The organism is Sphingobium sp. Leaf26, assembly GCF_001421665.1.
Taxonomy (GTDB): domain Bacteria; phylum Pseudomonadota; class Alphaproteobacteria; order Sphingomonadales; family Sphingomonadaceae; genus Sphingobium.
The window spans coordinates 1-42,500 of record NZ_LMKV01000011.1 but is presented as its reverse complement, the minus strand read 5'-3'; the positions used below and the strand labels follow the sequence as shown (position 1 = coordinate 42,500).

Annotated in this window: 29 protein-coding genes (1 of these 29 running past the window's edge); 15 read left to right on the top strand and 14 right to left on the bottom strand. The window is 62.2% G+C overall.

Features of this window, described 5'->3' with window-relative positions; genetic code table 11:
* The 3 genes in view from ASE85_RS24395 to ASE85_RS08955 are tightly spaced (each overlapping or abutting the next) and all read left to right on the top strand, a layout consistent with a single transcriptional unit that may run on beyond the window.
* Positions 1-66, top strand: the 3' end of a protein-coding gene (locus ASE85_RS24395; RefSeq protein WP_443018504.1) for a CoA transferase. The gene continues 486 nt to the left of window position 1, outside the view; the window shows 66 of its 552 coding nt (coding positions 487-552); its start codon lies beyond the left edge, outside the window; it ends in the stop codon at positions 64-66.
* Positions 63-410 carry a hypothetical protein gene (locus ASE85_RS08960; RefSeq protein WP_056686885.1) on the top strand — a complete coding sequence of 116 codons (348 nt, stop codon included), beginning with the start codon at positions 63-65 and terminating at the stop codon, positions 408-410. The genes ASE85_RS24395 and ASE85_RS08960 overlap by 4 nt, the downstream gene beginning before the upstream one ends.
* Complete coding sequence (locus tag ASE85_RS08955; RefSeq protein WP_056686882.1) at positions 407-1,474, top strand: beta-galactosidase; 1,068 nt, start codon at positions 407-409, stop codon at positions 1,472-1,474. Before ASE85_RS08960 ends, ASE85_RS08955 begins: the two co-directional genes overlap by 4 nt.
* A gap of 207 nt (positions 1,475-1,681) precedes the next feature.
* Here the strand turns inward: ASE85_RS08955 and ASE85_RS08950 are convergent, their stop codons facing one another.
* Positions 1,682-3,751 (bottom strand): beta-galactosidase, encoded by a 2,070-nt coding sequence (locus tag ASE85_RS08950; RefSeq protein WP_056686879.1) that lies wholly within the window; start codon positions 3,749-3,751, stop codon positions 1,682-1,684.
* 92 nt (positions 3,752-3,843) lie between these two features.
* On the opposite strand from ASE85_RS08950, the gene ASE85_RS08945 reads away from it, so the two are divergent.
* From ASE85_RS08945 to ASE85_RS08935, 3 genes are all read left to right on the top strand, one after another.
* Positions 3,844-5,682, top strand: a complete 1,839-nt coding sequence (locus tag ASE85_RS08945) for a beta-L-arabinofuranosidase domain-containing protein (RefSeq protein WP_056686876.1) — start codon at positions 3,844-3,846, stop codon at positions 5,680-5,682.
* A gap of 2 nt (positions 5,683-5,684) precedes the next feature.
* Positions 5,685-6,950, top strand: a complete 1,266-nt coding sequence (locus ASE85_RS08940) for a ribulose-bisphosphate carboxylase large subunit family protein (protein ID WP_056686873.1) — start codon at positions 5,685-5,687, stop codon at positions 6,948-6,950.
* Positions 6,951-7,011: 61 nt separating this feature from the next.
* Entirely contained in the window at positions 7,012-8,316 is a 1,305-nt protein-coding gene (locus tag ASE85_RS08935; protein WP_056686869.1) for a four-carbon acid sugar kinase family protein, read from the top strand.
* 30 nt (positions 8,317-8,346) lie between these two features.
* On the opposite strand, the gene ASE85_RS08930 is transcribed toward ASE85_RS08935, so the two are convergent.
* Genes ASE85_RS08930 through ASE85_RS08915 form a run of 4 tightly spaced genes read right to left on the bottom strand, consistent with a single transcriptional unit; the run spans position 8,347 to position 14,006 of the window.
* Positions 8,347-9,591, bottom strand: a complete 1,245-nt coding sequence (locus ASE85_RS08930; protein WP_056686866.1) for an MFS transporter — start codon at positions 9,589-9,591, stop codon at positions 8,347-8,349.
* 15 nt (positions 9,592-9,606) lie between these two features.
* Complete coding sequence (locus ASE85_RS08925) at positions 9,607-10,284, bottom strand: aspartate/glutamate racemase family protein (RefSeq protein WP_056686862.1); 678 nt, start codon at positions 10,282-10,284, stop codon at positions 9,607-9,609.
* 15 nt (positions 10,285-10,299) lie between these two features.
* Complete coding sequence (locus ASE85_RS08920) at positions 10,300-11,910, bottom strand: alpha-L-fucosidase (protein ID WP_056686859.1); 1,611 nt, start codon at positions 11,908-11,910, stop codon at positions 10,300-10,302.
* Positions 11,907-14,006: a beta-galactosidase gene (locus tag ASE85_RS08915; protein WP_056686855.1), complete on the bottom strand. Its 2,100-nt coding sequence runs from the start codon at positions 14,004-14,006 to the stop codon at positions 11,907-11,909. Before ASE85_RS08915 ends, ASE85_RS08920 begins: the two co-directional genes overlap by 4 nt.
* Positions 14,007-14,182: 176 nt before the next feature.
* Between ASE85_RS08915 and ASE85_RS08910 the strand changes: the two genes are divergently transcribed.
* Together ASE85_RS08910 and ASE85_RS08905 are read left to right on the top strand one after the other, a co-directional pair.
* Positions 14,183-18,217 (top strand): glycosyl hydrolase, encoded by a 4,035-nt coding sequence (locus tag ASE85_RS08910; RefSeq protein ID WP_056686852.1) that lies wholly within the window; start codon positions 14,183-14,185, stop codon positions 18,215-18,217.
* A 75-nt stretch (positions 18,218-18,292) separates the two neighbouring features.
* On the top strand, positions 18,293-20,203 hold the full coding sequence (locus tag ASE85_RS08905; protein ID WP_056686849.1) for a CocE/NonD family hydrolase: 1,911 nt from the start codon (positions 18,293-18,295) through the stop codon (positions 20,201-20,203).
* 57 nt (positions 20,204-20,260) lie between these two features.
* On the opposite strand, the gene ASE85_RS08900 is transcribed toward ASE85_RS08905, so the two are convergent.
* The 3 genes from ASE85_RS08900 to ASE85_RS08890 are packed head-to-tail and all read right to left on the bottom strand — an operon-like array spanning position 20,261 to position 23,506.
* Positions 20,261-22,849, bottom strand: a complete 2,589-nt coding sequence (locus ASE85_RS08900) for a TonB-dependent receptor (protein ID WP_056686846.1) — start codon at positions 22,847-22,849, stop codon at positions 20,261-20,263.
* Between the two features lie 37 nt (positions 22,850-22,886).
* Positions 22,887-23,267, bottom strand: coding sequence for a hypothetical protein (locus ASE85_RS08895; protein WP_056686843.1), 381 nt, complete (start codon positions 23,265-23,267; stop codon positions 22,887-22,889).
* Entirely contained in the window at positions 23,231-23,506 is a 276-nt protein-coding gene (locus tag ASE85_RS08890; protein WP_056686841.1) for a hypothetical protein, read from the bottom strand. The genes ASE85_RS08895 and ASE85_RS08890 overlap by 37 nt, the downstream gene beginning before the upstream one ends.
* 124 nt (positions 23,507-23,630) lie before the next feature.
* On the opposite strand from ASE85_RS08890, the gene dld reads away from it, so the two are divergent.
* Together dld and ASE85_RS08880 are read left to right on the top strand one after the other, a co-directional pair.
* Positions 23,631-25,343, top strand: a complete 1,713-nt coding sequence (gene dld, locus ASE85_RS08885) for a D-lactate dehydrogenase (protein WP_056686893.1) — start codon at positions 23,631-23,633, stop codon at positions 25,341-25,343.
* A gap of 86 nt (positions 25,344-25,429) precedes the next feature.
* Positions 25,430-26,179 carry a FadR/GntR family transcriptional regulator gene (locus tag ASE85_RS08880; RefSeq protein WP_056686890.1) on the top strand — a complete coding sequence of 250 codons (750 nt, stop codon included), beginning with the start codon at positions 25,430-25,432 and terminating at the stop codon, positions 26,177-26,179.
* A 117-nt stretch (positions 26,180-26,296) separates the two neighbouring features.
* On the opposite strand, the gene ASE85_RS08875 is transcribed toward ASE85_RS08880, so the two are convergent.
* Positions 26,297-27,832 carry a DUF5060 domain-containing protein gene (locus tag ASE85_RS08875; RefSeq protein ID WP_235523442.1) on the bottom strand — a complete coding sequence of 512 codons (1,536 nt, stop codon included), beginning with the start codon at positions 27,830-27,832 and terminating at the stop codon, positions 26,297-26,299.
* 172 nt (positions 27,833-28,004) lie between these two features.
* Here ASE85_RS08875 and ASE85_RS08870 point away from each other — a divergent pair, with 172 nt between their 5' ends.
* Both ASE85_RS08870 and ASE85_RS08865 read left to right on the top strand, forming a co-directional pair.
* Positions 28,005-29,285, top strand: coding sequence for an MFS transporter (locus ASE85_RS08870; RefSeq protein WP_056686835.1), 1,281 nt, complete (start codon positions 28,005-28,007; stop codon positions 29,283-29,285).
* An 8-nt stretch (positions 29,286-29,293) separates the two neighbouring features.
* A complete protein-coding gene (locus tag ASE85_RS08865) occupies positions 29,294-30,673 on the top strand; it encodes a glycoside hydrolase family 140 protein (RefSeq protein ID WP_056686832.1) in 1,380 nt (459 codons plus the stop codon).
* Positions 30,674-30,739: 66 nt separating this feature from the next.
* On the opposite strand, the gene ASE85_RS08860 is transcribed toward ASE85_RS08865, so the two are convergent.
* The 4 genes from ASE85_RS08860 to ASE85_RS08845 form a co-directional block, all read right to left on the bottom strand.
* Positions 30,740-33,754, bottom strand: a complete 3,015-nt coding sequence (locus ASE85_RS08860) for a TonB-dependent receptor plug domain-containing protein (RefSeq protein ID WP_162237435.1) — start codon at positions 33,752-33,754, stop codon at positions 30,740-30,742.
* Positions 33,755-33,827: 73 nt separating this feature from the next.
* Positions 33,828-35,357, bottom strand: a complete 1,530-nt coding sequence (locus ASE85_RS08855; RefSeq protein ID WP_056686826.1) for an FGGY family carbohydrate kinase — start codon at positions 35,355-35,357, stop codon at positions 33,828-33,830.
* Positions 35,357-36,313: a transketolase family protein gene (locus ASE85_RS08850; RefSeq protein ID WP_056686824.1), complete on the bottom strand. Its 957-nt coding sequence runs from the start codon at positions 36,311-36,313 to the stop codon at positions 35,357-35,359. The genes ASE85_RS08855 and ASE85_RS08850 overlap by 1 nt, the downstream gene beginning before the upstream one ends.
* The gene (locus tag ASE85_RS08845; RefSeq protein ID WP_056686820.1) at positions 36,310-37,140 is read right to left on the bottom strand and encodes a transketolase; all 831 of its coding nucleotides are present in this window, start codon (positions 37,138-37,140) and stop codon (positions 36,310-36,312) included. The genes ASE85_RS08850 and ASE85_RS08845 overlap by 4 nt, the downstream gene beginning before the upstream one ends.
* A 262-nt stretch (positions 37,141-37,402) precedes the next feature.
* On the opposite strand from ASE85_RS08845, the gene ASE85_RS08840 reads away from it, so the two are divergent.
* The 3 genes from ASE85_RS08840 to ASE85_RS08830 all read left to right on the top strand — a co-directional run bounded on the left by ASE85_RS08840 (position 37,403) and on the right by ASE85_RS08830 (position 42,365).
* Positions 37,403-38,188 carry a DeoR/GlpR family DNA-binding transcription regulator gene (locus tag ASE85_RS08840; protein ID WP_200928330.1) on the top strand — a complete coding sequence of 262 codons (786 nt, stop codon included), beginning with the start codon at positions 37,403-37,405 and terminating at the stop codon, positions 38,186-38,188.
* A gap of 66 nt (positions 38,189-38,254) precedes the next feature.
* Positions 38,255-39,235 (top strand): sugar phosphate isomerase/epimerase family protein, encoded by a 981-nt coding sequence (locus ASE85_RS08835; RefSeq protein WP_056686818.1) that lies wholly within the window; start codon positions 38,255-38,257, stop codon positions 39,233-39,235.
* Between the two features lie 10 nt (positions 39,236-39,245).
* Positions 39,246-42,365, top strand: coding sequence for an alpha-L-rhamnosidase (locus ASE85_RS08830; RefSeq protein ID WP_056686815.1), 3,120 nt, complete (start codon positions 39,246-39,248; stop codon positions 42,363-42,365).
* A gap of 5 nt (positions 42,366-42,370) precedes the next feature.
* Here the strand turns inward: ASE85_RS08830 and ASE85_RS22380 are convergent.
* The coding region (locus ASE85_RS22380) for a 4Fe-4S dicluster domain-containing protein (RefSeq protein ID WP_156358204.1) at positions 42,371-42,500 on the bottom strand (130 nt) is incomplete at its 5' end.

The following is a 42,500-nucleotide window of genomic DNA, read 5'->3' as shown; positions in this document are numbered from 1 at the left end:
GCTGTCCATCACCGACATGATGGCAGGTGCGTAACTGGTGCAGGGCGGACTGGCGCCGCCTCTTGAGCCTGCGTGAAGCGGGTGTCTATTATGCACTGGTGCCGCTGAACGGAGCTATCGTGCAATTTGTGGGCATCAACGCCTTCATCGTGACGCTGGGCACGCTGACGGCAGTGCGGGGACTGGTGCTGATCCTGACCGACGGGCGATCGCTGATGGTGGCACGGCCGGAGGTTCTGGCGCAGATGCTGGCGTTCGAAAGTGGCCGGGTGTCGGCCATTTGGGTGCTGCTGGTCATAGGCGCTGCCCTGCTGGGCTATGGGCTGGCGCGGCGGCGGGTCTATGCCGTGGGCAGCAATGCGGCGGCGGCGCTGCCGGGCGTGATGGGACAGAAAGTGTGCGGGCAATGAGGGACGGGATCGTGGATCGGCGGCAATTTATCGGGTCAGCGGCTTTGGGCCTTGGCGGACTGGCTGTGGAGGGGGCGACGGCGAAAGTCGGACGCAAAGACCCGGTCGCGCCGTTCAGGACGCCCTATAAATATCCCAAGCTGGTGCTGGCGGGATCGGGCGTGAAAGGCACGTTCGACGAGAAACTGGTCGATTGCCCCTTCGTCTTTTCGCATGAGGGGCGGTTCTGCATGACCTATGTCGGGTGGGATGGTAGCGGCTATCAGACGGGGCTGGCGGACTCCGACGACCTGGTCAACTGGCGGCGCAAGGGGATTATCCTCGCCCGCGATCCAAATGATCCGATCACCCGCTATAATATCGCGACTGCGTCGATCCTGCGCGACAATGACCTGATGTCGCCGGGGCGGCTGATCAAGGTGGACGGGCATTATGTCTGCGCATGGCATGCCTATCCCGGCACCGGCTATGAGGCGGGGCCGGCGGTCATCGGGCTGGCGTATAGCAAGGATCTGATCCACTGGGACAAGACCCCACCGATCCTGTTTCCCGATGGCGGCGCACCATGGGAGGAAGGCGGGCTGTACAAGCCGTACCTGATGAAGGTCGGGCGGACCTATTATCTGTTCTACAACGCCAAGACCAAGGGCGAGCCATGGCATGAGCAGACCGGACTGGCGACGTCCACCGATCTGAAACACTGGACGCGACATCCGGCCAGTCCGTTGCTGCGCAATGGGGTGAAGGGGGCGTGGGACGACCGTTTTGCCAGCGATCCGGTGCTACTGCGCCATGGCGGGCGATGGGCGATGTTCTATTTCGGGCTGTCGACCGATGGCTATGCGCGGGACTTGCTGGCGCTGGGAGAGAGCCTGACCGACTTCCGCAAGGTGGACGAGATACTGGTCGATCATGGCGCGCCGGGATCGGTGGACGAGAAATATGCGCACAAGCCTTCGGTCGTCTACGCCAGGGGCGCGCTCTACCATCATTATTGCGCGGTCAGCGGGAAATGGCCCGATGACGTGCGCGGGATCGCGGTGGCGCGGTCGGTGCCCTGGTAGGACGCTGATCGCTTAACTTCGCACATTTCCCGCTGATTTTGACATTTATGTGCTGGAGTTGGAAATTTTCAGTCAGCGGAGCACCGCATGTTGGACAGAGCCAAGGCGATCTTAGCGGGTGCGTGACGAATAGGACAGATGGGAGCCGCCGACGCGGCTTACCACCCCCGGCCCCTCCCTTTCAGGGAGGGGAGCAGCAGCGACAGCCTATTTCAATTCAAACAGCGCGATGCCGTGGGGAGCCATCTGGCCATTGCGCCACTCACCCTGCGACAGTTCAGCACCGGCTGGCGGCGTCAATGGTCGCGCTTCGCTGCCATGGTTGATGATGATCATCACGCGCTTGCCCTTCCCGGCCCGTTCGCTGATTTCGAGATCGGGATGGGCGTTCGGGACGAGTGGCTGAACCCTTGCCTCTAAGAGCAGGCGGTCGGCCAGTTGCTGCATGGCGGCAGGTTCCAGCCATGCGCCGAGATAGGTGATGCGGCCCTTGCCCACTGTGCGCGTAACCAGCGCGGGCTTACCATCGAGCCAGCCGCCCGGATTGTCATAGGTCGCCAGCACCTGGACGTCGGAGGCGATGAGTTTGAGTTCCTCAGCCCACAGGGTCGCGGTGCCGCCAACCGCGCCCTTGATGTCGACATTTTCGTCCAGCGCATAATATTGCTCCACCTGTGCGCCGAGCAAATCCGCCAGCGGGCCGGGCTGCCGCTGGGGCCAGAGCGCGTTGGCATCATCCTTCATGCCGGAGCGCGCGCCGAGCAGCAATTGGCCGCCGCCGCGCACATAGGCGGCGAGGCGGTCAGCCTGGCCTTGCGTCAAGACATTGAGGTTGGGCGCGACGATGAGGGGATAGCCGGACAGGTCGTCGTCGGCCGACAGGATATGGACGCCCTGCGATGCGGTGCGGAAAGGGCGATAGGTTTCGGTGAAGGATTTGATCGGGTCGAACGCCTTGTTGTGGCGTTGCAGGTCGATTGCCCAGCGGCTGTCATAGGAAAAGAGGAAGCCGACCTTGGCTGCGGGTTGGGTGTCGGCCAGTAGAGGGGCGGCGGCGGTCAGTTCCTTCGCTATCTGCGTGATTTCGGCATGGACGGGATTGGGCAGACCGTCCTGCCCCAGCACCGCGCCATGATAGACTTCCTGCCCGTTGGCGGGCGAACGCCATTGCCAATAGAGGATGGCGTCGGCGCCATGCGACACCGCCTGCCATGCCAGTTCGCGGGTCTGGCCCGGATCGAGCGAGCGGTTGACCGGCACCCAGTCGACCCGGCCCGGCTGGGTTTCCATCAGCCAGAAATTGCGCTGCTTATATCCCCGCACCAGATCATGGTTCGCGCCATTGGCGACCCAGTCGGGGCGACCGTCCGGGATATAATTGTCCCATGAGGCGATATCGAGATCGCGGTGCATCTGGAAATGATCGAACCCGGCATTCCAGAACATGGTGTTGGTGGTGACGAAGGCACGGCGGTCGATCAGGGGGCGGATCGCCTGCGCCTGATTTTGCACATAATCGGTCCAGGTGGCGCTGGTGAAATGTTTGAAGTCGAGCAACAGGCCGGGATTTTGCTGGCCGGTGGCGTGGAGCGGCACCTGATCGAAGTCGTTATAATGCTGGCTCCAATATTGGGTGGTCCACCGCTGGTTGAGCGTGTCGATGCTGCCGTAGCGAGCCTTGAGAAACCTGTGCCATGCTGCGACGGATTCGGGGTCGAAGCTGGGCGGGCCGACTTCATTGTCGATCTGCCAGCCGACGACCGACGGGTCTTTGCCGTAACGCTTCGCCATCTCGACGGCGATGCGGCGGGACAGGTCGCGATAGCGCGCACTGGCAAAGGAGAAATGGCGGCGGCCGCCATGGCCCGCCCGCACGCCATTTTCATCGACGCGCAGTGTGTCGGGATATTTTTGCGTGAGCCATGCCGGCGGCCCCGCACTGGGCGTGCCGATGACGATCATGAAGCCATGGCGTTTTGCAGCGGCGACGGCGCGGTCCATCCAGGCGAAGTCGAACTGGCCTTCGGCCGGCTCCATGCGGCTCCAGGCAAATTCGCCGATGCGGACCGTATTGAAACCGGTGTCCTTCATCATCTTGAGGTCGACATCCCAGCGGGATTCGGGCCATTGTTCGGGATACCAGGCGACGCCGACCGCGATGGCAGGCTTGTCCGCGAACTGAGTCGCGCGGGATTGATATGGCTGCGTTTTCGCGGGAAAAGGAGAGACGGCAACCGCCAAACATAACAGCGATGCCGTCCAAAACCCCTTCACCATTCATCCCTCCTCTTGCAATTAGTCATATGATATTGTTAAATCGCGCCATAGCGCAAGCCTGCGCATGCAATCAAAGAAGAATCGGGGACAGGATGAGCATGGGGCATCATGATGACGGCCACGCCAGCGGTGGCATTTCGCGGCGTGGGTTCATCCATTGCGCGACCTGTGCGACTGCCGGTGCCGGTGCGCTGGGCGCATCATCGATGGCGTTCGCTGCTGCGACCGCCGGGCGCGGCAAGGAAGTGTTGCAGGAATTTCCCTATGGCGCGGTCCAGCTTACCGGTGGGGTGGTCAAGGAGCATTATGACCATATCCATGCCCATTATCTGGCGCTCGACAATGATCGGGCGCTCAAGGTATTTCGCCAGCAGGCCGGCCTGCCCGCCCCCGGCCCGGACATGGGCGGATGGTATGACCGCGACGGCTTCGTCCCCGGCCTGGCATTCGGCCAATATATATCGGGTCTGGCGCGTATTGGCGCAACGACTGGCGATAAGGCCGTCCATGCCAAGGTCGCGGCATTGGTGCAGGGTTTCGGCGAGTTCATCACCAAGACGAAGAACCCCTATGCCGGTCCCAAGGCGCAGGACCAGTGGGCTGCCTATACCATGGACAAATATGTCGTCGGGCTGATCGACGCATATCGCCTGTCGGGGGTGGAGCAGGCCAGGACGTTGCTGCCGATCACGATCGAGAAGTGCCGACCCTATATCTCGCCCGTGTCGCGCGACCGGGTGGGCAAGGTCGATCCGCCCTATGACGAAACCTATGTGCTGCCCGAAAATCTGTTCCATGTCGCCGAGATTACGGGGCAGGAAAAGTACCGCCAGATGGCGACCCATTATCTGCTGAACAAGGAATGGTTCGATCCGCTGGCCGCCGGGCAGGATGTGTTGCCGACCAAGCATGCGTACAGCCACACCATCGCGCTGAGTTCCGGCGCGCAGGCCTATCTGCATCTGGGCGACGAGAAATATCGCAAGGCGCTGGTCAACGCATGGACCTATATGGAGCCGCAGCGCTTCGCATCGGGTGGCTGGGGGCCGGAGGAGCAGTTTGTCGAACTGCATCAGGGGAAGCTGGCCGCCAGCCTGAAATCGTCGAAAGCGCATTTCGAAACGCCGTGCGGCAGTTTTGCCGACATGAAGCTGGCCCGCTATCTGGTGCGCTTCACCGGCGAGCCGGTCTATGGCGACGGGCTGGAGCGGACGCTCTACAACACGATCCTGGCGACCCGCCTGCCCGACAGCGATGGGGGATATCCCTATTATTCCAATTATGGCGCCACGGCCGAGAAACTCTATTATCACCAGAAATGGCCATGCTGTTCGGGGACTTTGGTGCAGGCCGTCGCCGATTATGTGCTGAACCTCTATTTCCATGACGATGACGCCCTGGTCGTGAACATGTTCGCGCCGTCGACCGTGAAATGGGATCGCCCCGGCGGCGCTGTGCAGGTGGATCAGCAGACCAGCTATCCAGCGGAGGACACCACCCGCCTGACCGTTACCGCGCCGGGCAATGGCCGCTTCGCCATGAAGCTGCGTATTCCCGCCTGGGCGAAGGGCGCTCAATTGCGCGTCAACGGCGCGGCGCAGGGCGTGCAGCCGGGGACGTTGGCCGTTGTCGACCGGACGTGGAAGGCGGGCGACTCCGTGGAACTGACCCTGCCGCAAGCCCTGCGGACGCTGAGCATCGACGACAAGAATCCGGACATCGCGGCGGTGATGCGCGGGGCGGTGATGTATGTCGGCCTCAATCCCTGGACAGGGGTGGAGGATCAGCCGCTGGCATTGCCCGCGTCGCTGACGCCGGTGCCTGGATCGGGCCTGAACTACGCGATGGAAACGGGCGGCCGGAATCTGGTCTTCATCCCCTATTTCAATGTGGGGCTTGAGCGGTACAACACCTATTTCAAGATTGCGTGACCATGTCTGACCGCGTTTTTGCGACCTACGAGATCGAGACGGCCTTTCCGCTCGCCCAGGCGGCGGCGACGATGGCGGGCGAGCAGTCGACCGGCACTTTCGTCCGCGTGCCGGGGGAAACCGACGAACTGCGCGAAGCTCATGCGGCGCGGGTGGAAGTGCTGGATGAGCTGGGAGAGGTGGATGCGCCGTCGCTGCCGGGATCGGGCCTGCCCAAGGGTGGCGGCGACGGAAAAAGGCGGCGGGCGAGGGTGACTCTGTCCTGGCCGACATCCAATTTCGGGATTTCGCTGCCGAACCTGCTGGCGACGATCAACGGCAATCTGTCGGAACTGAAGGCTTTTTCGGGGCTTCGGCTGGTGGACGTGGCGTTGCCGCCCGCATTCCTGACCCGCTATCAGGGGCCGCAATTCGGCGTCGCAGGGACGCGCAAGCTGGCGGGGGTCCATGACCGGCCGATGATCGGGACGATCATCAAGCCGAGCGTCGGCCTGTCGCCGGAAGCCACCGCGGATCAGGTGCGCGGCCTGGTGGAGGCGGGCGTCGATTTCATCAAGGATGATGAATTGCAGGCGGACGGACCGCATTGTCCGTTCGATGCGCGGGTCAGCGCGGTGATGCGCGTCATCAACGACCATGCCGACAGGACCGGCAAGAAGGTGATGTTCGCGGCCAACCTGACCGGCGACATGGACGAGATGCTGGAGCGGCACGACCATGTGCTGCGCGAAGGCGGCACCTGCATCATGGCGAGCATGAACAGCATCGGCCTGCCCGCGATGAAGATGCTGCGCGCCCATTCGCAACTGCCGATCCATGGGCATCGCAATGGCTGGGGCATGCTGGGGCGGTCGCCGGCGATCGGCATGAGCTATATCGCGTTCCAGAAATTGTGGCGGCTGGCCGGTATCGATCATACTCATGTGAACGGCATCGACAATAAATTCTGCGAGAGTAATGAGAGCGTGATCGCGTCGGCCCGCGAATGCCTGATGCCGATGTTCCCTTCGCCCCATGCGGGGTGCGAGATCATGCCGGTCTTTTCGTCCGGGCAGTCGGCGCGGCAGGTGCCTGCGACCTTTGCGGCTTTGGGATCGACCGACCTGATCTTTGCTGCGGGTGGCGGGATCATGGCACATCCGGGCGGGCCGGGCGCGGGCGTGCGCGCCTTGCAACAGGCATGGGCGGCGGCGGTGGCCGGGGTCGACCTGGCCGAAGCGGCGACACAGGAGCCGGAATTGCGCGATGCGCTGGCGGCTTTTGCCTGATATTGTTCTCCTTCCTTTGGGGAGAGAATCTGCTCCGGCATAACTCTATGAGACTGCTTCCATGACGGATCTGCTCTACGCCTTTTACGGCGACGATTTTACCGGGTCGACCGATGTGCTGGAGCAACTGGCGGAAGGCGGGGTGCCGGCCATCCTGTTCCTGCGGCAGCCGGATGCAACGATGCTGGCGCGCTTCCCCGATGTGCGGGCGATCGGGCTGGCGGGCGACGCGCGCAGCCAGTCGCCGGACTGGATGGACGCGCATCTGCCTAGTGCCTTTGCAGCGCTGGGCGCGAGCGGCGCGCCGGTTGTGCATTACAAGACCTGCTCGACCTTCGACAGCAGTCCTGATGTCGGCTCTATCGGGCGGGCGCTGGAGATCGGGAAGGCAACGCTGGGCGGGATCGTGCCGATAGCGATCGGGGCGCCGCATCTGGGTCGATATCTGATCTTCGGCAATCTGTTCGCGGTGGCGGGCGGTGTGGTGCACAGGATCGACCGGCACCCGACGATGGCGCGCCATCCGGTGACGCCGATGGATGAGGCCGACATGCGCCGCCATCTGGCACGGCAGACGAAGGCGAAGATTGCCCTGGCTACCATCGACCGGATACAGGCAGGAGATGCGGAAACCTTGTTTCTGGATGCCGTGACAGACGGCGCGGATGCGATGCTGTTCGATGGCATGGACGAGCCTAGCCTGGCTGCGGTGGGGCAAGTGTTGCTGGCGCATCAGGGCGCGCATTTCCGCTTTGCCGTGGGCAGTTCGGGCGTCACGCGCGCGATGATTTTGGCATGGCAGGCGATGGGGTTTGTGCCGCCGCCGAACGCCCTGCCCTGCGTCGGTGCCGGGGCCGTTGACCGGCTATTGGTGATGAGCGGGAGTTGTTCCCCGGTGACGGCGGCGCAGATCGCGACGGCACGGACTGATGGCTTTGCGACGGTGCAGGCCGATGTTGCCGCGCTGTTGAGCGGGAGCGCTTCCGAGGAAGCGCGACTGGTGCAGACTGCGGCTGAAATGCTTGGCGCAAATGGGCGCGTGGTAGTACATTCGGCTGAAGGGCCGCTGGCGCAGGATGTGCCTGCTGCCGGGGCAGCCATCGGTGCCGCATTGGGCCGGGTCAGCCGGGATGTCGTGCGGCGAACCGGGATTTCGCGGCTGCTGTTTGCGGGCGGCGATACGTCCAGCCATGGCGTGGCGCAAATGGGGCTGGAGGCCATCGCATGGGCCGCGCCACTGGAACGCGGCGCGCCGCTGGTGCGGGCCTATGCGTCCGAGCCGGAACTGGATGGGCTGGAACTGGTGCTGAAGGGCGGGCAGATGGGCGCGCCGGACTTTTTCGAGACGGTGCGGCGCGGGAGATAGGTTCCCCTGCTTTCACCGGGGAACTGGATGCTACGGCGCAGCCTTCTGGTCGAAGCCCTTGGTGCAGTCGATCCTTGAAAACAGCACGGCCGCGATCAGGACCATTGCCGCGACGCCCTGCACAGGCAGATTATAGTCGCCGGTCGCGCCGATCATGTAACCGATCACCACGGTACAGACGAACCCGCCCAGATTACCCGCCGTGTTCATGACGCCGCTCGCCGTACCGCCGTAACGGCCGCCGATCGACATGCACATCGCCCAGGCGGACGGCAGCATCAGGTCCATGACACCGAAGGCGGAGGCGGCGAGGAGGATGATGACGACCTTGCTGGTGGCGAGGCTCATCAGAACGAGCAGAACCGCCGTGATGGTGAGACAAGTGCTGGCGATGCGGCTATATGCTTTGCGGATGCCGATGCGGTCGGCAAGGCGATCGCACAGGACCCCGCCCGCCAGATTGGCGACGATGCCGAGCAGGAAGGGGATGGAGCCGTAAAGGCCCATTTCGGCGATGGTGAACTTCGCGCCGTTCACCATCCAGGTCGGGAACCAGTTGAAGAAGAACCAGCTGCCGAACGCATAGAAGCAATAAGCGAGCGCGATCAGCCAGAGTTGCGGCAGGGACAAGAGCTTGCGCCAGGGCGTGCCGCTATGGCCGCTGGACTCGTCGCTGCCGATTTCCGCGACTTCGGCAGCGCTGATGCCGGGCTGTTCTGCGGGACGATCATGGTAGAAGGCGCGCCAGGCCAGTGCCCAGCCGAGGCCGATGACGCCCAATGCGATGAAGACGGCGCGCCATCCGAATTGCGCCTGGAGCGGCACCAGCAAAAGGGGCGCGAGCGCGCCGCCAAGGCGGCTGGCGGCCCAAATGACGCCCTGCCCGCGTGCGCGCTCCCGCGCCGGGAGCCAGCGGTAGAGGACGCCGGACATGTTGGGGTAAGCGCCTGCCGCGCCAAGGCCGAAGAGGAAGCGCGCGCCGGTGAGCTGCCAGACATTGTGGACGAAGGCGGTGGCGGCGGTGAAGAAGGACCACCAGAGGGTGATGCGGGTCAGTTCCTTGCGATAGCCATGTTTGTCGCCCAATGCGCCCGACGGCACTTCGAACACGGCATAGGCGATGACATAGGCGCCAAGCACCCACCCCCATTGTTGCGGGGTGATCGCCAGTTCTTTCTGCACCGCAGGGCCAGTGACCGCGATCGCCATCCGGTCGAGGAAGGTGATGACCGAAAGGACGCCGAGAAGCCCGACGACGGCATGACGTTTCTTCACCCCCCTATTCTCCTTTTACGCGAGGCTGGCGAGCACATCGCGGGCGCGCTCCACGCCCAGTTCCGGGCTGGTGAAGACCGGCGCGGGAATCGCGCCTTCGGGCAGGGCGGCGAGCGCACGAGCCATCGACGCCTGCGCGAAGAGGATCGCGTCCATGCCCGCCATCTTCCCCGTCAGCGCTTCGCCGACGATGCGGTCATGGGTCGCGCCGTCGCCCGCCATCACGGCTTCGAACGCGCCTTCACAGACATGTTCGACAATCTCGATATGCTTGCCGCTTTCCTCCGCCACGCGGCGGACGAGCGCGACCGTTGGGGCGAGCGTGGTGGAGAGGGTTGCAAGGACGCCGACCCGGCCCGAACCGGCAGCGGCCGCCGCGACGGCCTTCTCCGCCATGGGGCGGTCGACGCGCAGAACCGGCTTGTCATGCAGTTGCGCGGCAATGTCTACCGCCGGGCCGATGGAGGAACAGGTGACGAGCGTCACGTCCGCCCCTGCGTCGAAGGTCGATCCGACCAGATCGATCAAGCGGCGCATCGTGGATTTTTCCAGTTTGCCCGCCGCGATCGTATTTTTGATCAGGCTTTCGTCCACGAAATGGAGGACGCGCACGCCCGGCGTGATCCGCGCCGTCAGTTCGTTGAACAATGGACTGAGCGTCGGGCTGGTATGGAGCAGGGCCAGCGTTTTCATGGGTTCTCTCCGTTCTTATGATTTGAAGCTGATGCGCAGGGCATAGGGCATTGCATCGGTGTTGCTTTGCGGCAAGCTGATGTTGAGGCCCTTGTCCGTCTGCTGCCATTTCACCGCGCCGGTGCCGAGCAATTCGATGCGGTCGATCGGGCGGTCGAGATAGGGCGTCTTTGCAAACAGCGTCTTGATGAGGACCGCGCCATCGGCCGGGCGTTCAAGGCCCAGTGCGTAGAGATTGCCGTCCTTCGTCGTGAAGCGGATATCTTCCTTCGTGAAGCTGCTGACATTTTTCTCGGTGAACTGGCCGACCTGACGGACATGACCGGACTTGGTCGGGCCTTCGCCGAAATAGAGGAACGGCCGCGTGCCGTAGATGGCTTCGCCATTCACCTTCAGCCATGCGCCCATGCCGCGCAGGACGGTGGCGATTTCTTCCGGGATGGTCCCGTCCGCCTTGGGACCGACGTTCAGCAGCAGGTTGCCATTCTTCGACACGATGTCGATCATGTCGGCGATCAGCGACTTGGGCGTGCGGTAGCTGTCATTCTGGGCATAGCCCCAGCTTTTGACGCTGACCGAGGTGTCCGACTGCCATGGCGTGAGTTTGAGCGCATCGCTCTTGCCGCGTTCGAGGTCGAACATCGCGCTGCCTTCGGCGAATTGCGACCCCTTATAGGCGATAATGCCCGGCGCCTTCCATGTCGAGGAGCGGTTGTAATAATAGGCGGCGGTGTCGCGCATCAACGGTTCGAACAGGGGCGAGGATGTCCACCAGTCGAAATAGATGAGTTCGGGCTGATATTTGTCGATCAGTTCAGACGTGCGCGCCATCCAGTCGTTCAGGAATTCCTTGTTGGGCGGGCTCCAATTGTGAAGCAGGTCGCTGTCGGGCCAGTTGTCGGGCTTGTCCGCAGGCAGGCCGGTGGGCGCGGCGGGGCCATAGAGGCCGGCATATTTGGGATCATTGACGTCGGAATCGTAAGTGCGGCCCTTATGATACCACCACCAATGTTCGGCGCGGTGTGAGGACAGGCCGAAATGCAGGCCGCTGGCGCGCGCAGCCTTTGCGATTTCGCCGGTCACGTCGCGCTTTGGCCCCATGTCGGCGGAGTCCCACTTGGTGAAGGCGGACTGGTACATGGCGAAGCCGTCGCAATGTTCGGCGACGGGTACGACATAACGGGCACCGGCGTCCTGGAAGAGTTGCATCCATGTCGCAGGGTCGAATTTCTCCGCCTTGAATTGCGGAATGAAATCCTTGTAGCCGAACTTGTTCTGCGGGCCATAGGTCTTCAGGTGATGCGCATAGGCCTCGTTGCCCGGCACATACATGTTCCGGCTGTACCATTCATTGGCATAGGCCGGGACCGAATAGACGCCCCAATGGATGAAGATGCCGAATTTCGCATCCTGAAACCAGGCGGGCGTGCGAAAGCCCCGCAGGGAATCCCAGTCCGGGCGGAACGGGCCTTCATTGACGCCCTGCTTCACCTTGGCCAATTGGGCTTCGACCGGGGCAGCCTGATAATCCATCGGCCATGACGATTTGGGTGCAGATTTCTGCGCCAGTGCAGGGCCGCTCATGGCGGTAAACGCGCAAAAAGCAGCGATCAGAGGCTTTTTCACTTTGTGCTTCCCCGTTTCAGGACGGCGACGCCTTCGGCCGCCAGCGTGACGGCCTGTTTGCGGCCGCCCTCCAATATGTCGGTCATGGATTCGGGCAGGGTGAAGCTGCGCGTCTCTTTCCCATGATTGATGAGGATGACGATGGAGCGGCCGTCGCCTTGCCGCGTCATCAATTCTACATCGGCGGGGACGGCGAATTCGCGGGTGACATTGGCGCCCTTCAGCGCGTCGTCGATCAGCGTCTGCATCAGGCTTTTGTCAAGCAGTGCACCGACATAGGTGACGCGCCCCTTCCCCACTGGTCGCGTCAGCGCAGCGGCATGGCCGTCGAGCCAGCCATTCGCCTTGCCATAGCGCAACAGCACCTGCGTATCGGGCGATGTGACGGTCAGGTCTTCGGCCCATATCGTGGCCTTGCCGGTGCCGACCTCAACCGCTTCGTCCAGCGCATAATATTGTTCGACCTGCCCACCGAGCAGATCGGCGAGCGGGCCGGGCTGGCGACGGGGTTGGAGCCGATCATATTCGTCGCGCATGCCAGAGCGCGGACCGAGGATCAGGTGGCCGCCATTTTCCACGAAGCTGGTCAGCTTTGCCGTCATTGCCGGCGTCAGGATGGCGAGGTTCGGAGCGACGACCAGTTTGTAAGCGTCGAGTGGCCCGGCCGCCTCCACGATATCGACGCTGCCGAGGGCATCCTTCAAGGGCGCATAATAGTCGAGCAATACGCCGATCTGGTCATAATCCTTGTGGTGCGGCTGGAAATCTATCGTCCAGCGGCTGGGATAGTCCTGAAGGATGGCGACAGGCGAGACTGGCGCGGTGCCTGCGATGATCGGCGCAGCCTTCGCCAATTCGCGCCCGATCTTCGTCACTTCCGCATAGACCGGAAGCGGCTTGCCATCCGGGCCGAGGATCGAGCCGTGCATCGTTTCCTGACCGTTGAGCGCATTGCGCCATTGCCAGTAGAGGATGCCGTCCGCGCCATGGCCGATCGCCTGCCATGCCATCGCGCGGGTTTCGCCGGGATAGAGCATATTGCTGACCGGCGCCCAGTTCACATAGCCGGGCTGGATTTCCATCACCCAGAAATTCTTGCGCTTCCACCCGCGTACCAGATCGTGGCTGGCGCCGTTGCGATAGGGCAGCAGATGGCCGGTGCCGACATAATTGTCCCACGACGCGAAGTCGAGGTCGCGATTGATGTCGTAGCGGTCGAACCTGTTGGCCCAGCCAAGGCCGCCGAGATTGGTGGTGATGAATTGCGCGGGCAGCGCATGGGCGCGGATGGCGTCGAGCTGGTTCTTCTGGAACGCGACCCACTGGCTGGTGATGTAGCGTTTCTGCTCCAGCATCAGGCCGGGATTGCCCTTTTCCGTGTTGAACGGCACCTGGCTCCAGTCGCTATAGGTTTGCGACCAATATTGGGTAGTCCATGCGTCGTTGAGCTTGTCCAGCGTGCCGTATCGCGACTTCAGCCAATCGACCCAGCCGGCCTTCGCGGCGGGATCGTAGCTTTCGTCGGTATATTCATTGCCGATCTGCCAGCCGATGACATTGGCTTCCTCGCCCAATGCCTCCGCCATGCGGCCGACTATGTCGCGGCTGCGTTCCCGATAGAAGGGGTCGGAGATCGAGAATTGACGGCGGCCGCCATGGCCGAGGCGCTTGCCATCGCCGTCGATGCGCAGGACTTGCGGATATTTCTGCGTCATCCAGGCCGGCGGCGTATCGGTAGGGGTGCCGATCACGACCTTGATGTCATATTTCGCGGCGAGACGGACGGCGCGGACCAGCCAGCCCATGTCATAGGCGCCTTCGGTCGGCTCCATCGCGCTCCACGCAAATTCGCCGATGCGAACGACATTGGCGCCATGCGCTTTCATCAGGCGCAGGTCTTCGACCCACCGTTCTTCCGGCCATTGTTCGGGATACCAAGCAGAGCCGAGGTAGAGCGACTTGAACTGTTCCTGCCCGCCCTGCGCGGTGGCCCCCGGCGCTGGCGCAGCGAGGAGCGGCGGTGACAGGATGAGCGCGGGCGCGAGCAACAAGGCGGCCTTCCACCAGCCTTTTTCCCTGCGACTACGTGCTTTCATGCCCCACTCCATGCACCGAAACCTCAATTAGTATTATTTTATGACATTTGCTTGTGCGTGGCTATTAGTATGACTAAACCGAGTCAACCAGTTTCGCCGCGCTTCAGGCTGTCAGCCGCCAATTTCGACAATGCGCGCGATCATGCCATGGCAGATAATAACGAGGAGGGGTTTGGATGACGCGCGCATTTCTGGTCAGGATGGCAAGCAGCGTGGCGATGGCGGCCATCGGCGCAACGCCGCTGGCCGCGCAACAGGCCGCAAATGCCCCCGATGCCGAAAGCTTCCGTGATCCGCCGTCCGACACCCGCCCCCAGACGCTCTATTTCTGGATGAACGGCAATGTGACCCAGGCGGGGATCGACGCCGATCTGGCCGCGATCAAGAAGGCCGGGCTGGGCGGCGTACTGGTGTTCGACGGCAGCGACGATGTGCCCAAGGGGCCGGTCGATTATCTCAGCCCGGAGTGGCTGGGCCTGATGACGCATATGATGGGCAAGGCAGGCGATCTGGGATTGCAGGTCGGCATGCACAATGCGCCGGGCTGGTCGTCCAGCGGTGGCCCCTGGATTTCACCCGAACAGGCGATGCAGCAGATCGTCTGGACCGAAACCAGCATAGACGGCGGCAAGCGCGTGCGCATCGCGCTGCCCCAGCCCTACACGAAACTGGACTATTACAGGGATGCCGCGATCGTCGCCTTTCCCGCTTCGCAGGGCGATGAAAGCCATTATCGCGATGCTATTGCCTCCATGCGGACGGGCGAGGCGATCGACCCAGCCAGGCTGACCGATCGCGATCTCCACAGCAGCGCCGAGATATCGCCGGACGCGCCGCTGGTGGTGGAGATGAAGGCGCCTTTCACGGCGCAGGCCGTGACGCTCTATGCCCAGAAGGAGGTGCCGGGCTTTTCCGCGATGCTGGAAAAGTCTGATGACGGCCAGCGCTGGTCCCCGGTCGGCAAGGTCAGCGTCGCGGTCGAGCGCGGGATCGAGGCACCGGGATCGATCAACTTCTCCGCCGTCACGGCGCGCTATTTCCGGATCAAGCCCTCGACGACGGTGAAGCTGGCCGAGGCTTTGCTCCATGCGACGCGGCGCATCGAGGATTGGGACGTGAAGGGCGAGCATGGTTTTCGCATGGGGGCGGTGACCAGGGGGCCGGGCGATGCCCCCTCCCCCGACGCCGTAGATCCGGCGACGATCATCGACCTGACGAACAGGGTGGATGCGCAGGGTCGGCTGGACTGGGCGGCTCCCAAAGGGCGCTGGACGATCCTGCGCATGGGGCATACCCCGACAGGCAAGATCAATGTCGCGGCATCCGACGCCGGGCGCGGCTTGGAAGTCGACAAGCTGAGTGCAAGCGCTGTCGATCATCAGTTCGACAGCAGCGTCGCGCGCGTCGTCAAGGCGGCGGGGCCGATGGCGGGCAAGGCTTTCGCCAATCTGGAGATCGACAGTTATGAGGCGGGCCTTCAAAACTGGACGCCGGCCCTGCTGGCGGATTTCGAGAAGCGTAACGGATACAGCCTGCTGCCATATCTGCCGACGCTGACCGGGCGGATCGTGGGCAATGTCGAGATGTCGGACAAGATATTGTTCGATTTCCGCCGGACGCTGGCCGACCTGATGGCCGACAACTATTATGGGCGGATGCAGGACCATGCGCATCGGGCGGGCCTCAACTTCTACACCGAAGGCTATGGGCCGGGGCCGTTCGATGCCTTGCAGGTGAGCGGCCGGGCGCAGGTGCCCATGACCGAATTCTGGACCCGCACCCCCTGGACCGACAATCGCACGGTCAAGATGGTGTCGTCCGCCGCCCATGTCTATGGCAAGAGCGTGGTCGCGGCGGAAGCCTTCACCGGCGAATCCCAGACCAGCCGCTGGATGGATTATCCCTATTCGATGAAAGCGCTGGGCGACCAGATGTTCGCGCAGGGGTTCAACCAGATATTCTTCCACCGCTATGCCCATCAGCCCAATGTGAAAGCGGAGCCGGGCATGGTGATGGGGCCATGGGGCATCAATCTGGATCGTACCAACACATGGTTCGGCCAGTCCAAGCCGTGGATGGATTACCTGGCGCGCAGTCAATATATGCTGCGGCAGGGCCATGGCATCGCGGATATCCTGTTCTTTGTCGGCGAAGACAGCCCCAACCAGTCGGAAAATGTGCGGCCCGATGTCTCGTCCGACGCCAATCCGAAGATCGGTCAATATTTCGACCCGCTGATCCCGGCCGGCCACAGCTATGATCTGGTCAATGCCGAAGTCCTGCTGACCCGTGCCAGCGTGAAGGATGGGAAGGTCATCCTCCCCGATGGGGCAAGCTATGCCATGCTGGCGCTGCCGGAAGGGATGACCGGGCTGACGGGCAAGCTGGTCGCGCGCCTGCGAACGATGGTGGAGCAGGGCATGACATTGCTCGCCCCCCGCCCAACCCGATCGCTGGCCATGGACGACGCGCAATTCGACAAGGACGTGTCGACGCTCTGGGGCGGCTCTGCCGGGAACGCCGCACGCACGGTCGGCAAGGGCAGGGTTTTTGCCAGCGGAACCATCGCCGATGTGCTGGCCGCCACGCGGACCGCGCCGGACGTCAGTTGCGACACAGGGAGCCCGGATGGGCAGATTACATGGCTGCACCGCCGGGTCAGCGACGGGGATGTCTATTTCCTCGCCAACCGCCAGCGGCGCGCCGAGCGGGTGACATGCACCTTCCGCGTGTCCGGCAAGGCGCCGGCGCTGTGGGATGCGGAAACGGGTGCGATCAGCCATCCGGCGCTGTTCGACGCCACGGATGAAGGCATGCGTGTCGCCTTAGACCTGTCGCCCGCCGGATCGACCTTCGTCAGCTTCCGCGAGCCGCTGGCCAGCACAACGCCCATCACATGGGCCGCGAAGGACGGAAAGCCGTTTGCCGATCTGAGGCTGGAAACGCCGGCCGTGACCGCGCCTTCGGATAGTTTCACTTTGTCGCTCTGGGCCAAGCCCGACCTCGACTTGCGCCTGATGCCGCAGGAGAGCGTGGAGGGCCGGATCAACGAGACGGGGAAAAATTACCTGATCAACGCCCGGTCGGGACGCGACATCCATGGTGAGGGCACGGCGATCGCGGGGCTGGCGGTCGGACGCAATGGCGCGTTCGTGATCGAACGGGGATCGCCCGACGATGTGCCCGCCGTACTGGTGTCGCACCAGCCGATCGCGGGCTGGAGCCATTTCGCGCTGGTCTATGACAAGGGCGTGCCCAGCCTTTATATCAACGGCACGCTGGCGCGAACCGGGATTAAAAGCGGTCGAACGGTGTTCGCCGGCGGATCGGACCGGCCGGCACCCAATGGCGCGACCTACTTTTTCGAAGGCAATTTTACGCCGTTGAAGACATTGGCGCGGGCGTTGACACCGCAGGAGGTCGCCGCCCAAGCGAAGAAGGGGCCGCCTGCCCCCGCCACCACCGCCAGCCCGGCGGAGATCGCGCGCAGCCCGGACGGTAGGCTGACCCTGCGCGCCTGGGAGAGCGGCCGCTATACAACCAGCGATGGCAAGTCGGTCACGGCGCAGGTGCCGGTGCCGCGCATCATAAACGGGGCATGGAAGGTTACGCTTCAACCGGGCCGCGGTGCGCCGGCTGCCATCACCTTGCCGGAGCTGGAATCGCTGAGCCATCATGGCGATTCGGCCGTGCGGCATTTCTCCGGCACCGCCACATATGAGCGCAGCATAGATGTGCCCGCCGAGGCGCTGAAACAGGGCTTGAGGATCTGGCTGGACCTTGGCCGGGTGGAAGTGCTGTCGGGCGTCAAGGTCAACGGCAAGGATCTGGGCGTGGTGTGGAAGGAACCCTATCGGGTCGACATCACCGATGCCGTCCATGCCGGCGCCAATCAGTTGTCGCTGTCCGTCACGAACCTGTGGGCCAACCGGATGATCGGCGACGCCGCACTGCCGGAAGAGGGCGAATATATCGACAATGCCGACTGGGTGATCGGGGAGAAACCCGCCGCCGACGGCAGGATGACGCCGGTGATGGCGCGCAAGATCGTGGCATTGCCGGATTGGTACAAGAAGGGCGAGGCCAAGCCGTCCGGCGGCCGCGTAACCTTCACGCCATGGACCTTCTATCAGGCAGGCGAGCCGCTGCTCGATTCCGGTTTGCTCGGACCGGTGCGGCTGATGTTCGCACGGGACGTGCTGCTGCAATAGCGGCATGCCACGACCGACACCGCCGACCTGTGTCGTCCCCTTGACGACCGGAGGCGCCGGGCGCACCCATGCGTCATGGGAAAACATCTTTCGACGCTCGCGCACCTCGCCATTGCCGCTTCGGCCATGGCGCTCGCCACGCCCGCCCTGCTGGCACAGGAAGCACCGGCCACGCCAACCGACACGATGGCGAACGAGCAGGTCAAGGCGTATGACTGGGTCCGTCCGCAGGCCGACTATGTCCGGCGAACGGTGATGATCCCGATGCGCGACGGGAAGAAGCTCTATACCGTCATCGTCTATCGCAAGGGTGTGACCGACGCGCCGATCCTGCTGAGCCGCACGCCCTATAATGCGGACAAGTCGACCAGCCGCAACCGCAGCCAGAAGATCGAGGAAATCCTGCCGGTCATGGATGCGCCGTTCGTCAACGACGGCTATATCCGTGTCTATCAGGATGTGCGCGGCCTGGACGGGTCGGAGGGCGACTATGTGATGAACCGGCCGCTGCGCGGGCCGCTCAACCCGACCAGGGTCGACCATGCCACCGACGCCTATGACACGATCGACTGGCTGGTGAAGAATGTGAAGGAAAGCAACGGACGGGTCGGCATCACCGGCTCCTCCTATCTGGGCTTCACATCGCTCATGGCGCTGATCGACTCGCATCCGGCGTTGAAGGCGGCGGTGCCGCAAAGCCCGATGGTCGACGGCTGGATGGGCGACGACTGGTTCCACAATGGCGCCTTCCGTACCTTCGGGTTCGATTATGATCTGGGCCAGACGGTGAAGAAGGGCGGCGGCGCGGTGCCCAAGGGGACGGGCGACGAATATGAAGCCTATCTGGCGGCCGGGTCTGCGGCGGACTATGCGCGGGCCTATGGGCTGATGGACCTTCCGGTGGTGCGCAAGGTGCTGGAGCATCCGAGCTATGACGCATGGTGGCAGGGGCAGGCTGTCGACAAGCTGCTGGAGACGCGCAAGCTGACCGTGCCCATCATGCTGGTCGTGGGGCAATGGGACCAGGAGGACAGCTATGGCGCGCCGGCTGTCTATCAGGCGCTGGAGAAGCAGGACACGAACAACGACATGGTCAGTTTGGCGATCGGGCCGTGGCGTCATAGCCAGGTCAATTATGAGGCGCGCGAACTGGGGCCGCTCAAATGGGAGGGCGACACCGGATTACAGTTCCGTACCCGCTATATGAAGCCGTTCCTCGACTGCCATCTGAAGACACAAGCGCCTACATGCGACACGCCGCCGGTGCTGACATATGCCACCGGCGACAGTCGCTGGGACGTGTCGCAGCAATGGCCGGCTGGCAACTATACACCGCTTTATCTGGGCGCAGGCTTCGGCTTGTCCTGGACCAAGCCATCGGCAGGCAGCGATAGTTACGTCTCCGACCCCGCCAAGCCGGTGCCGATGCTGCCGCGCCCGATCCATATGCAGGGCGAGGAATGGCGCACCTGGCTGGTCCACGACCAGCGCTTCGTCGATGGCCGGCCCGATGTGCTGAGCTATACGACGCAGCTGCTGGACAAGCCGGTCCATATCATGGGCGCACCCAAGGTAGACCTGCGCGCGGCGACCAGCGGGCGGGACAGCGATTATGTGGTGAAGCTGATCGACGTCTATCCGCAGGAAAATTCGGCCGATCCGACCATGGCCGGCTATCAGCTGGGCATCGGCATAGAGATTTTCCGGGGACGCTATGTGAACGGCTTCGCCACGCCGGCGGCGCTGGAGCCGGGCAAGACCTATGCGTTCAAATGGTCGCTTCCCCATGTGAACCATGTGTTCCTGCCGGGGCACAAGATCATGGTGCAGGTCCAGTCGAGCCTGTTCCCGCTATATGACCGCAACCCGCAAAGCTGGGTGCCCTCCATCATGGAAGCCAAGCCGGCCGATTATGTAAAGGCGACCGAGACGATCCACTGGGGCGGCGATGCGGCGAGCGCCGTGTGGCTGCCGATCGCGCAATGACAAAAAAGTCCCCGCGGGTGCAGCCGCAGGGACGAGGGGGAGGAAAATCGGTGGGGATCAGAAGGTGACGCGAACGCCGCCCAGAACCTGGATATCATCCTGTTCCAGATTGCCGACCAGCGTTTCCCGACCATAATAGGTGTGGGTCTTGCTGCGGGTCAGGTTGCTGCCTTCCAGCGACAGGGTGACATTCTTGGTCACATCCAGATTGATCGACGCATCCAGCCAGCCATAGGCCTTGCGATAGACAGGCAGGCCGGTGACGACATTGTTGGTGAACAAGCCGGTCAGGAACTTGTCACGCCAGTTATAGGCAAGGCGTGCGGACAGCGGCCCCTTTTCATAGATGGCGCTGACGTTGAAGCTATGCTTCGACAGGTCGGTCAGCGGCGTGCTCAGCCCCGCGATCGACGTGCCGGTCGAGCTGTCGACGAAGGTATAGTTGGCCTGGACACCGAAGCCGCTGAGCAGGCCCGGCATAAAGTCGAAGAAGGTCTGGCCGCCGACTTCAACGCCCTTGATCTTGCCCTGATTGCTGTTGGTCGGCGCCGAGATGCTATATTCGATGCCGTCGATATTGCGCAGGACCGTGCCGGTCAGGATGAAATTCTGCACATTGCGATAGAAGCCGGCCAGATAGAGCGAGCCGGTGGGCGAGAAATAATATTCGAGGCTGGCGTCCAACTGGTCCGCCTTGAGCGGGCGCAGATCGGGATTGCCCGAAGAGCCGGTATTCTGAGCCGGTATCAGCGTCAGGGTCGGCGCCAACTGGCCAAAGCCCGGACGGGTCAGCACCTGCGACGCGGACAGGCGCAATTGCAGTTCGTCGCTCAGCTTGAAACGGATGTTCGCGCTGGGCAGGACGCTCATATAATTGCTGTCCATGTCGATCGGCGTCGGCACGGTCTGGCCAGCGTCGAGACGGTTGCCCGTCACATTGAGGCCGGTGCGGATGACGCGGACACCGATATTGCCGTCGACCGGGACGCTGCCGAGGTCGAAGCCATATTTGGCCATCGCGTAGCCTGCCAGCGTGGTTTCGTTGATGCTGTAGATACCGGGCTGGCTGACGCCGACCTGCGCGGTGATGCCAAGCTGCTGGCGAATGGCGTTGAAGCTGTCGATCGAGCGCAGCGCATCAGGATCGGCGACCAGGAAATCCTGATTGATATTGCCGGAACCGTTGAACATGTTGTTCAGCGGATTGGCCATGAACAGGTCGGCATAGGGTCCGGCATTGAGACGCGCAGCGGCCGTGCCCGGCGTCTGGAAGAAGCGGACTGGCGTGAAGTCCATGCCACGCTTCGCCCAGCGCAGGCCGAAATTGAGCGATTTCAGGATCGGGCTTTCGATATCGAAGGACGCATCGCCCTTGATCGCCCACATGTCGCCCTTGAAGTAATTCTCGTTCCGCGTCATCGCGCCGATGGTGTAGCTGGCGATATTGTTGAGATCGATGCCGCTGAGCGCCATCGAAGGCACGGAGCCGCTGACGTTCTGCTGCGCGAGCGGTGCGACGCCGGCAAGATCGAGTTCGGAATAATAGAGCGTATTCTTTGACGTCGAATAGCTGGCGTCGATATTAAAACGGGACTTGTCCGTTTCATAGGTCACGCCACCGGAATATTGAAAATTCTCGTCATAAGTGTCGCGCGCCACGCCGAAGGTGCTGAAGGCGACATTATTGTAGGAAATGGACCGGATGTCATTGGTTCCATCGAACAGCGTGGCACTGCCCGGCACGGCGGTCCGGCCATTGGTGGGGATGTTGAGGCCGAACTGGGTCTGGATCGAACGGAAGTCCTGATAGCTGACCTGACCATAGATTTCGAGTTCCGGCGTCGGCTTCCACTGCACGATCCCGTCGACGCCGATACGGCGACGGTTACCCTTGATCGCGGGCTGGTAGGAGCCATTGGGCGCGTTCACCGTCTGACCGGCAATGATGTCGTTGCGGCCATTGGGCGCGCCGACATTGATGATGTCAGTGGCGAAGGCGCGTTCCTGATAGGCGGCGCTGACCAGGATGCCGAATTCACCGGCGTCCGTGTCCCAGCTATTGCTGACCAGAACGGACGCCATCGGCTTTACCTCATCGGCAAGATCCGAATAGCGGGCACGCGCGCTGGCGCTGAAGACGAAGCCCTTCTTGTCGAGCGGTTTGCGCGTGCGCAGGTCGATGACGCCGCCGATACCGCCTTCGATCAGGTCGGCCGAGGGCGTCTTGTAGACGTCGATGCCCGACAGGAGTTCAGACGGGACATCCTGAAGGTTGAAGGAGCGACCGCCGCCCGCAGTGAAGATTTCGCGACCATTCATGGTGGTCAGCACCTGCGACAGGCCGCGAATGGCAACACCGCCGCCCTCGCCACGATCGCGGCTGACCTGAATACCCGACACGCGCTGCAACGCCTCGGCGACGTTGATGTCGGGCAGCTTGCCGATATCCTCTGCGACGATCGAGTCGACGATCTTGTCGGAGTTACGCTTGATGTTCTGGGCCGACTGAAGGCTGGCCCGAATGCCGGTAACGACGATGTCCGCCGGGTCGGCATCCGCCGCATTCTGGGCATAGGCGATGGACGGCACAAAGCCGATGACGGCGCAAGCGGCTGCCCCCGCCAGCATGTGATGAACGAAACGCATAACCCCTCTCCCGATATGGATGCTTATATGACTATCGTTATATAATACTATTATATGAGTTCAAGTTATTTGTGGGAGTAATGCGGAAAGGGCGGTTTTGCGCGATTTCGAAGGGCAATACTGATCCGCCAGGAGGTAGCGGCAGGCGTGGCGCGGGAAGCGCCCGGCCGTCTTCCAGCATGCGCCCCTTGATGTCCGGCCCATTCGGCTTGCCTGCATCATCCAGCGGAGTCGCTGTCACAGCCAGCGCGCCATCCAGATCCTTGAGCGTCAGCCAGCCCCTTACCGGTTCGATCCATGTCGGCGCGATGCCCCACATGTCGAACATGGCATGCCGTTCATTCCACACCTGTGCGCTGTTGCCAGCCCTGGCCGTCGCCGTCAGCAACAGCCAATCTGGCGTCGGCAGGGGCAGCATTTGAAACGTTGACCATTGGAGAAACGGAAATGGCCGTCTTTGCCTGAAAGGCAACCATATTTGCCCGCCGGCCCATCCAGCAGGAAGCGCATGTCGATCAGCGAATTGGCGCGTCCGGGATGGTCGACGTCATAGGGCGCCGTATCTGAAGGAACAACTGGCGGATCGAACGGCGCGGCGACGGCACTGCCAACCATCAGCCAAGCGATCATAACGGCAGCAAAATAATTGCATTTCATGGCCCCTCTTCCCATTTTTTATAATTAGTAATATGATATTATATAGATGAAACAGGTCAAGATGCACACCGAACAATCGGATAGCCCAACAGGGCCAGCCGGCAGGGATCAGCAGGGGGAGTGGATGACGGGAAATCCGGCGATATTGCTGGCCAGCCTGCGCAGGATCGTCGGCACCCGCCATGTCCTGACTCACGACCGGCAAACCCGCCGTTTCCGTTTCGGCTATCGGTTCGGATCGGGGCAGGTTTCCGCCGTCGTGCGGCCGGGCACACTGGTCGAACAATGGCATGTGCTGAAGGCCTGCGTCGATGCCGGCACCGCCATCATCATGCAGGCAGCCAATACCGGGCTGACCGGCGGATCGACCCCCCATGGCGACACCTATGACCGGCCCGTCGTGATCATCAGCACGACACGGATAAAGACCATCTACCTGATCGAAGGCGGGCGACAGGTCATCTGCCTGCCCGGCGCCACCCTGCATGCGCTGGAGCGGCGATTGCGGCCGCTGGGCCGTGAGCCACACAGCGTGATCGGATCATCCTGCCTGGGTGCCAGTGTCATGGGTGGGGTTTGCAACAATAGCGGCGGATCACTGGTGCGGCGCGGCCCGGCCTATACCGAATTGGCGCTCTATGCCCGGCTGGACGATCATGGCCGCCTGTCCCTCGTCAACCATCTGGGCGTGGCGCTGGGCGATGATCCCGAAGGGCTGCTGGATCGACTGGATCGCGGCGCCTTCACCGATGCCGATGTGCGGCATGAAGCCGGCCGTCACGCATCCGACCGGGATTATGCCACACATGTCCGCGATATCGACGCCGATACGCCCGCCCGCTTCAATGCCGATCCGCGCAAGCTGCATGAGGCGTCAGGCAGTGCCGGGAAGATCGCACTGTTCGCCGTCAGGCTCGACAGTTTTGCGAAGGAGGAAGGCAGCGGCGTCTTCTATATCGGCACCAATGATGCCGATCTGCTGGCAACGCTGCGCCGCGACATGCTGCGCGACTTTGGCGGCCTGCCGATCGCGGCAGAATATGTGCATCGCACGGCATTCGATATTGCCGCGCGATACGGCAAGGATCTGTTCCTGGCAGTGCGCTTGCTGGGAACCGATCGACTACCCGCCCTGTTCGCGTTCAAGGCGCGGGTGGACGGCTGGCTGGAGATATTGGGCAAGGGGCGGCGCGGCCTGACCGATCGCTGGCTCAACGGCCTCGCCCAGATTTTCCCGCAGCATCTGCCCGCGCGCATGCGAAGCTGGCGTGACCGGTACGAACATCATCTGATGCTCCGCATGGCGGCGGAGGATATGGCGGCCATGCGAGCCTATCTTGAGCGTAGTTTCCGCGATCGGGATGGCGACTATTTCGAATGTTCGACGGAGGAGGCCGACAAGGCCTTTCTCCACCGGTTCGCCGTGGCCGGAGCCGCCGTACGCTATCGCGAAATTCATCGCGATAGCGTAGAGGATATCGTCGCGCTGGACGTTGCCCTGCCCCGCAACGCGCGCGTCTGGACCGAGACGTTGCCACCGGCGGTCGAGGCGGCGGCCATCGCCAAACTCTATTATGGCCATTTCTTCTGTCACGTCTTCCACCAGGATTATGTCGTGCGGAAGGGAACCGACATTCATGGTTTCGAAACAGAATTGCTGCGCCTGCTGGACGATCGGCGCGCGGAATATCCAGCCGAACATAATGTCGGCCATCTTTATCCGGCCAAGCCCGCCCTAGCCGCCTTCTATCGCACGCTCGACCCTTCCAACCGCATGAACCCCGGCATCGGACAGATGTCGAGGCGCTCAAATTACAGGGATGATCCGAAAGTTTGATCCGTACGATCTGGTTTATGCTGCCGGTTTAGCCTAACAGCGGAATGACCGTATTGGGGTGCGACGGTCATGGTGAAGGATATCTTTTGGCAAAACAGCAGACATCCGGCTTCGAAGCCTATCTGAAACAGACCTCTTCCACCCATGACCAGGTCGCCAAGACATTGGGTGCCGAGATATTGGCGGGCACCTATCCGCCTGGTACAAAATTGCCACCGGAACAGGAGATTATCGACCGGTTCGGCATTTCCCGCACGGTATTGCGCGAAGTGTTCAAGACCCTGACCGCCAAGGGGATGATCGTGTCCAAGACACGGGTCGGCACCAGCGTACGCAACCAGCAATACTGGAATTTCTTCGACGCCGAAGTGCTGGCCTGGCGGGTCAGCCTGGGCATGGACAGCGATTTTCGGCGCGGGATTGCAGAAGCGCGCGTCGCAGTGGAATCCCGCGCGGCGGAGTTGGCCGCACATCGCGCGACACCCGAAGACATCGCACTGCTGCGTGCGGCGGTCGCGGGGATGCGCGACGCCGTCGGATCACGCCAGAAATTCGCAGAGGCCGATCTGGCTTTTCATCAGGCGATCGGTTCGGCATCAGGCAATTTCCTGCTCAACGCCTTTTCCACGGTGACGCAGGTAGCGCTAGTCGCCTCTTTCCTGATGCTGCCGCTGGAGGAGGACGACATGCACGACGAAACCGTGCTGCGGCATGAGCGCGTGGTCGATGCGATCGAGGCAGGCGCCGCGGAGGAAGCAGGGCGGCTGATGGGCGAGATTATTGATTTTGGCGCGATCAAGGTGTCGCGAAGCCTGTCGCGCACGCAGCAGGGGTGAAGCCACAGCGCCTGCACCGTTGGAACGGATGACAGCTCGCAAAATGCGGAAAATAAAAGACTCTCGGAGGATGATGCAATTCAATCGCATCATCCTCCGAGAGCCTACGTCCGGTCGTCAAACCTTGACCAGACGAACGGCCAGCCATGGCTTGCCCGGCAATGTCACGGTCGGTCGGGCGGGATCGTGGAAATCATAATCGCTGTGCCGCTGCATACGAAACAGGCCGTCAACCGGCGTCACCGTCATGTTCCATGTGTCGATGATGTCCAGCCGATAGCTGTTCATCGGCTGGCCTTTCTTGCCAGGCAGCACCACCGGCCATTCGGTCGGCTGATCCTTGCCGAAATAATGGAGATAATATTCGAACTCCTTGCCGGCGATCGAATAATTCCACCATGTCTGGATCGGCTCGATACCGGGCGCGGGGCCATCCTCCATGATCTTGCGGAGGAAAGCCAGGCGCGGCGGGCTGCTACCCTGAAGCCTGCCACCCTGCCCCAGCCATGAATGGTCCGCATTCTGTTGCGGGTCGATGGTTTCGCTATGGCCGACATAGGTGCCACCCATCAGCCCCCACCAGAAACGCTCGACCATTTGCTCGCCGGTCAGGTTGCCCCAGCGCAGCTTCGAATTGCCTTCGTAGCAGACCTCGTCGAACACGACCGGCTTGAGACCGAAGCTGCGATGCAACTGGGCACGCACGTCGTCCAGCACCGCCGCCCCATTCTGGATGCTGCTATGCGTGATCCACGGTTTGCGATTATCATAATAGACCGTGATCTGGTGGATGGATCGCAACCTATCATGCGGGTCTTCGGCCTGGAGCAGGTGCAGCAGATGGTCCCAGTCGTCCATCGTCTTGCTCTTCACATCATCATATTCATTGGCCATCGACCACCAGACATTGCGGTAGGCGCCAAAGCGGGCGATGCAGTAGCGCACATAACGCTCGTCGTCGGCGCGCCCCATGTCATTATAGCCGCGTTTTTCATCATAGGGATGATAGAGGATGACGTCCGCCTCTATCCCCAGCGCGCCCAATTTCTGGATGCGGTCCTCGAAACGGCGGAAATAGGCGGGGTCCAGCCGCGACGGATCCCAGTCCCTGCCGCCGGGGCCGGTCCGTACGAAGGGGTTGGTCGCGACCGATTCCACGTTGGGGAAGACCAGCATGCGCATCTTGTTGAACGGAGCGCTTTTCAGCGTGGCAAGCGTTTCGGCGCATTTGGCGTCACTTTGCAGTGCCCAGCTATAGCTGGTGGTGCCGATCTGGCGGAACGGTGTGCCGTCGGCATAGGCGAAGTGATAGCCACCAGATACGCGCACCGGGCCATGATTGCCACTCGACGGCGCGATACAGTCGAAGCGGCCGCTCTTGCCGTCCAGCGCCGGCACGTTGCTGCTGCTGGTCCATTGCCAGTCGCCAAGGTCGGGCGGACTGAACCGAATGCGGTAGACACCATCGCCGTCGTAGAAGCCGGGCACCTGGATGGTTCGGCCACCGCTGGAGAAACTGGCCGAGAGCGTCACATCGTTGAAGGGATTACCGTTCGCGGGGCCATCAAGGCGCAGTTCGAAGACACCCCAGCGCTCCGTTTTCGTCAGGGCCGGGCGCGCAACCAGCGGGCCGCTTATGGCTGCCGCGCCCATGGTCATAGCCCCTGTCAGCATGTTCCGTCGCGAAACCGTCACTGCTATCCTCTCCCTTGCCGATTTCCGCCGGAAAATCCCGATCGGGGCTGGCGTCGACAATAATAGTATTATATGAGCAAACATGTCATACAAATATGAGGCCGGCAAGGCCTTATGAGGGGAGGAATTCATGTCCGCAACGACAGCCATCGACGCCTGTCCCGCCGATCAGCATTCGGACGACGCATGGAAGAATAGCATCCTGGCAGGCCTTGCCAATTATATCGATGCCGGGTCGATCGTTGCCGGCTCCGCAGCGCTGGCGCTGTGGGTCGAAACCTACCGACTGAGCAACGATCTGGTCGGCATGATCGGCGCCTTTGGCCCTAATGCGATCTCGGCCGGTATAGGCGCCTTCATCGGCGGACGGTTGTGCGACCTGTTCGGGCGCAAGAAGATCTACCAATATGACATGCTGTTCTACGCCTTCGGCATGTTGTGGCTGATCTTCGCCATGAACGCCTGGATGATTGTCGTCGGCTTCTTCCTTGTGGGTCTGGCAGTCGGCGCGGACATCCCCGCATCCTGGTCCCTGATTGCAGAGATGGCGCCCAAAGGCGCGCGCGGCAAGCATAGCGGTGTGGCGCAGGTGCTCTGGTATCTGGGGCCGGTCGTAGTACTGCTCATGTTCCTGGCGTTGACGCCGCTAGGCCTGCTGGGCGCGCGGATCGTGTTCGCGCACCTCGCCATATTGGCGGTGGCGCTCACTTTCCTGCGGTCGAAGATGCAGGAATCGCAGCGCTGGCTGGATGCGCAGGCCAGCGAGGCGGCACGCAGCCAGCCCAGAGTGGGTCTGCGCGCCCTGTTCACGCGCCAGCATATCCGATCCATGGCGTTCCTGGCGGGCATGTATGTGTTCTGGAACCTTTGGGCCGGCACCAACGGATTCTTCTTCCCCTATATCCTGCGCACGGTCGGTAATCAGAGCCAGGCCATGTCGGTTGCCATCCAGGCGGGCAGCTTCCTGATCGGCATGGCGTCGATCTGGCTGGTCTTCATGCGCTGGTCGGACCGGGTGAACCAGCGGACGATGTTCCTGATATCCGCGATTATTCAGGTCATCGGCATGGCGCTGCTGGCGCTGCTGCCGCTCACCCTGCCGGTGGCGATCGTCCATGTCTTCCTCATGGCCTTCGGTCAGGGGTTTGGCGCCCAATGCTTCTTCCAACTGTGGAGTTCGGAGATGTTCCCAACCCTGCTGCGCAGCACCGCGCAGGGCGTGATGTTCGCGATCGTGCGCATCCTGCTGGGCATATGGAGCTTCTTCGTACCGGTACTGACGGCGACCGGCTTTACCAACCTGGCCTGGATCCTGACCGGATTCCTGGTGGTAAGCGGCATCATCGGCTTCTGGGGCGCACCGCGCAACGAAGGCAAGTCGCTGGAGGAACTGGAAGCCGGGCTGAGTTGAAGGACACCATGTCTCCCAAAATCAGGTTCATCGCCGGCCTGCTGCTGGCCTGTACGGTCGCCCCCGCCGCGGCCCAGCCGCAAACGCCTCCTCTGCGCGTGTCAGCCAATGGCCGCTATGTCGAGGCGGACGGCAAGCCCTTCTTCTGGTTGGGCGATACCGGCTGGCTGTTGCTGTCCCGGCTGGATCGGACCGATACTGAACGCTATCTGGCCCGCCGGGCAGCGCAGGGCTTCAACGTCATTCAGGTCATGATCCTGCACCGCCCCGACATGGCGAATGCGATGACGGGGCCAGCCCTGGAGAATGGCGACATCATGAAGCCAAGGATGACGCCGGGCAGAGATCCCGCCAAGTCCGGCCAATATGATTATTGGGACCATCTCGACTGGGTGATCGATCGGGCGGCCGCACATGGCCTCTATCTGGCGCTGGTTCCGGCCTGGGGCACATTTGCCGAGATGCGCCAACTGACCGTGGACAGCGCGCCCGTCTATGGGCGTTTCCTGGCGGAACGCTACAAGGATAAGCCCAACATCATCTGGCTGAATGGCGGCGACACCCATGCCGACATGGCAACCGTTACGTGGCAGGCGCTGGGGAGCACGATCAAGGCGATCGATCCCGATCATCTAATGACATTCCATCCCTTTGGACGGACGGATTCCAGCTGGACCTTCCACAATGCAAGCTGGCTGGATTTCAACATGTTCCAGTCCGGGCACCAAAGCTATGCGCAGGATAGCACGCCTTGCGCACGCGGGGAGGACAACTGGAAATATATTGCCGACGATCGCGCGCGCAGCCCCGCCAAGCCGAGCATCGATGGCGAACCCAGCTATGAAAATATTCCCCACGGACTGGATGCCGTGCCGGAGCCAATCTGGCAGGCGGCAGATGTTCGGCGTTATGCCTGGTGGTCGGTCTTCGCCGGTGCGTTTGGCCATACATATGGCGAGAATAGCGTGATGCAGTTCCATGTGCCGGGGCAGAAGGCAGCCTATTGGGCGCATATCCCCTGGCGGGCGGCGCTTGATGCGGCAGGAGCCGGACAGATGCGGCACTTGAAAGATTTGATGCTGTCGCGCCCCTATCTGGAACGTGTACCCGATCAGGCGCTGATCGTGGACAATGGACAGCGATATGATCGGGTGGCGGCGACGCGCGGCACCCGCTACGCCATGGCTTACAGCTATAGTGGCAAGCCATTCCGCGTGCAGATGGGCCGGATAGGCGGCACCCGCGTTCGCGCGGCATGGTATGATCCGCGCACCGGGATGACGCAGCCCATCGCAACCTTCCCCAATCGCGGGCAACGACTGTTCACGCCGCCCGGAACGCCCACGCCGGGCAATGACTGGACGCTACTGCTCGACAGTATCGACTGAAGTATCGACTGACAGAAAAGGGCGGCGCCATAGGCACCGCCCTCCTCCCCCTTTTGCCGCAAATCGTCAGAGCTTCATCCGGACGCCGGTGTAGAAGCGGCGGCCGAGCACATCGTACGTGCCGTTGACGTTACCCGGCAGTCCGCCCCAGATCGGCGGACGCTTTACGTCGAACATGTTCTTCGCGCCGATATAGAATTCGAAATTGGCGATCGACGTGAAACGGACCTGCATGTCGGTGTAGATTTTCGACTTCACACGGAAATATTTCTCGTCCGGCACCGATCCGTCGGCAAGACGATAGAGGGTCTGGAAATTCTCATAATCCAGAACTTGCGGTCCCATATATTCATTGTTGATGGTAATGCCGAAATCGTCATTGGCCCAGTTGAGGCCGAGATTCACCGAATCTCGCGGCGTGCCGATTTCACCCATGGTATTGTCATAGGCGTCGCCGGTCAGCGCACGGAAGCCGTTCTTGAGCAGATGCGTCCAGGCCGCCGAGACGCTGGCACGGCCACCCGCCATTTCGTGGCTGTAGTTGAGCGTGAAGTCGAGCCCGCGCGAGAAGGAGCCGCCGCTGTTGATAAGGCCACGCACGACCTGCTCGACCGAACCGATGCTGTAGGCGCCCGATGCGACAGTGCGGCGGGTCACGAACTGGCAGAAGTCGGATTGCCCCTCCCGATAGCATTTGTTGAGCACGGTCGCGGCGGGCACGCGACTGATCGCGTTTTCAAGCTTGATGTCGAAAAAGTCGGCAGTCAGGGTCAGGTTGCGCAGGGCGTCGATCGACTTGGGATTAATGACCACGCCCAATGTCAGCGTCTTGCCCGTTTCCTCGCGAATATTCGGATTGGCCGCCGTCACACCACCGACGCCGGACAGATCGGCCTGGGTCAGGGTGAAAGACCCGTTCTGCTGAATATTGGCGAGGATGCCCGGTACCGCCCGGCAATTGTCCGCGATCGTCCCGGTCGTCGTCAGGGTGATGCCCTGGCACGGATCGGTGATGGTGACGATACCGGCCGCCTGCGCCGCGAACAATTCGCCGATGTTGGGCGCGCGCACGGCATGGGCGTAGACGGCGCGGAAACGGATATCCTCAACTGGCGCCCATTCGATACCAGCATTCCAGGCATAGAAGGTGCCAACCGTCGAATAGTCCGACATACGTGCGGCGCCGCGCAGCGTCAGGCTATGGAAGAAGGGCGTGTCCGACAGGATCGGCACGACCAGTTCGCCATAGGCTTCCTTGACGTTGAAGCCGCCGGCCGTGTCGGTCAACTGGACGTAGCCGTTGCGCGCTGCGTTGGTCAGCGGATCGAAGACGTCACGGCTTTCTTCCTTGCGATACTCGGCGCCGACCGCGACCTGCACCGGACCGCCGGGCAGGTTGAAGAGCGTGCCGGTCAGGTTGGCGGCGGCCACGTGCATCGACTGTTTGGAATCGCGTTGCAGGCTGACCTGAAGATAGTCGACCATCTCCTGCGACAGCTTGCCCTGACCATAGACATTGATCGGCACGCAACCACGCGCCCGCGCATCGGCGTTCGCACAGACCGCGTCGGTCGTGCTGCCATCCCGGTCAAAGTCATAGACGTCGGTGATGACCTGCAAGCCCTCCGCCAGATTATAGAGATTGGCGAGACCCGACATCGACTGCTTCTGCTTGGTGAAGCCATATTGATAATAGGCGTCGAATTTCCAACTGTTGCCCAGGTCCACCGTAGTGCCGAGGACCGCACGGAAATTGTCGCGCTCAGTCGGGATGGTGCGGGTGCCGGGGGCAAAAGCCGTGGCGCGGATCAGGAAGCTCAGATCCTTCAGCCCATCACCGGTGCGATCCGTCGCCGCATCCAGAACCGCCTGCGGCACGAAGGGATTGTTAACCAGCATGGTTTCGCCATTGCCACCGGGCACCAGCACGCGGGACTGAATGGGATAGAAGCCATTGGTGCCGGTGAAAGCGCCCAACGCACCATCGGTGCGCATCGGCGACGCTTCCATCCGCCCCTTGGTCACGACGTTGGAATAGGTGACTTCGGAAAAGACGTTGACGCTGTCGCTGACATCAAAGTTGAAGCGGCCAGCGAATGTCATGCGCTCCGACGGCGAAGCCAGCAGCCCCCATTCCGCCCGGTTCCAGCCATCCGTCGCCGCGTTATAGGCGCGGAAGCTGCCGTCGGCGTCGATCACCCTATTGGTCTGCGACCCGATGACGAAGACACCGCCGGGACCGACATTGGACGGGTTGTAGAAAGACGTGAAGATGTTCTGCGCCGCGGTCAGGTTGGAATCATTGTTCCCTGCGACACGCTGGATGGTGCCGAGGCTGGTATAGTCCCTGCGGGAGAAACTGCGGCCACGCGCATCGACCGCCCCTTCATTCACATAGCCGCCATAGATCATGAAATTGCCACGACCGTCCGCGAAATTATGACCATAGGTGGCGTTGACGGCCATCTGGCGATCGTCGCCGCGCTCGGAAATCCCGGCCTGCGCGTTGAGCAGCAATCCTTCGAATTTCTTCTTGTAGATGAAGTTGACCACGCCGGCGACCGCATCCGATCCATAGACGGCGGAGGCACCACCGGTCAGCACATCGACCCGATCGACAAAGGGCGTCGGGATCATCGACAGGTCAACCTGCGCCGTGCCGGGCACGCCAGCAACGGAGCGACGCCCATCGATCAGGACCAGCGTACGATCCGCACCCAGATTGCGCAGGTTCACCGTCGCCAGGCCAGGATTGGTCGTGTTGGCGGTGGTAGTACGGCTGAAACCGGGAAGGCCGATCGCCGGATTCTGCTGCAAGGCATCCTGAACATTGATGATACCGTTATTTTGCAGCGTTTCCGACGTAACAACCTGAAGCGGGCTGGGTGAGGTCAGGGCGGGGGAGGCGATACGACTGCCGGTGACGACGATGTCGGCCGTGCTGGCGCTATTATCCTGCGCCTCCTGTGGCGCAATCTGCGCGTAAGCAGGCGAAGCGAGCAGAGCGACGATACCGGAACCGCCCAGCCACAAGGCGCGCAGCATCTGGCTGCGCCGACGACAAATATGATGAACCTTCATGGTCATTCCCCTCCTATGATAATGAAACCGCTGTTTATTTATCTTTCGCGGCAGTCCGTATCGGCAGATCAGCTTATCGGCCTGCCTGCACTTCCTTCAGAATCGACCCGTTTTCGTTGGCATGCCGGGATTTTGACCGGTGCATGGCGCCAGCTACGGCAGCCTGCCATCCTGTCCTGATCCGTTGCCGCTCATCGCCAGGCATGGCCGGGGTTATGCGATCGACCATCGTGCCATGCAGAACAGGAACCGATAGCCCGATTGCTTCGGCCGCCAGCCGGGAAACGCCCAGGGCGCTGGCTTCCGCCACATGCGGACGAACAACCGGACGGTCGGTCAGGTCGGCCAGCAACTGCATTAACAGCGCATTGCGCGTGGCGCCGCCATCCACCGCAATTTGTGGCACGGCGCTGCCCAGATCCGCTTCCATCGCTGCCACGACGTCGGCAATTTGCAGCGCAATCGCTTCCAGCGCCGCACGAGCGATATGCGCGGGCCGGGTGCCAAGCGACAGGCCGGAAATGGCACCCCGTGCCTCGCTGCACCAATGAGGCGCGCCGAGCCCGACCAAGGCGGGCAGGAACACGACGCCGCCGCTATCGGCTACGCTGGCCGCCAGCGCGGTGAGCGCCGCTTCATCCGCCAGTCCAAGCAGATCTGCAGCGAAGGCGGCGGCGTGACCGGAAATGGCGATATTGCCTTCCAGCGCATATTGCGTCTCGCCACACCGATGCCAGGCGATGGTACTGGACAGGCCATGGGCCGACCGGACGGAGCGCGGAGTGGCTGTCATGATCGAACTGCCGGTGCCGATCGTCACCTTGGTCGCGCCAGCCTGTTTCGCACTATGGTAGAACAGGGCTGCATGGCTGTCGCCCATCAGCGCATGGATTGGCGTGTCGGCCGGCAAAGGCGTCAGCCCGGTGGCGACCGTGCCGAAGCGGCTGTCCGACCCGCGCACGTCCGGCAACAGCGTCAGGGGCACGTCGAACAAGGCGGCGAGTGCCGGATCCCAGCATAAGGTGTCGATGTTGAACAACTGGGTGCGGGACGCATTGCTGTAGTCCGTTGCGTGCACGGCTCCGTTGGTCAGTTTCCACAACAGCCAACTGTCGATCGTACCGCACCGCAATTCCCCGCGCGCAGCCCGTTGCCGACCATTGGGCAGGTTGGACAGGAGCCAGCCGATCTTGGCCGCCGGAAAAAGCGGGTCGATGCCCAGGCCACTGCGCGCAACGATCATCTGCTCATGCCCTGCTTCCCGCAGAGCGGCGCAACGCGCTTCGGATCGGCGGCATTGCCAGAGGATGGCGGGGGCCAGCGGCTCACCGGTTCGCGCATCCCACAGGACGATCGTCTCGCGCTGGTTGGACAGGGCAAGCGAGACAATTTCCGCATCCGGCGCCGCGGCGACCATTTCCGCGATCAGCCCGGCCACAGCTTCCCATATGTCGGACGCAGATTGCTCCGCCCAGCCGGGCTGCGGATAGGTTACCTGCATCGCTCGCGAACGGGACAGGATGATCTCTCCCGCCGGGGAAACAAGCAGGGCCTTGGTGTTGGTCGTTCCCTGATCAATGGCAAGGATGACCGGGTTGCGCATCAGCGTGCCTTTACCTTGAGGAGGTCACGGGCCGCCGCCGTGATCCCGTCGGCATTGAGGCCGAACCGGTTCATCAGCCATTGCGCCGATCCGGTAGGCAGGAAGCCGGGGAAACCCAGCATCCGCATCCGCACCGGGCTGTGGGTCGCGCAATATTCCGCCACCGCGCCGCCCAGGCCGCCATGCGCCAGCCCTTCTTCTGCGGTTACAATGGCGCCGGTGGCCGCCGCCTGTGCCAGCATCTCTACATCCATGGGGGATATGGTCGCCATGTTGATGACCTGCGCGGCAATGCCGTCCACCTCCAGCCTTCGCGCCGCTGACACGGCATGATGGACCAGCGTGCCGTTGGCGATGATCGCGATATCGGTTCCGGGGCGCAGCCGTTCAGCCTTGCCGATCCGGAACACCGCGTCGTCGCGCTCCAGTTCGGGCACCGGCATGCGGCTGATACGGATATAGACCGGTCCGTCATGCGCCGCCGCCGCCTTGATCGCCTCGGCCGTTTGCCAGGGATCGGCCGGCACGATCACCGTCAGCCGATCGATCGCGCGCAGCCAGGCGATATCCTCGATACTATGGTGGGTGGCGCCAAGTTCGCCATAAGCGACTCCGCTGGATATGCCGCACAGTTTCACATTGGCATGGCTGTAGGCACAATCCGCCTTGATCTGCTCCAGCGCGCGGGCGCTCAGGAAACAGGAAGCGCCGCTGACGAATGGAATCTTGCCGCCATTGGCCAGGCCCGCACCGACACCGACCATATTCTGTTCGGCAATGCCGACATTGACCAGCCGATCAGGGAAACGCTCCTGGAACTTGCCGAGCTTGGACGAGCCGACCGAGTCATTGACGACAGCAACGATGCGGTCGTCCTGAACCGCCAGTTCCTCCACCGTGCGGACATAGGCATCGCGGCAGTCGAACAGGCCGGCAGGGGCTATGGCGGCGCTCATGCCGCCATCTCCGCTTCCAGTTCGGCCATGGCCAGAGCATATTGATCGGCATTGGGTACGCCGTGATGCCATCCGGCCTGATTTTCCATGAAACTGACGCCATGTCCCTTCTGCGTGTTGGCGATGATGCAGAGTGGCCTCGACCGGGGCTGACAAGCGGCATCGAACGCCGTCAGCAGAGCCGCTGCATCATGGCCATCCACTTCGGCCACATCCCAGCCGAAAGCGCGCCATTTATCGGCCAGCGGCTCCAGCGCATTTGTATCTTCGGTCGACGCGCCCTGTTGCAGGCGGTTGCGATCAACGATCACCGTCAACTGGCCAAGTCCGCGATGGCCAGCGAACATCGCCGCTTCCCACATCGAGCCTTCCTGCAATTCGCCGTCGCCGGTCAGCACGAAAACGCGATAGTCGGCCTTGTCGATCTGTGCCGCGACGGCAATCCCGACTGCGACAGGAAGGCCATGGCCCAACGGCCCGGTATTGGTTTCGACGCCCGGCAGATAGGTGCGGTTGGGATGGCCGTTCAGCCGCGATTCCGGCTTCAAATAGGTTTGCAGTTCCTCTTCGGGGAAAAAGCCCGCCCCGGCGAGCGCCGTATAGAGCGCGCCAGTGCAATGGCCCTTGCTCATCACGAAGCGATCGCGACCGGGTGCAGCAGGTTTGGCAGGATCGAAACGAAGAATATCGAAATAGAGCGCCGCGATGATATCCGTTGCCGAAAGGTCGCCACCGGGATGCCCCTGCCCTGCCTCCACGATCATCGTGATCAGGCGGCGGCGCATCCAGTTGGCGCGCGCCGAAACCTCGCGAATACGAGTATTCATATTTTCTCCAGCCCCAGAGTCAGGGGTGGAAACAGGCGACATCGTCATTTGGCAAAACTCTCCCTGCGTCAGGGCAATAATCCGATACGAAGAAATACGCAATCCATGAACTTTCGTTTTCTTTCGTTTTTTGATTCAATGAGAAAAATTGACAAGTCCGTCATGTCTGCCCTAGAGATTTTGCAGCGCCATCGTCGGATGGTAATTTGCCGGAGAGATACGTGCCTGGATCATCGTCACCCATCATCTGGAGACAGAGACGGTGAAGGATAGCGCACAAGCCCGCCTGCTGGGCGAAACACGCCGGCTCAAGATATTGGAATGGTTGCAGGAGGAAGGCAGCGCGCGCGTCCGCACCCTGGCCGAGGCCTTCGGTGTATCGGAAGTCACGGTGCGGCAGGACCTGGAGAAGCTGGAAGCGGACGGCCATATCGAGCGCGAACATGGCGGCGCATTCCTGAAATCCGTGCCTCAGCAGGTCCGGTCCATGGCCTTGCAGCATCAGGGGCATCTGGATGCAAAGGAGCGGATCGGCCGCGCTGCCGCCGCGCTTGTCGGCAATGGCGAGACTATCATTCTCGACAGCGGTTCCACCACTACGGCCGTCGCCACCCATCTGCTGGGGCGGCGCAACCTGACCGTCATCACCAATGCCCTGAACATCGCCCTGACACTGGGTGCGGAGCCGGGGTTCGAGGTGCATATGACCGGCGGCCATTTCAAGGCGCCGACGCTGTCGTTGTCGGGCGAGCGGTCCGCCGACTATTTCAAGGGGCTATACGTCCAGCGCCTGTTTCTGGCCACGGCAGCGGTCGATATCGAAGGAGGCCTGACCTATCCCGCGCTGTCGGACATCGCCGTCAAACGCGCGATGATCGGTGCAGCCGAACAGGTCTGCCTGGTCGCGGACAGCAGCAAGATCGGCCAGCGCTCCTTCTCGTCGCTGGGCGGACTGGAACTGGTCCATATTCTCATCACCGACGAAGGTATCCGTGACGAAGACCGTCAGGCGATCGAGGCGATCGGCGTACAGATCATCATCGCCTGACCGCAACAGCGGCAGGCCGGGCGCATCATGGCGCCACAACAGCAACCTAACTGGAGAGAATGAACCATGGCCGAGCAGAAATATGGCGCAGGCATCTGGCATTTTGCAACCTATGTGGATCGTTATGCCACCGATGGCTATGGCCCGCCGCGCTCATTGATCGAAATGATCGACCTCGCCGGACAGGTAGAAGATCTCTCGGTCGTGGATATCAACTATCCCTTCGTTGACCCCAGCCTGTCGCTCGACCGCGTGGACGAAGCTCTGAACCGCAACAACCTGTCCGTGATCGGGATCACGCCGGAAATCTACACGCGCCAATTCGCCAAAGGCGCCTTCACCAATCCTGATCCCGGCGTGCGCAAGCTTGCCAATGAAATGGTCAATGACGCCGCCAATGTGGTGCGGCGTTTCGGCGCGGACTATGTGAAGCTGTGGCCGGGGCAGGATGGCTGGGACTACCCTTTCCAGGTCGATCATCGCAAATTATGGCAGATGAGCATGGATGGCGTGGGCGAACTGGCCAGCCAGAATCCGGACCTGAAATTCGTTATCGAATATAAGCCGCGTGAGCCGCGCAATCATATGAGTTATGACAGCGTGGCCCGCACGTTGCTGGGCATAGAGAAGATCGGCTTGCCAAATATCGGCATCTTGCTCGATTTCGGCCATTCGCTTTACGGCGGCGAATCTCCGGCAGATGCGGCACAATTGGCGATCGACCATGGCAGACTGTTCGGCATGGATGTGAACGACAATTTGCGTGGTTGGGACGACGACATGATTGCCGGGTCGGTGCACCCGATCGAACTGTTCGAATTCTTCTACACTCTGCGCAAGAACAACTGGGACGGCGTGTGGCAGTTGGACCAGTTCCCGTTCCGCGAGGACAGTGTTGAAGCCGCCAACGCCGCCATCAGCTTCCTGAAGGTGATCGAGCGCGCGCTCGACAAGCTGGATTTCGAGGCCATGCAGGCGGCGCAGGACCGACAGGATGCGGTCGCCGCCATGATGCTCGCCCGCGACGCCCTTTTCACATCCTATTGAGAGAGACAGGATGACGTCCCCTGCCCGCTTTCTGCGCGTTCTGGATCTGCGCGCCGATCATCTGGTCGAACCTCTGGGTATGGAGGTCCGCCACCCGCGCCTGTCCTGGCACCTGGAAAGCGACGGCCGGGGGGTCATGCAGCGCAGCTATCGCATCCGGGCGATGGCGGATCGCGAGACGGCGGATTTCCGGGGCGATATACTCTTATGGGATAGCGGCATCGTGGAAAGCGATGCCTGTTTCGACATCCCTTATGATGGCCCGGCACTCCAGCCGATGCAGCGCATCTGGTGGGATGTCGAGATCCATGACAATCAAGGATTAAGCGCACGGTCCGAACGCAGTTGGTTTGAAGGCGGCCTTATGGCGCCCGAGGAATGGCGCGCATCATGGATCGAGGCGGAGGATGAGCTGTCCGCCGCCGATCGTGCGGCCGGGCTGCAATGGATATGGAGCGCCGATCCGCTCGATCCGCGTCCACATGCGTTCCGCCTGGACTTCGACGCACCCAGCGATCTGGTCGATACGGCCATATTGGTCGCCGCCAAGGATAATCTGCTGGGGATATGGGTGAATGGCGAACCGGCGACACTGCCCGATCTCGTCTATTGGGGCAGCCTGCTCCCTGCGCAGGGAAAGGTGAAACCGGGGCGCAACAGCCTTTGCCTGCTCGCCACAGCCGACACCAGCGGCTTCTTTCCCGTCGATGGCGGCGCCATGGCAGCACTCATTCGGCTGCATCGCGGCAATGGCGATGTCGAACGCTGGGTGAGCGGACCATATTGGCGGGTGCAGACCGACCCGCCCGAAGGGTGGATGGACGCTGGCTTCGATGCAGCCGGTTGGGCCGCCGCACAGCCATCCGGGTCGCGCGCCCAAAGCGATCCGCGGCCAAAGGAACCGGCTATTTGCCTGCGCACGGAGTTTGACACACGCGGTGCCGTGGTGGCAGCGCGCCTCTATGCGACGGCGCTGGGCGCCTATGAGGGAAGGATCAACGGTCGGCCGATATCGGATCATGTGCTGGCGCCGGAAATCAGCGTTGCCAGGAGCCATATCCTCTACCAATGCCATGATGTGACGCCGTTGCTGCGCGACGGTGCCAATGCGTTGGCCTTCACCGTGGCGGACGGTTTCTATGCTGGCGCTTTCGGATGGCGGATGGAACGCTATGGCTTTGGTCCGGCACCACGCCGGCTGCTGGCGCAATTACGCATCGACTATGCGGATGGATCGAGCGAGTGGGTCTCGACCGGCCGGGCATGGCGCATCGGCAGCGGTCCCGTCATCGCATCCGATATCTATGGTGGCGAAACCTATGATGCCCGGCGGGAGCAACCCGGATGGGACCAGCCCGGCTTCGACGACAGCGCCTGGCCCACGGTACGCATCGGAGAGGCGCCGCCTGCGCGACTGATCGCCCAGACGTCGCCGCCGCTGCGTGCGTCCCGTAGCATGCGGGCACAATCCGTCAGCGAACCGGTGCCCGGCCGCTTCATCTTCGATTTCGGTCAGAACATGCCCGGTTGGGTGAAATTGCGCGCCATCGGCCCTGCCGGCTGCTGCATCAGCCTGCGCTTTGCCGAACTGCTCAATCCCGATGGCACGGCCGACCAGTCCAACCTGCGGCGGGCCGAATGTACCGATCGCTTCACCCTGCGCGGCGATGCGGACGGTGAAACATTCGCGCCGCGCTTCACCTATCATGGCTTCCGCTATGTCGAGGTGGAAGGCTATCCCGGCATGCCAACGCTCGATGATATCGAGGCGATCGTCGTCCATAGCGACTGTCGCGAAACCGGGACGATGGATTTTGCGTCCCCGCTGCTCCAGCGCATCTGGAACAACGCGCTCTGGAGCCAGCGGTCGAACTTCTTCGCTGTTCCCACCGATTGCCCGCAACGGGACGAGCGCATGGGCTGGATGGGCGACATTCAGGTATTCCTGGATGCGGCCGCCTTCAACATGGAGGTCGATCCCTTTATCCGCCGTTTCCTGCTGGAGGCGCGGGCGGCGCAGCGGCCCGATGGCGCCTATCCCATCGTCGTGCCGCAGCCTCTGTCCTTCCCCGATGTCGTGACGGCCGGGTGGAGCGAGGCGGGCATCATCCTGCCCCACGGCCTGTGGCAGCGTTATGGCGACACCGCCGTCATAGACGAAAATTGGGCAGCAATGGAGCGGTGGATGGATTTCGTCGCGCGCGACAATCCCGACCATATCTGGCGCAATGATCGCGGACTCGATCTGGGCGACTGGCTGTCCGTCGATGCCATCCAGCCCGATGACGAAACGACGCCACGCATTCTGTGCGCAACCGCTTATTGGGCCTACAGCGCACAGTTGATGGCGGAAATGGCGGCTGCGACCGGCCGGCAGGATGAAGCCTCGCGCTATGCCAGCTTACGCGAGGCGATCGGCAAAGCCTTTGCCGCAGAACTGCTGGACGGCACAGGAAAGGCCGGCAATGGCAGCCAATGCAGCCAGGTTCTGGCACTCTACATGAATCTGGTGCCGCAGGATCAGCGCGCCGATGCAGCCCGATTCCTGGCGCAGGACATACGGGCGCGGGGCATGAAATTATCCACCGGCTTCCTTGGTACACCTTACCTGCTCGATGTGCTGGCCGACGCAGGGGCATGGGAGGAACTGGTCGGCCTGTTGCTACAGACCGCCTATCCATCCTGGGGCTATATGCCAAGCGTGGGTGCGACGACCGTCTGGGAACGGTGGAATGGCGATGTCGGCGACCTGTCGATGAACAGTTACAACCACTATGCCTTCGGGGCGGTGGTCGGCTTTTTCTACCGCCGGCTGGCGGGGATAGCACCGGCCACGCCTGGCTTCCGCCAGGTCGCCGTCAAGCCACTCTGGTTTTCCGACGTCGGGGCCGTGTCGGCCCGCTATGACAGCCAGTTGGGCCGGATCGAGACGGCGACACAAGGCGATGAAGCCGGCCTTTCCGGCTTGACGATCACCCTCCCCCCCAATTGCACGGCACAGGTGGAGTTGCCCGCCGGCCGTTGGATCGAGAGCGGGCAACCTGTTGACGGTCATCCGGATATACTGTGGACGGCCGACGGGACTATGACGGTGGGGTCAGGCAGCTATCGCTTCACGCTAACCACTTAACTCCCTTACATATTGGGATAATTCGGCCCTCCACCGCCTTCGGGGACGACCCAGTTGATATTCTGGGTCGGGTCCTTGATGTCGCACGTCTTGCAATGGACGCAATTCTGCGCGTTGATCTGGAAACGGGCAAGC

What these genes read in the sequence shown, in the direction of transcription:
- ASE85_RS08955 (WP_056686882.1), top strand. Translation starts at nt 407, where the DNA reads ATGAGGGACGGGATCGTGGATCGGCGGCAATTTATCGGGTCAGCGGCT.
- ASE85_RS08950 (WP_056686879.1), bottom strand. Translation starts at nt 3,751, where the DNA reads ATGGTGAAGGGGTTTTGGACGGCATCGCTGTTATGTTTGGCGGTTGCC.
- ASE85_RS08945 (WP_056686876.1), top strand. Translation starts at nt 3,844, where the DNA reads ATGAGCATGGGGCATCATGATGACGGCCACGCCAGCGGTGGCATTTCG.
- ASE85_RS08940 (WP_056686873.1), top strand. Translation starts at nt 5,685, where the DNA reads ATGTCTGACCGCGTTTTTGCGACCTACGAGATCGAGACGGCCTTTCCG.
- ASE85_RS08935 (WP_056686869.1), top strand. Translation starts at nt 7,012, where the DNA reads ATGACGGATCTGCTCTACGCCTTTTACGGCGACGATTTTACCGGGTCG.
- ASE85_RS08925 (WP_056686862.1), bottom strand. Translation starts at nt 10,284, where the DNA reads ATGAAAACGCTGGCCCTGCTCCATACCAGCCCGACGCTCAGTCCATTG.
- ASE85_RS08915 (WP_056686855.1), bottom strand. Translation starts at nt 14,006, where the DNA reads ATGAAAGCACGTAGTCGCAGGGAAAAAGGCTGGTGGAAGGCCGCCTTG.
- ASE85_RS08910 (WP_056686852.1), top strand. Translation starts at nt 14,183, where the DNA reads ATGACGCGCGCATTTCTGGTCAGGATGGCAAGCAGCGTGGCGATGGCG.
- ASE85_RS08905 (WP_056686849.1), top strand. Translation starts at nt 18,293, where the DNA reads ATGGGAAAACATCTTTCGACGCTCGCGCACCTCGCCATTGCCGCTTCG.
- ASE85_RS08900 (WP_056686846.1), bottom strand. Translation starts at nt 22,849, where the DNA reads ATGCGTTTCGTTCATCACATGCTGGCGGGGGCAGCCGCTTGCGCCGTC.
- ASE85_RS08895 (WP_056686843.1), bottom strand. Translation starts at nt 23,267, where the DNA reads ATGCTGCCCCTGCCGACGCCAGATTGGCTGTTGCTGACGGCGACGGCC.
- ASE85_RS08890 (WP_056686841.1), bottom strand. Translation starts at nt 23,506, where the DNA reads ATGAAATGCAATTATTTTGCTGCCGTTATGATCGCTTGGCTGATGGTT.
- dld (WP_056686893.1), top strand. Translation starts at nt 23,631, where the DNA reads ATGACGGGAAATCCGGCGATATTGCTGGCCAGCCTGCGCAGGATCGTC.
- ASE85_RS08875 (WP_235523442.1), bottom strand. Translation starts at nt 27,832, where the DNA reads ATGGGCGCGGCAGCCATAAGCGGCCCGCTGGTTGCGCGCCCGGCCCTG.
- ASE85_RS08870 (WP_056686835.1), top strand. Translation starts at nt 28,005, where the DNA reads ATGTCCGCAACGACAGCCATCGACGCCTGTCCCGCCGATCAGCATTCG.
- ASE85_RS08865 (WP_056686832.1), top strand. Translation starts at nt 29,294, where the DNA reads ATGTCTCCCAAAATCAGGTTCATCGCCGGCCTGCTGCTGGCCTGTACG.
- ASE85_RS08860 (WP_162237435.1), bottom strand. Translation starts at nt 33,754, where the DNA reads ATGAAGGTTCATCATATTTGTCGTCGGCGCAGCCAGATGCTGCGCGCC.
- ASE85_RS08855 (WP_056686826.1), bottom strand. Translation starts at nt 35,357, where the DNA reads ATGCGCAACCCGGTCATCCTTGCCATTGATCAGGGAACGACCAACACC.
- ASE85_RS08850 (WP_056686824.1), bottom strand. Translation starts at nt 36,313, where the DNA reads ATGAGCGCCGCCATAGCCCCTGCCGGCCTGTTCGACTGCCGCGATGCC.
- ASE85_RS08845 (WP_056686820.1), bottom strand. Translation starts at nt 37,140, where the DNA reads ATGAATACTCGTATTCGCGAGGTTTCGGCGCGCGCCAACTGGATGCGC.
- ASE85_RS08835 (WP_056686818.1), top strand. Translation starts at nt 38,255, where the DNA reads ATGGCCGAGCAGAAATATGGCGCAGGCATCTGGCATTTTGCAACCTAT.
- ASE85_RS08830 (WP_056686815.1), top strand. Translation starts at nt 39,246, where the DNA reads ATGACGTCCCCTGCCCGCTTTCTGCGCGTTCTGGATCTGCGCGCCGAT.